Origin of the sequence: Campylobacter concisus (genome assembly GCF_002913765.1) — a bacterium.
GTDB classification, from domain to species: domain Bacteria; phylum Campylobacterota; class Campylobacteria; order Campylobacterales; family Campylobacteraceae; genus Campylobacter_A; species Campylobacter_A concisus_BB.
Genome location: NZ_PPCH01000017.1, coordinates 1 through 57059 on the forward strand (window position 1 = coordinate 1; position 57059 = coordinate 57059).

Annotated in this window: 60 protein-coding genes and 1 tRNA gene (1 of these 61 running past the window's edge); 46 read left to right on the top strand and 15 right to left on the bottom strand. The window is 39.9% G+C overall.

Features of this window, described 5'->3' with window-relative positions; genetic code table 11:
• Together CYO89_RS04600 and ttdB are read left to right on the top strand one after the other, a co-directional pair.
• A partial coding sequence (locus tag CYO89_RS04600) for a fumarate hydratase (RefSeq protein ID WP_181001886.1) occupies nucleotides 1–332 on the top strand: 332 nt, incomplete at its 5' end.
• Nucleotides 329–949, top strand: coding sequence for a L(+)-tartrate dehydratase subunit beta (gene ttdB / locus CYO89_RS04605; protein WP_103597299.1), 621 nt, complete (start codon nucleotides 329–331; stop codon nucleotides 947–949). The genes CYO89_RS04600 and ttdB, both read left to right, overlap by 4 nt.
• 150 nt (nucleotides 950–1099) lie before the next feature.
• Here the strand turns inward: ttdB and polA are convergent, their stop codons facing one another.
• On the bottom strand, nucleotides 1100–3736 hold the full coding sequence (polA, locus tag CYO89_RS04610; RefSeq protein ID WP_103597300.1) for a DNA polymerase I: 2637 nt from the start codon (nucleotides 3734–3736) through the stop codon (nucleotides 1100–1102).
• A 175-nt stretch (nucleotides 3737–3911) separates the two neighbouring features.
• Here polA and obgE point away from each other — a divergent pair, with 175 nt between their 5' ends.
• From obgE to CYO89_RS04730, 24 genes are all read left to right on the top strand, one after another.
• A complete protein-coding gene (obgE, locus tag CYO89_RS04615) occupies nucleotides 3912–4970 on the top strand; it encodes a GTPase ObgE (protein WP_103597301.1) in 1059 nt (352 codons plus the stop codon).
• A gap of 46 nt (nucleotides 4971–5016) precedes the next feature.
• Nucleotides 5017–5352 (top strand): GDP-mannose dehydrogenase, encoded by a 336-nt coding sequence (locus CYO89_RS04620; RefSeq protein WP_103597302.1) that lies wholly within the window; start codon nucleotides 5017–5019, stop codon nucleotides 5350–5352.
• Nucleotides 5353–5368: 16 nt separating this feature from the next.
• Nucleotides 5369–6274, top strand: a complete 906-nt coding sequence (fmt, locus tag CYO89_RS04625) for a methionyl-tRNA formyltransferase (protein ID WP_103597303.1) — start codon at nucleotides 5369–5371, stop codon at nucleotides 6272–6274.
• A gap of 16 nt (nucleotides 6275–6290) precedes the next feature.
• Nucleotides 6291–7079: a bifunctional hydroxymethylpyrimidine kinase/phosphomethylpyrimidine kinase gene (gene thiD / locus CYO89_RS04630; protein WP_103597304.1), complete on the top strand. Its 789-nt coding sequence runs from the start codon at nucleotides 6291–6293 to the stop codon at nucleotides 7077–7079.
• Nucleotide 7080: 1 nt separating this feature from the next.
• Nucleotides 7081–7716 (top strand): biotin--[acetyl-CoA-carboxylase] ligase, encoded by a 636-nt coding sequence (locus tag CYO89_RS04635; protein ID WP_009294349.1) that lies wholly within the window; start codon nucleotides 7081–7083, stop codon nucleotides 7714–7716.
• Nucleotides 7713–8495, top strand: coding sequence for a ParA family protein (locus CYO89_RS04640; protein WP_103597305.1), 783 nt, complete (start codon nucleotides 7713–7715; stop codon nucleotides 8493–8495). The genes CYO89_RS04635 and CYO89_RS04640 overlap by 4 nt, the downstream gene beginning before the upstream one ends.
• A 15-nt stretch (nucleotides 8496–8510) precedes the next feature.
• On the top strand, nucleotides 8511–9371 hold the full coding sequence (locus tag CYO89_RS04645; RefSeq protein WP_021084955.1) for a ParB/RepB/Spo0J family partition protein: 861 nt from the start codon (nucleotides 8511–8513) through the stop codon (nucleotides 9369–9371).
• A gap of 95 nt (nucleotides 9372–9466) precedes the next feature.
• A complete protein-coding gene (locus CYO89_RS04650; RefSeq protein WP_002939425.1) occupies nucleotides 9467–9889 on the top strand; it encodes a FoF1 ATP synthase subunit B' in 423 nt (140 codons plus the stop codon).
• Between the two features lie 9 nt (nucleotides 9890–9898).
• The gene (locus tag CYO89_RS04655) at nucleotides 9899–10411 is read left to right on the top strand and encodes a F0F1 ATP synthase subunit B (protein WP_012001332.1); all 513 of its coding nucleotides are present in this window, start codon (nucleotides 9899–9901) and stop codon (nucleotides 10409–10411) included.
• Complete coding sequence (locus tag CYO89_RS04660; RefSeq protein ID WP_103597306.1) at nucleotides 10411–10941, top strand: F0F1 ATP synthase subunit delta; 531 nt, start codon at nucleotides 10411–10413, stop codon at nucleotides 10939–10941. The genes CYO89_RS04655 and CYO89_RS04660 overlap by 1 nt, the downstream gene beginning before the upstream one ends.
• Nucleotides 10942–10955: 14 nt before the next feature.
• Complete coding sequence (gene atpA / locus CYO89_RS04665; protein ID WP_009294343.1) at nucleotides 10956–12473, top strand: F0F1 ATP synthase subunit alpha; 1518 nt, start codon at nucleotides 10956–10958, stop codon at nucleotides 12471–12473.
• A gap of 9 nt (nucleotides 12474–12482) precedes the next feature.
• Complete coding sequence (gene atpG, locus CYO89_RS04670) at nucleotides 12483–13370, top strand: ATP synthase F1 subunit gamma (RefSeq protein WP_002939426.1); 888 nt, start codon at nucleotides 12483–12485, stop codon at nucleotides 13368–13370.
• 11 nt (nucleotides 13371–13381) lie between these two features.
• The gene (gene atpD / locus CYO89_RS04675; protein ID WP_002939420.1) at nucleotides 13382–14779 is read left to right on the top strand and encodes a F0F1 ATP synthase subunit beta; all 1398 of its coding nucleotides are present in this window, start codon (nucleotides 13382–13384) and stop codon (nucleotides 14777–14779) included.
• 18 nt (nucleotides 14780–14797) lie between these two features.
• A complete protein-coding gene (atpC, locus tag CYO89_RS04680; protein WP_002939398.1) occupies nucleotides 14798–15187 on the top strand; it encodes an ATP synthase F1 subunit epsilon in 390 nt (129 codons plus the stop codon).
• Nucleotides 15188–15772 carry a MotA/TolQ/ExbB proton channel family protein gene (locus CYO89_RS04685; RefSeq protein WP_009294341.1) on the top strand — a complete coding sequence of 195 codons (585 nt, stop codon included), beginning with the start codon at nucleotides 15188–15190 and terminating at the stop codon, nucleotides 15770–15772.
• Nucleotides 15773–16171 (top strand): biopolymer transporter ExbD, encoded by a 399-nt coding sequence (locus CYO89_RS04690; RefSeq protein WP_021093459.1) that lies wholly within the window; start codon nucleotides 15773–15775, stop codon nucleotides 16169–16171. It abuts the gene before it with no gap.
• Between the two features lies 1 nt (nucleotide 16172).
• The gene (locus tag CYO89_RS04695; protein WP_103597307.1) at nucleotides 16173–17117 is read left to right on the top strand and encodes a TonB C-terminal domain-containing protein; all 945 of its coding nucleotides are present in this window, start codon (nucleotides 16173–16175) and stop codon (nucleotides 17115–17117) included.
• 14 nt (nucleotides 17118–17131) lie between these two features.
• Nucleotides 17132–18388: a Tol-Pal system protein TolB gene (tolB, locus tag CYO89_RS04700; protein WP_103597308.1), complete on the top strand. Its 1257-nt coding sequence runs from the start codon at nucleotides 17132–17134 to the stop codon at nucleotides 18386–18388.
• A gap of 64 nt (nucleotides 18389–18452) precedes the next feature.
• Complete coding sequence (locus CYO89_RS04705) at nucleotides 18453–18959, top strand: OmpA family protein (protein ID WP_002939415.1); 507 nt, start codon at nucleotides 18453–18455, stop codon at nucleotides 18957–18959.
• Nucleotides 18960–18980: 21 nt separating this feature from the next.
• Nucleotides 18981–19823, top strand: coding sequence for a tetratricopeptide repeat protein (locus tag CYO89_RS04710; protein ID WP_103597309.1), 843 nt, complete (start codon nucleotides 18981–18983; stop codon nucleotides 19821–19823).
• Between the two features lie 55 nt (nucleotides 19824–19878).
• Nucleotides 19879–20463, top strand: coding sequence for an FKBP-type peptidyl-prolyl cis-trans isomerase (locus tag CYO89_RS04715; protein ID WP_258032535.1), 585 nt, complete (start codon nucleotides 19879–19881; stop codon nucleotides 20461–20463).
• 9 nt (nucleotides 20464–20472) lie between these two features.
• Nucleotides 20473–21402 (top strand): ACP S-malonyltransferase, encoded by a 930-nt coding sequence (fabD, locus tag CYO89_RS04720; RefSeq protein WP_103597311.1) that lies wholly within the window; start codon nucleotides 20473–20475, stop codon nucleotides 21400–21402.
• Nucleotides 21399–22082, top strand: coding sequence for a 5'-methylthioadenosine/adenosylhomocysteine nucleosidase (locus tag CYO89_RS04725; RefSeq protein ID WP_103597312.1), 684 nt, complete (start codon nucleotides 21399–21401; stop codon nucleotides 22080–22082). Before fabD ends, CYO89_RS04725 begins: the two co-directional genes overlap by 4 nt.
• Nucleotides 22079–22837, top strand: a complete 759-nt coding sequence (locus CYO89_RS04730; protein WP_103597313.1) for a tRNA 2-thiocytidine biosynthesis TtcA family protein — start codon at nucleotides 22079–22081, stop codon at nucleotides 22835–22837. Before CYO89_RS04725 ends, CYO89_RS04730 begins: the two co-directional genes overlap by 4 nt.
• A 308-nt stretch (nucleotides 22838–23145) precedes the next feature.
• On the opposite strand, the gene recO is transcribed toward CYO89_RS04730, so the two are convergent.
• The 7 genes from recO to bamA form a co-directional block, all read right to left on the bottom strand.
• Complete coding sequence (gene recO / locus CYO89_RS04735; protein ID WP_012001347.1) at nucleotides 23146–23760, bottom strand: recombination protein RecO; 615 nt, start codon at nucleotides 23758–23760, stop codon at nucleotides 23146–23148.
• Nucleotides 23761–24684, bottom strand: coding sequence for a tRNA dihydrouridine synthase (locus CYO89_RS04740; RefSeq protein ID WP_103597314.1), 924 nt, complete (start codon nucleotides 24682–24684; stop codon nucleotides 23761–23763).
• Nucleotides 24681–25679, bottom strand: coding sequence for a hypothetical protein (locus tag CYO89_RS04745; RefSeq protein WP_009294330.1), 999 nt, complete (start codon nucleotides 25677–25679; stop codon nucleotides 24681–24683). Before CYO89_RS04745 ends, CYO89_RS04740 begins: the two co-directional genes overlap by 4 nt.
• A gap of 9 nt (nucleotides 25680–25688) precedes the next feature.
• A complete protein-coding gene (gene dksA / locus CYO89_RS04750) occupies nucleotides 25689–26045 on the bottom strand; it encodes an RNA polymerase-binding protein DksA (protein WP_103597315.1) in 357 nt (118 codons plus the stop codon).
• A gap of 11 nt (nucleotides 26046–26056) precedes the next feature.
• Nucleotides 26057–26512, bottom strand: coding sequence for a 23S rRNA (pseudouridine(1915)-N(3))-methyltransferase RlmH (locus CYO89_RS04755; protein ID WP_009294328.1), 456 nt, complete (start codon nucleotides 26510–26512; stop codon nucleotides 26057–26059).
• 2 nt (nucleotides 26513–26514) lie between these two features.
• Nucleotides 26515–27432 (bottom strand): acetyl-CoA carboxylase, carboxyltransferase subunit beta, encoded by a 918-nt coding sequence (gene accD, locus CYO89_RS04760; protein ID WP_103597316.1) that lies wholly within the window; start codon nucleotides 27430–27432, stop codon nucleotides 26515–26517.
• A gap of 129 nt (nucleotides 27433–27561) precedes the next feature.
• Nucleotides 27562–29817 carry an outer membrane protein assembly factor BamA gene (gene bamA / locus CYO89_RS04765; protein WP_103597317.1) on the bottom strand — a complete coding sequence of 752 codons (2256 nt, stop codon included), beginning with the start codon at nucleotides 29815–29817 and terminating at the stop codon, nucleotides 27562–27564.
• Between the two features lie 89 nt (nucleotides 29818–29906).
• Between bamA and CYO89_RS04770 the strand changes: the two genes are divergently transcribed.
• The 12 genes from CYO89_RS04770 (at nucleotide 29907) to ribD (ending at nucleotide 41432) form a co-directional block, all read left to right on the top strand.
• Complete coding sequence (locus CYO89_RS04770) at nucleotides 29907–30737, top strand: prephenate dehydrogenase (protein ID WP_009294324.1); 831 nt, start codon at nucleotides 29907–29909, stop codon at nucleotides 30735–30737.
• Between the two features lie 61 nt (nucleotides 30738–30798).
• The gene (locus CYO89_RS04775; RefSeq protein WP_103567586.1) at nucleotides 30799–32169 is read left to right on the top strand and encodes a M23 family metallopeptidase; all 1371 of its coding nucleotides are present in this window, start codon (nucleotides 30799–30801) and stop codon (nucleotides 32167–32169) included.
• Nucleotides 32170–32229: 60 nt separating this feature from the next.
• Complete coding sequence (gene lpxC, locus CYO89_RS04780; protein ID WP_103597318.1) at nucleotides 32230–33114, top strand: UDP-3-O-acyl-N-acetylglucosamine deacetylase; 885 nt, start codon at nucleotides 32230–32232, stop codon at nucleotides 33112–33114.
• Between the two features lie 80 nt (nucleotides 33115–33194).
• On the top strand, nucleotides 33195–33557 hold the full coding sequence (locus tag CYO89_RS04785; protein WP_087582679.1) for a glycoprotease: 363 nt from the start codon (nucleotides 33195–33197) through the stop codon (nucleotides 33555–33557).
• Between the two features lie 8 nt (nucleotides 33558–33565).
• Nucleotides 33566–34450, top strand: a complete 885-nt coding sequence (thrB, locus tag CYO89_RS04790; RefSeq protein ID WP_103576128.1) for a homoserine kinase — start codon at nucleotides 33566–33568, stop codon at nucleotides 34448–34450.
• Between the two features lie 21 nt (nucleotides 34451–34471).
• Nucleotides 34472–34726: a hypothetical protein gene (locus tag CYO89_RS04795; RefSeq protein ID WP_004317260.1), complete on the top strand. Its 255-nt coding sequence runs from the start codon at nucleotides 34472–34474 to the stop codon at nucleotides 34724–34726.
• The gene (infB, locus tag CYO89_RS04800; RefSeq protein WP_103597319.1) at nucleotides 34713–37370 is read left to right on the top strand and encodes a translation initiation factor IF-2; all 2658 of its coding nucleotides are present in this window, start codon (nucleotides 34713–34715) and stop codon (nucleotides 37368–37370) included. Before CYO89_RS04795 ends, infB begins: the two co-directional genes overlap by 14 nt.
• Nucleotides 37367–37732: a 30S ribosome-binding factor RbfA gene (rbfA, locus tag CYO89_RS04805; RefSeq protein WP_004317240.1), complete on the top strand. Its 366-nt coding sequence runs from the start codon at nucleotides 37367–37369 to the stop codon at nucleotides 37730–37732. Before infB ends, rbfA begins: the two co-directional genes overlap by 4 nt.
• Nucleotides 37725–38141: a ribosome maturation factor RimP gene (gene rimP / locus CYO89_RS04810; RefSeq protein ID WP_103597320.1), complete on the top strand. Its 417-nt coding sequence runs from the start codon at nucleotides 37725–37727 to the stop codon at nucleotides 38139–38141. The genes rbfA and rimP overlap by 8 nt, the downstream gene beginning before the upstream one ends.
• A 1-nt stretch (nucleotide 38142) precedes the next feature.
• Nucleotides 38143–39792, top strand: a complete 1650-nt coding sequence (locus tag CYO89_RS04815; RefSeq protein ID WP_103597321.1) for a formate--tetrahydrofolate ligase — start codon at nucleotides 38143–38145, stop codon at nucleotides 39790–39792.
• Nucleotides 39793–39803: 11 nt separating this feature from the next.
• The gene (locus CYO89_RS04820; protein ID WP_103597322.1) at nucleotides 39804–40355 is read left to right on the top strand and encodes a hypothetical protein; all 552 of its coding nucleotides are present in this window, start codon (nucleotides 39804–39806) and stop codon (nucleotides 40353–40355) included.
• A gap of 15 nt (nucleotides 40356–40370) precedes the next feature.
• Entirely contained in the window at nucleotides 40371–41432 is a 1062-nt protein-coding gene (gene ribD / locus CYO89_RS04825) for a bifunctional diaminohydroxyphosphoribosylaminopyrimidine deaminase/5-amino-6-(5-phosphoribosylamino)uracil reductase RibD (RefSeq protein WP_103597323.1), read from the top strand.
• Here ribD and CYO89_RS04830 read toward each other — a convergent pair.
• The 3 genes from CYO89_RS04830 to CYO89_RS04840 form a co-directional block, all read right to left on the bottom strand.
• The gene (locus tag CYO89_RS04830) at nucleotides 41429–42292 is read right to left on the bottom strand and encodes a VIT1/CCC1 transporter family protein (RefSeq protein WP_103597324.1); all 864 of its coding nucleotides are present in this window, start codon (nucleotides 42290–42292) and stop codon (nucleotides 41429–41431) included. The genes ribD and CYO89_RS04830 overlap by 4 nt on opposite strands.
• A 60-nt stretch (nucleotides 42293–42352) precedes the next feature.
• Nucleotides 42353–42437: transfer RNA gene (locus CYO89_RS04835), tRNA-Leu, on the bottom strand.
• Nucleotides 42438–42485: 48 nt separating this feature from the next.
• Nucleotides 42486–42788 carry a F0F1 ATP synthase subunit C gene (locus CYO89_RS04840; RefSeq protein ID WP_004317263.1) on the bottom strand — a complete coding sequence of 101 codons (303 nt, stop codon included), beginning with the start codon at nucleotides 42786–42788 and terminating at the stop codon, nucleotides 42486–42488.
• Between the two features lie 206 nt (nucleotides 42789–42994).
• On the opposite strand from CYO89_RS04840, the gene CYO89_RS04845 reads away from it, so the two are divergent.
• The 7 genes from CYO89_RS04845 to pckA all read left to right on the top strand — a co-directional run bounded on the left by CYO89_RS04845 (nucleotide 42995) and on the right by pckA (nucleotide 52521).
• Nucleotides 42995–44341 (top strand): sodium-dependent transporter, encoded by a 1347-nt coding sequence (locus CYO89_RS04845; RefSeq protein WP_103597325.1) that lies wholly within the window; start codon nucleotides 42995–42997, stop codon nucleotides 44339–44341.
• Entirely contained in the window at nucleotides 44341–45672 is a 1332-nt protein-coding gene (locus CYO89_RS04850; protein ID WP_103597326.1) for a sodium-dependent transporter, read from the top strand. The genes CYO89_RS04845 and CYO89_RS04850 overlap by 1 nt, the downstream gene beginning before the upstream one ends.
• Before the next feature lies 1 nt (nucleotide 45673).
• Nucleotides 45674–47026, top strand: a complete 1353-nt coding sequence (locus CYO89_RS04855; protein ID WP_004317243.1) for a sodium-dependent transporter — start codon at nucleotides 45674–45676, stop codon at nucleotides 47024–47026.
• A complete protein-coding gene (locus CYO89_RS04860; RefSeq protein WP_103597327.1) occupies nucleotides 47019–47528 on the top strand; it encodes a TRAP transporter small permease subunit in 510 nt (169 codons plus the stop codon). Before CYO89_RS04855 ends, CYO89_RS04860 begins: the two co-directional genes overlap by 8 nt.
• Nucleotides 47528–48916 (top strand): TRAP transporter large permease, encoded by a 1389-nt coding sequence (locus CYO89_RS04865; RefSeq protein WP_035170118.1) that lies wholly within the window; start codon nucleotides 47528–47530, stop codon nucleotides 48914–48916. Before CYO89_RS04860 ends, CYO89_RS04865 begins: the two co-directional genes overlap by 1 nt.
• Nucleotides 48917–49038: 122 nt before the next feature.
• Entirely contained in the window at nucleotides 49039–50841 is a 1803-nt protein-coding gene (locus CYO89_RS04870) for a biotin/lipoyl-containing protein (protein ID WP_103597328.1), read from the top strand.
• Between the two features lie 105 nt (nucleotides 50842–50946).
• Nucleotides 50947–52521, top strand: coding sequence for a phosphoenolpyruvate carboxykinase (ATP) (pckA, locus tag CYO89_RS04875; protein WP_181001889.1), 1575 nt, complete (start codon nucleotides 50947–50949; stop codon nucleotides 52519–52521).
• Between the two features lie 540 nt (nucleotides 52522–53061).
• Here pckA and CYO89_RS04880 read toward each other — a convergent pair.
• From CYO89_RS04880 to CYO89_RS04895, 4 genes are all read right to left on the bottom strand, one after another.
• A complete protein-coding gene (locus CYO89_RS04880) occupies nucleotides 53062–53754 on the bottom strand; it encodes an aspartate/glutamate racemase family protein (RefSeq protein WP_021089668.1) in 693 nt (230 codons plus the stop codon).
• Nucleotides 53755–53918: 164 nt separating this feature from the next.
• Entirely contained in the window at nucleotides 53919–55274 is a 1356-nt protein-coding gene (locus tag CYO89_RS04885; protein ID WP_021084182.1) for a cation:dicarboxylate symporter family transporter, read from the bottom strand.
• A gap of 11 nt (nucleotides 55275–55285) precedes the next feature.
• On the bottom strand, nucleotides 55286–55780 hold the full coding sequence (locus tag CYO89_RS04890; protein WP_103597330.1) for a peptidylprolyl isomerase: 495 nt from the start codon (nucleotides 55778–55780) through the stop codon (nucleotides 55286–55288).
• Between the two features lie 11 nt (nucleotides 55781–55791).
• A complete protein-coding gene (locus CYO89_RS04895) occupies nucleotides 55792–56499 on the bottom strand; it encodes a YebC/PmpR family DNA-binding transcriptional regulator (RefSeq protein ID WP_021093135.1) in 708 nt (235 codons plus the stop codon).
• A gap of 150 nt (nucleotides 56500–56649) precedes the next feature.
• On the opposite strand from CYO89_RS04895, the gene CYO89_RS04900 reads away from it, so the two are divergent.
• A protein-coding gene (locus CYO89_RS04900; protein WP_103597331.1) for a GNAT family N-acetyltransferase crosses the window boundary here: on the top strand, nucleotides 56650–57059 show its 5' portion. 145 nt of this gene lie beyond the right edge of the window; the window shows 410 of its 555 coding nt (coding positions 1–410); the start codon lies at nucleotides 56650–56652; its stop codon lies off the right edge, out of view.

Below are 57059 nucleotides of genomic sequence, written 5' to 3' on the forward strand. Positions count from 1 at the left end.
TAGTTGGTGTTGGCGTGGGCACTTCGATCGACGTAGCGTCCTTGCTTTCTAAAAAGGCGCTTATGAGGCCTTTGGGCTCTAAAAATCCAAATGAACGCGCTGCATTAACTGAAAAGCTACTCGAAGAGGGCATAAATAAAATCGGCCTTGGACCACAAGGTATGAGCGGTGTAAGCTCTGTAATGGGCGTGCATATCGAAAACTGCGCTCGCCATCCAAGCGTCATAGCTGTCGCCGTAAATGTGGGCTGTTGGTCGCACCGCAAAGGCCACATCATCTGGGACGCAGATCTAAATTTTGACGTAAAATCGCACAAGGAGTTCGCGCTATGAGTAAGAAAATTTTAACTACGCCAATAAGCGCCGAGGATCTTTCAAGCATCAAAATCGGCGACGTGATCTATCTGACGGGACACATCGTCACCTGCCGCGACGTGCCGCATAGACGCGTAGTGGAGGAGGGTAGGGAGCTGCCACTAGATATCAAAGGTGGTGCGATCTTGCACGCAGGGCCGATCATCAGAAAAACAGAAGATGGCGGTAAGGAGGGCTTTGAAATGGTCTCGGTTGGGCCTACGACTAGCATGAGGATGGAGAAATTTGAGCGAGAATTTATCGCAAAAACTGGCGTGCGTCTCATTGTGGGCAAAGGCGGCATGGGGGAAGGCACGATGAGCGGTTGCAAGGAGTTTGGCGCTATTCACTGCGTATTCCCAGCAGGCTGTGCAGTGGTGGCCGCAACGCAGGTTGAAGAGATCGAGAGTGCGGACTGGACGGAGCTTGGTATGCCTGAGACTCTTTGGAAGTGCCGTGTAAAAGAGTTTGGCCCGTTAATAGTCTCGATAGATGCGCACGGAAACAACCTTTTTGAGCAAAATAAGGTTAAATTTAACGAGAAAAAAGACGAGGCTTTGGCTGAAATTTTACCACAGGTAGGGTTTATAAAGTAGGTAAATTTAGGCTTGATAGCTTATAAATGCGCTTTAAAATTTACGTTAATTTAAAGCGCATTATTTATCGCAGCTTCTAAAATCTCTCTAGTTTTTGCTGTGTGACTGATGGTAAAAAACTATCGCTACTCTCGTTAGCCAAAATTTGCTCTACTTTAACTCGCCCCAGTTTTTCGCGATATTTAGCGATGTTTTAAGCGGCACATTTAACGTGTAAATTTCCTCCATCGTCTTTTGTGTCGCCTTGCCAAATTCCTGCGCAAATTCGTCTTTTACTTCAAAGATCAGCTCGTCGTGGATCTGAAGCAACATACTCGCTTTTTCATCTAAATTTGCTCTAACTTTTACCATCGCCATCTTAACTAGATCTGCCGCAGAGCCTTGAAAGACCGTATTTACCGCTTCACGCTCAAACATAGCTATTTGCATAGGTGTGGCACTTTTAAAGTCAAAGTAGCGCTTTCTGCCAAGTAGCGTCTGCACAAAGCCATCGTTTTTGGCTGAAATTTTTATGCTCTCCAAAAACTCTTTGATCGTCGCAAACGCCTTAAAATAGCGCTCTATATACTCTTTTGCTTCGGCTCTTGTGATATTTACTTGATTTGCCAGCTTGCTTGAGCCCATGCCGTAAATGAGACCAAAATTTATGCTCTTTGCCACGGCTCTATTTTGCCCGTCGCTGCTTCCAAATATGCTAATAGCCGTCCTTGCGTGGATATCCTCATCATTTTTAAACGCTTCAAGCAGCGCAGGATCACGGCTAAAGTGAGCTAGCAGTCTAAGCTCGATCTGGCTGTAGTCAAGCCCCACAAAGCTATATCCCTCGCGCGCCTCAAAGCACTCTCTGACATCCTTTGCGAGGCTGCCGCGTGCTGGGATATTTTGTAAATTTGGATTTTTACTTGAAAGCCTGCCAGTGCTCGTGCCAGTTTGCAAAAAGCTCGTATAAATTCGCGAGCCCTCATCCTTTTTCGCAAGTGCTAAAAGTGGCTCGCAGTAGGTGCTTTGCAGTTTATATAGCTCGCGGTAAGCTAAAATTTTCTCTATCACTGGATGAGCGTCCGTAAGCTCAGCTAGCACGCTCTCATCGGTGCTATATCCTGTTTTTGTCTTCTTTTTGGTTGGGAGTTTTAGGTGTTCAAAAAGTATGACGCCAAGCTGTTTTACGGAGTTTATGTTGAAATTTTCGCCACTTAGCTCGTAAATTTCACTTGTTAGTGCCTTTAGTTTGGTGTCGTTTTCAAGGATGAGCTTTTGCATCTTAGCTTCATTTATCTTGATGCCGTTTTGCTCCATGTCAAAGAGCGTGAGGATGAAAGGAAACTCGTGCGTATCGGCAAGGGCTAGTAAATTTTTATCAAGCGTGTTTAAAAAAGTTTTATAAAATTTAAGCGTTATCCAAGCATCCTCGCTCGCGTATTTAGCAGCATTTTCTAGCGGCACATCGCCAAAAGTCTGCCCCTTTTTGACCACATCTTCAAATTTGATCGTGTCGTAGTCATAAAGTCTCTTTGCCAGCGCGTCCATGCCCACACTTGAGTTTGGATCGCTAAGCCACGCAAGTATCATCGTGTCTTTAAAATTTGCTGGTGGGTTGAGCCCAAGGTTGTTTTTCACGATCTCAAAGTCATATTTTAAATTTTGTCCGATCACGCAGCCTTTATAAATTTGCCCTACCGCCCAAGTGGCAAATTTTAGGTCGATTTGTTTTGGCGCGCCTAGGTAGTTGTGAGCCACTGGCACGTAGTAGGCGTCCTCGTCGTTAAAGCAAAAGCTAAAACCAACGATCTTTGCGCTCTTGCTATCAACGCCCGTGGTTTCGGTGTCAAAGGCGACGATGGTCTCTGGTGTGACGCTAGAGAGCAGTTTTTCGATGCTTGCCTCATCAAGTAGTAAATTTGCTCTAAAGCCAAGCTTAAATTCAGCATTTTCTTCTTTTTGCAAGCTCTTAAGAAGCCTGTTTAGATCGTATTCTTTTAAAATTTCTGAGATATTTATCAAAGGATTTTGCTCTGGAAATTTAGACTGCTCAAGATCAAGCGAAGTGATCGCGTCATCAAAGAGCGTGGCTAGTTTTTTGCTCAAAAAGGCCTCGTCTCTTGCGGCTGCTAGCATATTTTTGGTGCGCTCGTTTCTAATAAGGGCTAAATTTTCATAAATTCCCTCTAAGCTGCCATACTCGGCTAAAAGCTTCTTAGCTCCCACTGCGCCGATACCTTTGACGCCTGGGATGTTGTCTGAGCTGTCTCCAGCGATCGCTAAAAAGTCCCTCACCTGAGCTGGATAGACGCCATACTTTTCAAAGCAGCTAGCGCTATCGTGGTCGATCTTGCTTTGTGGGCTGTAGATGCTCACTTTGCCGTCTTCTATGAGCTGGTAAAGGTCCTTATCATGTGTGACTATTCGCACAAATATATCTTTATCTTTGCAAATTTTAACCGCACTTGCGATGATGTCATCAGCCTCGTAGCCCTCACGGCTAAGGCTGTAAAGCCCCATTTTTTCTATCATATCTATACAAACTGGCAGCTGCTCTTTTAGCTGAGCTGGCGGCTCGCTCCTGTTTGCCTTGTATTCGCCCAAAATTTCATGGCGCAGGGTCTTGCCCTTGCTGTCGAGTGCGAAGATGAGGTAGTCGCTTTGGTACTCATCTTTTAGGCTCGCTATGAAATTTGCAAAGCCGCTTATCATGCCACTTGGTTTGCCCTCTCTGTTTTTAAGCCCACTCATAGCGTAGTAAAGCCTAAAAAAGAAGCCAAAAGTATCAATAATCGTAAGTGTTTTCATTCTCTATCCTTTTGCACCATTTTATGAAATTTAGGCAAAAATTTGGCTGATTTTCTAAATTTATCAGATGCTAAAAGCAAAGTGAGATTTTAAACGCAAAACAAATTTTAATCATTTAAAAGATATAATCTCGCCTAAAATTCAAACTAAATAATAGATAAATTTAAGGTAAAAAATGTTTATAGATAGCGTGAAATTAACCCTAAGCTCAGGGCATGGCGGAGCTGGTGCAGTAAGTTTTCGCCGCGAAAAGCACGTCATTTTAGGCGGTCCAGATGGCGGAGATGGCGGTGACGGCGGAGATGTATATTTTGTCTGCGACAACAACACCCACACACTAGCAAACTACAAGGGTAAAAAGGCGATGAGAGCGAGCGATGGCGAGGCTGGCATGGGCAAAAGAATGACTGGCAAAAAGGGCGAGAGCCTAGAGCTCATCGTGCCACCAGGAACGGCAGTCTATGACGCACATACAAATGAGCTACTTTGCGACATGGTAGAAGAGGGGCAAAGGACGCTATTTTTAAAAGGTGGCAAGGGCGGACTTGGAAATTTTCACTTTAAAAACTCTATCAACCAAGCTCCAGAATATGCTCAAAAGGGCATGCCAGAAGAGAGTGTAGAGGTCAGGCTCGAGCTAAAGCTGATAGCTGACGTGGGACTTGTTGGCTTTCCAAATGTGGGCAAATCAACCCTTATCTCAGCCGTCTCAAACGCCAAACCACAGATAGCAAACTATGAATTTACCACGCTTACACCAAAGCTCGGACTTGTTGAGGTCGATGAGTTTAGCGGCTTTGTCATGGCTGACATCCCTGGTATCATAGAGGGAGCAAGTGATGGACGCGGCCTTGGCGTGCAGTTTTTAAAGCACATCGAGAGAAATAAAATTTTGCTTTTCATGATAGATAGCGCAAACTACAGAAGCATGAGCGAGCAGTTTAGCGTGCTAAAAGAGGAGGTTGCTAAATTTTCAAGTGTGCTTGCTAGCAGGGACTATGCTATCGCTATCACTAGAGTCGATGCGGCTGAAAATTTAGATGAAAATATAAAAGAATTTATGAAAAGTATAAATTTAGAGCCAAATCAAGTTGGTAAATTTATCTATAAGCAAGACCTATACAGCTTTGACGCGAAAAAACCATACTTTGTTTTGCCGATCTCTTCAGCGACAAATGAGAACATCGACGAGCTTAAATTTGCACTGCTTGAGCTACTTAAAAAAGAGCTTTGAGTTGCGACTTTTTGGCACTTTGAACTTAGAAATTTAAGAGTATAAAATGAAGAAAATTTTTTACATTATGCTATTTTGTCTTGGTGCATATAGCTGTGATCCAGCGGATCCAATATATATGTTTTTAGATTTTAATGACATAGATCGTGACGGCACGCTAAATTTAGATGAGTGGAGAGCATGTAAGGCACCGTCTGAACTAAAAATAGCGCCAGATCTATGCACTAGTGATGAATTTAAAAGGCTGGATCTTGATCGTAGTGGCAAAGTTAGCGTTAATGAGCTAAGAAATTTAGTATTGCAAAAGATTAGCTGGCAGAAAGATCCATGCGCCTCTTGGCCGCCAAGCAGCAAAAACGCAGATCAAAATAAAAGTCGTTGAAATTTAAAGGAAAGTGATGAATGTAGTTTTTATGGGGACGCCTGATTATGCTGTTAGGATACTTAGGCACCTAAAAGAAGCTGGCTTTAATATAAAAGCGGTCTTTACCCAGCCTGATAAACCAGTTGGCAGAAAGCAAATTTTAACTCCAAGCGAGGTCAAAATTTACGCACAAAATGAGCTAGTAGGCGTGCCAGTCTTTACCCCAAATACGCTAAAAGATGAGGCGGTGGTTGCCGAGCTAAAGGCATTTGAGCCTAAATTTATCGTGGTGGCAGCTTATGGCAAAATTTTGCCTAAGAGCGTGCTTGACGTGGCGACTTGTATAAATTTGCACGCCTCGATCTTGCCAAAATATAGAGGCGCAAGCCCCATTCAAAGCGCGATCCTAGCAGGCGAGAAGCAAACTGGCGTCACAGCTATGCTAATGGACGCTGGGCTTGATACTGGCGATATGCTAGACTTCATCTACACGCCCTGCGAGAGCAAGATGTCAAGCGAGCTTTTTAGTGAGCTAGGCGAGCTTGGTGGCGAGCTAATCGTAAAAGTGCTTAAAAATTTTGAAAATTTAAAGCCGCAAAAGCAAGATGAGAGCAAGGCCACGCACTGCAAAAAGATAAGTAAAATCGACGGGCTTTTTAGCTTTGATGAAGAGGCGGGGCAAATTTATAATAAATTTCGTGCGCTCACACCTTGGCCAGGGCTTTATCTGGCAAGCGGACTAAAAATTTTATCACTTGAGCTAAGCGAAAAAAGTGGCAAAAGCGGAGAAATTTTAAGCGTAGAAAAGGACCACGTCGTGGTAGCTTGCAAGGGTGGAGCGGTTAAAATTTACGAGCTTCAAGAGCCAAGCAAAAAGCCAACAAACGCAAAAGCATATATAAATGGTAAGCGCCTAAGCGTTGGCGATGAATTAAAATAAATTTAAAGGAGCGGTTATGAAAAATGCGCTAAGTATAGCAGGGGTTGATCCAAGTGGCGGAGCTGGAGTTCTAGCTGATATAAAGGTATTTATAGCACACGGCGTATATGCGATGGGAGCGATTACGGCAGTCACTGCTCAAAATACAAAGGGCATATTTGGCATGCAGTTAGTTGAGCCAAAGCTCATCGAGGATCAGATCAAGGCGATATTTGATGATATAAGAGTTGATGTGATAAAAATAGGCGTTGTCCCAAGCGTTGAGATCATCAAAAGCGTCGCAAAAACGCTAAGAGAGATCAAAAATTTACCGCCAGTCGTGCTAGATCCTGTAATGAGCTGTAAAAATGGCGACATCTGGCTAGAAGGCGCGGCAAAAGATGCGATCGTGGAGGAGCTTTTTCCGCTTGCAAGCGTGATCACGCCAAATATCTTTGAAGCGCGCGAAATTTTAAAGCGTGAGCTAAAGGGCGAGGGCGAGCTAAAAGAGGCTTGCAAGGATCTTTTGAAATTTGGCACAAAGAGCGTTTATCTAAAGTGTGGCGAGATAGAAGGCAAGTCGCTTGATATATTTTATGATGGCAAAGAGTATGAAATTTTTAGCGACGAGCGCATAAAAACGACCGCGACACACGGCTCAGGCTGCTCACTATCAAGTGCGATCGCTTCAAATTTAGCAAATGGGCTTAGTCTAAAAGAGAGCGTGAAAAATGCGCATGATTATATCTTTAACGCTATCAAAAACGCGGTCATCATCGGCGGCGGACAAAATCCGGTAAATCACTTCTATAAATTTAAGGTGTGATTTGAAAGTAGAGTTTTTTCAAAGTCTGCCTTCGACGCAGGAATTTTTGATAGAAGCCCTAAAAAACGGCGAGATAAAGCCTCCGCACATGATCGTAGCGCACAATCAAACTAAAGGAGTCGGCAGCCGTGGCAACAGCTGGGAGGGGCTTGGCGGAAATTTATTTATGTCATTTTGCATAAGCGAAGATGAGCTGCCAAGCGATATACCTCCGCCCTCGATCTCGATATATTTTTCTATGCTGATGCGTGAGGTCTTGAGCGAACTTGGCTCAAAGTGCTGGCTAAAATGGCCAAATGATTTTTACGTAGATGAGCGTAAAATAGGTGGCACTTTGACAAATAAAGTGGATGAAATTTACATTTGCGGTATGGGGATAAATTTAGCTAGTGCGCCCGAAAATGCTGGCATTTTGGATATCAAAACTAGCGTAGATGAGCTAGTTTGGGGCTTTGTTAGCATGCTTGATAAAAAGATTTTATGGAAGCCAATTTTTAGCAAATTTAGGATAGACTTTTGCAAGTCAAAAAGTTTTATTACGCATATTGCAAATAGAGCTGTTTCGCTTCAAGATGCTGAAATTTGCGAGGATGGAGCGATATTATTAAACGGGGAAAAGGTATATTCGTTAAGATGAGCGAGATAATAACAATAGCTAACCAAAAAGGCGGCGTTGGCAAGACCACAACGGCCGTAAATTTAGCCGCATCACTGGCGGTTGCTGAGAAAAAAGTATTATTAATAGACATCGATCCACAGGCAAACGCGACGACTGGACTTGGTTTTAGCAGAAGTGACTACGAGTTTAACATCTATCACGTCTTAACAGATAGGAAAAAGCTCTCACAAATAGTGCTAAAAACTGAGATCCCAACGCTTTTTATAGCTCCGTCAAACATCGGACTTGTCGGTATCGAGCAAGAATTTAACGATCAAAGCAAAGACTATAAACTAATCCTTAAAAACAAAATTTCAGAAGTTGTAGATGACTATGATTTTATCATCATCGATAGTCCTCCAGCACTTGGTAGCATCACGATAAATGCTCTTAGTGCAAGTGATAGCGTGATCATCCCGATCCAGTGCGAATTTTACGCACTTGAGGGCTTGGCGCAGATCCTAAACACAGTTAAGATCATCAAAAAAACGATAAATCCAAAGCTAAACATAAAGGGCTTTTTACCGACTATGTTTAGCTCGCAAAATAATCTCTCAAAAGAGACTATTGCAAATTTAAAGCAGCATTTTGAAAATAAGCTCTTTAAAAGCAAGGACGGCAAAGAGGAATTTGTAGTAGTCCCAAGAAATGTAAAACTTGCTGAAAGCCCAAGTTTTGGTAAGCCGGTGATACTTTATGATATAAAATCACCAGGCTCGATCGCATATCAAAATTTGGCATATTGTATTTTAAACTAAAAAATAAGGAAAAAAATGGCGAAAAAAGGTGGATTAGGGCGCGGACTTAGCGCGATACTTGAAGATGTAGAGCAGGCCTACAGCAAAGAGATCGCAAATTTAAACGACTCTGAGATAGTCGAAGAGATAAATATAGATGAAATTTTACCAAACCCTTACCAGCCAAGGACGCATTTTGACGAAGAGGCTTTAAAAGAGCTAAGTGCCAGCATCAAAAGGCATGGACTAATACAACCAATAATCGTCATCAAAAAAGATGACGGCTATATGCTAATAGCTGGTGAGCGTAGATACCGTGCTACAAAGATGCTCGGAGCAAGCAAGATAAAGGCGATCATCGCTGATATTAAGTCTCAAAATTTAAGAGAGCTTGCGCTTATCGAAAACATACAACGTGAAAATTTAAATCCAATCGAACTTGCAAAGTCATATAAAGAGCTCATAAACGAGTATAAGATCACACAAGATGGCCTAGCAAACATCATCCACAAGAGCAGAACTCAGATAACAAATACGATGAGGCTTTTGCTGCTTAGCGACTACACGCAAAGACTTTTGCAAGAAGATAAGCTCACGCAAGGCCACGCTAAAGTCATCGTAGGACTTAGTAGCGAAGAAGAAAAAATGGTTGTTGATACGATCATCGGACAGAAACTAAGTGTTAGAGATACAGAAATCTTAGTAAAAAAGATAAAAAATAAAGAAGAAGTAAAAGAGCCAAAACCTCAAATTTCAGAAGAAATGAGCAAAAAATTATCAAATTTACAAGAAATTTTTAAAAATTTAAAGATAAAAACAAAAGTAAAATCTAAAAATTTAATATTAGAATTTAGCGATATTTCGCAGGTAGAAGAATTTATCGCTAAGCTAAAATAGAATTACAAATTTATTTTTATTTTTAGTAATTTATTGTAAAATCAGACTTTGATTTGAATATTAAATAAAACTTAATAACAAAATAAGGAGAGTGGATGTTAGAAATAGATGTGCCATTGATGCTTTTAACGGCTATCGTTTTCTTTGTCTTGATCGCCATTTTAAATCCTTTGCTATATAAGCCAATGCTTAAATTTATAGATGACAGAAATGCCTCTATAAAAAATGACGAAGAGAGCACTAGCAAAAATGCAAGCGACTTAAGCGTTCATGAAAAAGAGATCGAAGAGATCATACAAAATGCAAGATCTGAGGCTAACAAAATAAGACAAGAAGCCTTAAATTTGGCAAAAGAAGAGTCTTTAAAAGAGATAAATGCAGTAAAAAGTAGTTTAGAGGCTGATTATAATGAGTTTTTAAACGCTTTAAGCTCTCAAAAAGATAGCCTAAAGGCAGATCTATCAGCTAAACTACCTGAGCTTAGAGCAGCTTTAAATGCTAAGCTCTCTAAAATTTAAAGGAAATTTATGAAGATAAAAATTTTATTTTTTCTAGCACTTCCATTTCTAGCATACGCTAGCGAGCATGGTGGAACAAACTACGACATAGTCGAGAGAACGCTAAACTTCTTACTTTTCTTTGCTATTTTGGTCTATTTTGCTGCTAAGCCATTAAAAGCTCTTTATCAAAGCAGGATCGATAGGATCGCAAATAAGCTTGAGAGTATCCAAGAGAAGCTTCGTGAGTCAAAAGCTAAAAAAGATGACGTTTTAAAGCGTGTTGAAGAGGCTAAGCAAAATGCAAATGCTCTAATCGAAACTGCGAAAAAAGAGGCTGTAAATTTAGCTGCTAAAGTTAAAAAAGAGGCTCAAAACGATATCGCAAATATCGAAAAAGGCTACAAAGAGCAAAAAGAATTTGAAGAGCGCAAGATGACAAAAGGCGTTGTAAATGAAATTTTGAGCGACATTTTCTCAAGTGATAGCCTAAAAGTCGATCAAAAAGAGCTTGTAAATATCATACTTAAAAAGGTTAGCTAATGAATGAAGTAGTAGCTAAAAAATACGTAAAAGCGATCTTAAGCGACGTAAAGTCTAATGAACTTAATGCGTTTGTTGAAAATTTATCAGAGCTAGCTGCTGCTTTTGCTAGCGATAAATTTAAAAGCATTATAAGTTTGCCGACATTAAAGGCTTCACAAAAGGTTGAATTTGTACTGTCTTTGGTTAAAAATCAAGATGCTAAATTTGCAAATTTTATAAAGCTTCTTGGTGCAAACAAAAGACTAGAACTTATACCTGCGATACTAGATGAGATGAAGATAGAGCAATCTTTGCTTGAAAATACATATTGCGGCGAAGTTGTTGGAAATTTTGATCTAAGCGCTGAGCAACTAAAAGCTTTGGAAGAGAATTTCTCTAAGAAATTTAACTCTAAGATCAAGCTTGATGGCTCAAAGAGCGATTACAACGGTGTAAAAGTTGAGTTAGACGATTTAGGTGTCGAGGTAAATTTCTCTATTGACAGATTAAAAAGTCAAATGAGTGAATATATATTAAAAGCAATTTAAAAAGGAGTGAAAGCGTGAGTGCAAAAATTAAAGCTGACGAAATTAGCACGATAATCAAAGAGCGTATTGAAAATTTTGATTTAAGTGTTGATGTAGAAGAGACCGGTAAAGTCATCTCAGTCGCTGATGGCGTTGCTAACGTTTATGGTTTGAAAAACGTTATGGCTGGTGAGATGGTTGAATTTGAAAGCGGCGAAAAGGGTATGGCTCTTAACCTTGAAGAGAGCAGTGTTGGTATAGTTATCCTTGGAAAAACTAGCGGCATTACAGAAGGAAGCTCTGTAAAAAGACTTAAAAAACTTCTACGTGTGCCAGTTGGCGACGCATTGATCGGCCGTGTTGTAAATTCACTCGGTGAACCAATCGACGCAAAAGGTCCAATCGAAGCTACTGAATCTCGCTTCGTCGAAGAAAAAGCAAAAGGTATCATGGCAAGAAAAAGCGTTCATGAGCCACTTCAAACAGGTATCAAAGCTATCGACGCACTTGTGCCAATCGGTAGAGGCCAAAGAGAGCTGATCATCGGCGATCGCCAAACTGGTAAAACAACAGTTGCTATCGATACTATCATCAACCAAAAAGGTCAAGATGTCATTTGTATCTATGTAGCTATCGGTCAAAAACAATCAACCGTTGCTCAAGTCGTTAAAAAACTTGAAGAATATGGCGCTATGGACTACACAATAGTTGTAAATGCTGGTGCTAGTGACGCAGCTGCGCTTCAATACCTTGCACCATACGCTGGCGTAACAATGGGTGAATACTTTAGAGATAACTCTCGCCACGCGCTAATCATCTATGATGACTTGTCAAAACATGCGGTTGCTTACCGTGAGATGTCTTTGATCTTAAGAAGACCACCAGGTCGTGAAGCTTATCCAGGTGACGTTTTCTACCTTCACTCAAGACTTCTAGAAAGGGCAAGTAAGCTAAATGACGCGCTAGGCGCTGGATCTTTGACAGCTCTGCCTATTATCGAGACACAAGCGGGCGACGTTTCAGCTTATATCCCAACAAACGTTATTTCTATTACAGATGGTCAAATTTTCCTTGAGAGTGACCTATTTAACTCAGGCATCCGCCCAGCGATCAACGTTGGTCTTTCTGTATCTCGTGTCGGTGGTGCAGCTCAGATCAAAGCTATCAAGCAAGTTTCTGGTACGTTAAGACTAGACCTTGCTCAGTACCGCGAACTACAAGCCTTTGCTCAGTTTGCAAGTGACCTTGACGAGAGCTCAAGAAAACAACTAGAGCGCGGACAAAAGATGGTTGAAGTACTAAAACAACCTCCATACTCTCCACTTCCAGTTGAGAATCAAGTAGTTATTATATTTGCTGGTGCTAAGGGCTATTTAGATGATGTTGCAACTGCAAATGTAACAAAATTTGAAGCAGAGCTATATCCATATATTGAGGCAAAATACCCTGAAATTTTTGAGCAGATCAGAACCAAAAAAGTTCTTGATAAAGAAGTAGAAGAAATTTTACATAAAGCGTTGAAAGATTTTAAAGCGACTTTTGCCGCTAACTAGGGCTAAGATATGTCAAATTTAAAAGATATAAAACGAAAGATCAAGAGCGTCCAGAATACTCAAAAGACGACGCGTGCGATGAAGCTTGTCTCTACAGCAAAGCTTCGCAAAGCTGAAGAGGCTGCACGCTACTCTAGAGTTTACGCACTTAAGATCAATGAGGTTTTATCAGAGATAGCTTATAAGATCAATCAGTACGCTTCAGTTATGACTGAGAGTAAATTTTTCAACACAACAAAAAGTGTAGAAAAGGTTGATATTATATTTGTTACCGCTGATAAAGGGCTTTGCGGTGGCTTTAATGTCCAGACCATAAAGACAGTTAGGCGCATGATCGATGAGCTAAAAGCCAAAAAGATCAAAGTTAGACTAAGAGCTGTTGGTAAAAAAGGCATTGAATTTTTCAATTTCCAAGGCGTTGAACTACTTGAGACTTATGTCGGAGCTAGCTCTTCTCCTACTTATGAAAAAGCTCAAAAGATCATAAAAGACGCTATTGATGACTTTACAAACGGCATAACAGATAAGGTTGTGCTAATACACAATGGCTATAAAAATATGATTTCTCAAGAGATTAGAGTAAATGATATTGTGCCTATTGAGCCGTCTAAGATAGTTGCGGTTGAGACAAATTCTTTGATGGAATTTGAGCCAGAGGACAACTATACTAAGATTATGGATGAATTGCTCAATAAATATTTTGAGTATAGTATGTATTATGCTTTAGTTGACTCTTTGGCGGCTGAGCACAGCGCTAGAATGCAAGCTATGGATAATGCAACAAACAATGCTAAACAACGCGTCAAACAGTTAAATCTTGCTTACAACAAAGCAAGACAAGAGTCTATTACCACTGAGCTTATCGAGATCATCAGTGGTGTTGAATCAATGAAATAAAAGGAGTATGAATGAAGGGTGTTATTAGTCAAGTTATGGGCCCTGTGGTCGATGTTGACTTTAATGACTACTTGCCGAAGATCAATGAAGCTATCGAAGTTTTCTTTGAGGTTGAGGGCAAGAAACATAAACTAATATTAGAAGTTGCTGCTCACCTAGGTGATAATAGAGTTAGAACGATCGCTATGGATATGAGCGAGGGTCTGACTCGTGGCTTAGAGGCTAAAGCGCTTGGTGCACCTATAAGTGTGCCAGTTGGCGAAAAAGTTTTGGGTAGAATTTTTAACGTAGTTGGCGATTTGATCGACGAGGGCGAGGGTATAAATTTTGATAAGCACTGGTCTATCCACCGCGATCCTCCTCCATTTGAAGAGCAAAGCACGAAGAGTGAAATTTTCGAAACTGGTATCAAGGTAGTTGATCTTCTAGCTCCTTATGCAAAGGGTGGTAAAGTTGGTCTATTTGGTGGTGCTGGTGTTGGTAAAACGGTTATTATTATGGAGCTTATCCACAACGTTGCATTTAAACATAGTGGTTACTCTGTATTTGCAGGCGTTGGTGAGAGAACTCGTGAAGGAAACGACCTTTATCACGAAATGAAAGAAAGTAACGTTTTGGATAAAGTTGCCTTGTGCTATGGTCAAATGAACGAGCCACCAGGAGCAAGAAACCGTATCGCGCTAACTGGTCTTACAATGGCTGAGTACTTCCGTGATGAGATGGGACTTGACGTTTTGATGTTTATCGATAACATTTTCCGTTTCTCTCAATCAGGTGCAGAGATGTCAGCTCTACTTGGACGTATCCCGTCAGCTGTTGGTTATCAGCCAACTCTTGCAAGTGAGATGGGTAAATTCCAAGAGAGGATCACATCAACCAAAAAAGGTTCGATTACCTCTGTTCAAGCTGTTTATGTTCCAGCTGACGACCTTACAGACCCGGCTCCTGCAACTGTTTTTGCTCACCTTGATGCTACGACAGTTCTTAACAGATCGATCGCAGAAAAAGGTATCTATCCAGCTGTTGATCCGCTTGATTCAACATCAAGAATGCTCGATCCTCAAATTTTAGGAGCAGATCACTATAAAGTAGCTCGCGGCGTTCAAGCTGTGCTTCAAAAATATAAAGACCTTCAAGATATCATCGCTATCCTTGGTATGGACGAGCTTAGCGAAGAAGATAAGCTAACAGTTGATAGAGCAAGAAAGATAGAGAGATTCTTATCTCAGCCATTCTTCGTTGCTGAAGTATTTACAGGTAGCCCTGGCAAATACGTAAGTCTTGACGAAAATATCGCTGGCTTTAAGGGAATTTTAGAAGGTAAATATGATCATCTACCAGAAGCAGCATTTTATATGGTTGGAAATATAGATGAGGCTTTAGCTAAAGCTGAGAAACTTAAGGCTTAAATTTAAAAAGGAAGCGTAATGGATAAATTACATTTAGAGATCGTAACTCCTCAAGGTCAGATATTTAATGATGACGTGAGTAGTGTAGTGCTTCCAGGTAGCGAGGGTGAGTTTGGTGTTTTGCCAAACCACGCCTCATTAATATCTCTTTTAAAAGCAGGTATTATAGATATAGAAGATAAGCATAAAAAGCATGATGTAGTTGCTATTAACTGGGGCTATGCAAAGATCGATGAGGGCAAAGTAGTTATATTAGCTGACGGTGCGGTCTATGTTTCTGGCAATAGTGAAAGCGAGCTTGCAAATTCATTAGAAGCTGCTAGAAATTTGATAGAGAGTATGAGCAGTGATACAAATGCTTTTGCAGCAACTATATCAAAAATGGAAAATGTAGTGAGAGCAAGATAAGTGGGCGGAATAGATATATTTTTAAATTACATTCAAAGAAGTAGTTTTATTACAATTATAGTTTTAACTTGGTTGTCAATATATTTTATAGTTAGTTTTACAATTCTTTTTTCAAGAATGGCTGGCATAGGAGCTTGGCAAAAACGCGAGCAAAATGCGCTTGAAGCACTACTTATGGGCGCTAAGAATATACCAAATGACTCGTCTTTAAAGAAATGCGCAAGCGGTAGAATTTCAAAAGAAAAGCTAAATGTCTGCATAAGCATTGCAGAAAAGAATGCTACAAGTGGGCTTACATGGCTTAGCGTAATAGCTTCTACTTCTCCTTTTATCGGTCTTTTTGGAACAGTTGTATCTATCTTGGAGACATTTTCGCAGCTAGGAAATGGCGCAGGTTCATCTCTTGGAGTTATAGCCCCAGCTATCTCTGAAGCACTTGTTGCGACAGGTTGTGGAATTTTTGTTGCCATCCCAGCATATACATTTAACTTGCTTATAAAAAGAAAAGCTTACGAACTAATGAGCGTTATCGAGCGTCAAGCTGACGTTATGATAGCACTTAAAAAAGATGATGAGACGTTATAGATGGCTCTTAAATTTGACGACGAAACACCAGAGCTAAACATAACGCCTCTTGTTGATATCATGCTTGTTTTGTTGGCTATTTTAATGGTTACAATGCCAACTATAACATATCAAGAAGATATAACATTACCAGATGGCTCAAAGGCAAAGACATCTACATCCAAACAAAAAGATCTTATAGTCTCTATAAATGCACAAGGACAAGTTAGGATAGATCAAAGTATAATGAGCCTCGCTGAACTTCCAGATAATATTGCGCTGATGAGTGCAAAATATGACAAAACCTCGCCTATATACATAAAGGCTGATAAAAATTTAAAATACGATGATGTTATGTTTGTATTAAAGACTTTAAAAGGTGCTGGTTTTAATAAAGTAGCTTTAGAGACAAACGGTTAAGATGCCTAATAAAGTTAAATTTCCAACGCTTAGTTCGTTTTTTGTAGCGTTTTGTATTTACATTATCATTGTGCTTGCTTTGTTTATAAAGCTTACTTTTTTTAGCGAACCTCCTAAAAAATATACTGATGACAAAGATGCTATTATGGATGTAGTTATGGTTGATAGAGAAGTTGATCAAACCATAAAAGCGCCAAAACAAGCAAAAGATGTTGTAAAAGAGACCAAACCAGAACCAAAAAAAGAGTCAGAAGAAGATAAACAAGAGACCACAAATAAGCCTGTTGTGCCAGATGAGCCATTGCCAACTCCAAGCTTGCCAACTCCTCCAAAAGAAGAGCCAAAACCTGAGCCTAAAAAACCAGAACCAAAGCCTGAAATCCCAAAACCTAGCGAAGAGCCTAAAGAGGATGTCAAGCCAGAGCCTAAACCTACACCAAAGCCAGTTGAAAATCCAAAACCAAAAGAGCCAAATATAAAAGATCTCTTTAGCGATATAGACTCTACTAAGCTTAAAAAAGATGATGGTATAAAAAAGGCTGAAAATAAAGTGCAAAGCCGCAAAAAAAGCGAGGCTTCTAGCTCAAAAGCTGCAAAAGAGGCTAGCGATATTATAAAGAGCCTTAAGATCGATCAAAATCCAACCGCACCAAAATCGCAAATGACTGGTACTTATGATCCATTAAAGGGAGCCATAACAAAGCAAATTCAAAGAAGATGGCAAAGCTATAAAGCTGACTCTGCAAATATAGCTAAGGTGAAATTTATGATAGATCAAAGTGGAAATTTCAGCTATGAAATTTTGGAACTATCGTACAATGAAGAATTTAATGCAAAGGTAAAAGAGTGTTTAGAAAAGCTTACAAGGGAAAAATTTCCATTTAATCCAAACAAAAGCACTACTTTTGATTTAGATTTAGAAGATAGAATAGACCAAAAATTATAATTTACGGAGTAGAGATGAAGAAAATTTTTCTTTTTTTATGCGTTGCTCTAGGGCTTTATGCTGCTGATGCGACCATATCTGTTGTAAACCAAGGTGTTGCTTTGCCAAAGATTGCTTTGCAAGATGCAACTACAGCTGTTAGTGATGCAGGTTTTAAAGATAAATTCTTTAAGATCATGCTAGGCGACTTGAAAGTTAGCTCTGACTTTGAAGTTATCGAAGATCACATGCCTTCAACTTACGAGGGAACAGCAGCTACAAATACTATGAGCGACAAAGGTGTTGAGCTTATCTTTAGATATGCTCTTGAAGGTTCTATGAACTCATCTCTTACTTTAAGAGTAAAACTCATAGATGCAAAGACTGCAACTACAAGGTATGAGAGAGTCTATAACATGCCAGATGGTGCGAAATATCCATTTTTGGCACATCAAAGTATAGTTGAGCTAACAAATGAGCTAAAATTACCACCAGTTGGCTGGATGGAGAAATTTATCATCCTAGCAAAATACACTTCAGCTCGCCAAAGCTCTATTATAGTGGCTGATTACACACTTACATATCAAAAGACAATCGTAAGCGGTGGTCTAAACATCTTCCCTAAATGGGCAGGCGCTGATCAGAGTAAATTTTACTATACATCTTATGTAAATAACAGACCAACTTTGTTTAGATATGACCTAAATTCAGGCACAAAAACAAAGATAATAGATAGTATGGGTATGCTTATAGCATCTGATGTTAGTAAAGATGGAAGCAAAATTTTATTAACTATGGCTCCAAAAGATCAGCCAGATATTTTCATTTATAATACAGGTAGCAAAAAATTAACTCAGATCACAAACTATCCAGGCATTGACGTAAATGGAAATTTCGTAGATAACGACAGTAGAATAGTTTTTGTCTCAGATAGACTTGGATATCCAAATATCTTTGCGACACCTGCAACTTCAGGTGGAAGCGTCGAACAAATGGTATTTCATGGCAAAAACAACAACTCAGTAAGCACTTTTGAAAACTATGTAGTTTATTCAAGTAGAGAGGCAAGTGGTGGCTTTAATATCTATCTAATCTCAACTCAGACTGATTTTATCCGTCAGCTTACAGCAAATGGTAAAAATAACTATCCAAGATTTTCAAGTGATGGTCAAAGTGTCGTCTTTATCAAGGAGCTTGGCGGTCAAAGCTCACTTGGAGTTGTTAGATTAAATGAGAATAGAAGTTTTCAATTTCCACTAAAGGTAGGTAAAATTCAATCTATTGATTGGTAATATTCTGGTAATATTTAAAAAAAATATGTTATAATTCGACCAAATTTTTCAAAAAGGATAAGGAATGAAAAAAGTAGTTCTAGCAAGTGTTGCAGTTGCAACTTTATTGTTGAGCGGTTGTAGCTCTAAAAACCCTGAAGTTGATATGAATGCAAATTCAAATCAATCTGCAGATAACTCAGGTAGCATGAGTGATGCTGATAGATTAGCAGCTCTTATCGCTAACATCGAGAGCCAAGTTAAAAGTGTATACTTTGACTTTGATAAATTTAATATCAAAGCTGACCAACAAGGTGTTGTTAGCTCAAATGCATCAGTATTCAACCAAGCTGACGCTCAAGCTCTTTCTATAAAAGTAGAAGGTAACTGCGACGAGTGGGGTACAGATGAGTATAACTATGCTCTTGGTCTAAAACGTGCTAAAAGTGCTAAAGACGCTCTTGTAAGAAATGGCGTTAGCGCTGATAGAATCGCTGTAGTAAGCTTTGGCGAAAGCAACCCAGTTTGTACAGACAAAACAAAAGCTTGCGACGCTCAAAACAGACGTGCAGATTTCAAAGTACTTCCTTAATCTGTAAGTAATTAAGTAATAATGAATAAAAAAATAATCATTGCGGCTCTTCTTGGAGCCGCTTTCTCTATAGGTTCAGCTCAAGAAGTTTCAGCATTTGACGCAGGTAATATGGATAGCGCAAATCCATATGGACTAACAGATGATGAAAAGGCAACTCTAAGCAACAAAAGAAGCGTTCAAAATATTGAAGAAAACATGGATAATGTTTCAGAACAACTTCAAGGCTTGCAAAGCTTGATCGAGAGTATGAGTGCTAGGATGAATAAACTTGAGCAAAGAATGAACGATATCGAAACCAAAGTCAATGGCGGGATAAGCGATTCTGGTGTAAGTTTGACATCATTAAAAGCTTATGTTGATGAGACTAGAGATATACAAGATAAAAACTATAAAAATATTACTGCTGCCTTAAATAAATTAGGTGCGATAATGGATAAAAATGCTGCTCAATCAAAGCAAAATGCAAATCCAAAACAACAAAATAAGCCAACTTCAAATTTTAGTGGCAAAAGCGACAAGGACATTTTAGCTGATGGCATTAAACTTCTAAATTCGGGCAATGCTGCAGAAGCTGCTGAATATTTTGAATACTTAAATAAAAAAGGCTATAAAACTGGTGCTTCAAATTATTATCTAGGTGAAGTTGCTTATAGTCAAAAATCATACAGCACAGCCATACAATACTATAAAAAAAGTATACAAAGTGAAGATAAGGCTGACTACACTCCAAAACTTTTGTATCACACAGCTATAAGCTTTGATAAGATCGGTGATACTCAAAGTGCCAACAGGTTTTATAAGGCTTTAAAAGTAGGCTATCCAGATAGCAAAGAAGCCAAAGCCGCTCCTAACAGAAACTAAAATTTACTCTTTTTTAGATATAATCTCACATTAATCAAAACTAAATTCCAAGGAGATTATTGTGAGTAAAGATCAAGTTATAACAATGTTTTATGAGCTAAAAGACGCTAATAGTGGCGAAATTTTAGAGTCAAATATGCAAGAAGGTGGTCAAATTTCTTTTATTACAGGACATGGCCACATTATAGAAAAGCTTGAAGAAGAAGTTAGCAAATTAAAATCAGGCGACAAAGCTACTATAAACATTCAGGCTGCTGAGGGTTGTGGCGAATACAATAAAGATGCCATTCAATCACTTCCAAAAGAGCAATTTGCTGGTATAGACCTACATGAAGGCATGGAGCTTTTTGGTCAAAATGAAGATGGTTCAAGCGTTCGTGTCATTGTTAAAGAGATCAAAGATGATGAAGTAACAGTTGATTTTAACCACCCATACGCTGGCAAAGATTTGCTATTTAATGTTGAAATTTTGGAAGTTAGAGATGCGACTGATGATGAAAAAGCAACCGGCATGGTAGCAGGCGCTCACACTTGCGGTTGTGGCGGACACGATCATGATCACGAGCATGAGTGCTGCGGTGGTCACGGACATGGCGAAGGTGGTTGCGGTTGCGGTGGTCACGGACATCACCACCACTAAGAAGCCAAAATGAAAAAATTTGCTTTTATTTTTGCGGGTCAAGGCTCGCAAAGTGTTGGCATGGGGAAAGATTTTTATGAAAATTTCTCTTCGGCAAAACTTTTATTAAATGACGCTTGCAACGATACAGGCATTGACTTTGAAGAGCTTTTATTTACGCAAAATGACAAGCTAGATAAGACAGAATTTACTCAGCCTGCCATCGTTTTAAACTCGCTTATGAGCTATCTAGCTTTTAGTGAGCGCATAAAAGCTAAGCCAGAGTTTAGCCTAGGTCACTCGCTAGGAGAATTTACAGCCCTTGCGGTTAGTGGTGCGTTTAGCTTTGTTGAAGCGATTAGACTTGTAAATTTACGTGGTAAATTTATGCAAGAGTCCTGCATTGGCAAAGATGCTGGCATGATGGTGGTGCTTGGACTTAGCGATGAAGTTGTTGAGGGGATTTGCAAAGAAGCTCACGATGAGGGCTTGCAAATTTACGCTGCGAACTACAACTGCGATGGTCAGATAGTTGTAGCTGGCGTGAGGGCTGACCTTGCTAAATACGAGGCAAAATTTAAAGAAGCAGGCGCAAAAAGAGCTATGCTTTTAAATATGTCAGTAGCTAGCCACTGCCCGATACTTGAGCCAGCTAGTGTTAAACTAGCAAATGAGCTTGAGGGCGTTTTGGCTGCGAATTTTGCTCCAGTCGTTTCAAACGTAAATGCAAAAATTTATACTGATAAAAACGAAGCGCTAGTTCTTTTAAAAGAGCAGCTAACGCATCCAGTTCGCTACAAGCAAAGCATCAAAAACTACGAAAACGAGGTTGATTGCTTTATCGAGCTAGGTGCTGCGACACTTAAAGGCATAAACAAAAAGATCACGGAAAAACCAACATACAGCGTCACTGACATGGCGAGCCTTGAAGAGGTTGTGAAGATTTTGGAGGAGAGATGATAGCGATACTTGGAGCGATGCAAGAGGAGATAACGCCGATCCTTGAGATGGTTGGCGAGTATAGAACTACCGAATATGCAAATAATAAATTTTACGAGGCAAACTACAAAGGCAAAGACCTAGTCATCGCCTACTCGAAGATCGGCAAGGTAAATGCGGCGATAACTGCGACCTTGATGATAGAGAAATTTAAGGCTTCAAAACTGCTTTTTACTGGTGTTGCTGGCTCACTTGATGAGAGCTTAAAGATAGGCGATATGCTATATGCCACCAGCCTTGCGCAGCACGACCTTGATATCACGGCGTTTGGTCATCCATACGGCTTTGTGCCAGGGACAAGTATCTTTGTTAAGAGCGATGAGGGTCTAAATGAGCTAGCTAAAAATGTCGCTAGCAAAAAGGGTATGAGCCTAAATTCAGGTATCATCGCAACTGGCGATCAGTTCATCTGCGACAACGAGAAAAAAGAGTGGATCAAAAAGATATTTAACGCAAGTGCTACCGAGATGGAGGGTGCGAGCGTTGCGCTAGTTTGCGAGACGCTTGGCGTGCCATTTTTCATACTTAGAGCCATCAGCGACGGAGCTGGCGAGGAGGCGGAGTTTGACTTTGATAAATTCTTACAAGACTCAGCAAATGTCAGCGCTAAATTTATCCTAGAAATGGTGGAGAGCTTATGATAGAGCTTAGCAAGAGACTGCTTAGGCAAGTTGGTCAGACAAACGCTAGATATAAGATGATAGAGGGCGGAGATAAGATCTTGCTTGGTCTTAGCGGCGGCAAAGATAGCCTCGCACTCGCTCACGTGCTAAAGCACATCCAAAACGTCACGCCTGAGAAATTTGAGTTTAAGGCGGTGACGCTAAGCTACGGCATGGGCGAAGACTACGCATATCTTACCAAGCACTGCAACGAGCATGGCATAGAGCACGAGGTGATCGATAGCTCAATTTTTGAAATTTCAAAAGAGAAGATCCGCAAAAATTCTAGTTTTTGCAGCTTTTTCTCGCGCATGAGAAGAGGGTATCTCTACACCTACGCGCTAAAGCACGGCTTTAACAAGCTTGCGATCGCTCACCATTTAGACGATGCAGCCGAGAGCTTTTTTATGAATTTTACATACAATGGCGCGCTTAGGACGCTTGCTCCAAAATACAGAGCCAAAAATGGCATTGTCGTGATCAGACCATTTATCTTTGTGCGTGAGAGACAGCTTCGCGAAAATGCGATCAAAAATGAGCTAAGAGTTGTTGGCGATGAGGCATGTCCTGCGATGAGATTTGACGTGAAGATGCCACACGCTAGATATGAGACCAAGCAGCTTCTAGCAAATTTAGAAAAAGAAAATCCAAAGCTCTTTACATCGCTTAAAGCAGCATTTGAAAACATCCACACAGATACATTTTTTGGCATCAATGAAGGCAGTGAAGAGTAAATTTAACTCTTCATTTTTGCCCTTTTGAGCTAAATTTGAATAACTAAAATTCTATTTTAACAAAAACCAAAGTATTAAAAATAAAGCCTATATTAGCTTAATTGCTACAGATTTAAACACTGGCAATAAGAGCACAAACTTCTATTTTATTACAACGAGATACCTGGCAAGAAAGATCTAAAAGATATACTAGCCAGGATTTTAAAGCTTAGAAATTTAGAGCTAAAAAAAGATCAAACGTTTGAGGGGCTAGCAAGTAAGATAATGGACGTTTTAAAAGAATTTGATGAGAGGACCAAAGTCAAAGCCTAAAGCCCGTCAAGTAAAATTTTATAAAGGCGGTTTATCTCATCGTCATTTAGCTCGATCGTGCTTTTTGTATCAAATAAATTTTTGATCTTGCTAGCGTCAAATTCGCTCCTATCAAGGCAGTGCTTATGAGAGGGCAAAAAGCCACGAGTTAAGCAAAGCTCGCTTTCTATCTCCTCGTCGCATATAAAGCACTCAAGCTCGCTGTGAAGCCTGCCTTCAAACTCTAAAATTTTGACGTAGCTTTCGATGATAAGGCGTTTTGGATTTTGTAGCTGCATCTGTTTGGCGCAGCGATCAAGCTCGTTAAAGTAAATTTCATCGAGTTGCTCGACCTCTTTTAGATGATCATAAAGTAGGCGCATGAACTGCTGCCAAATGATGAGCTTGTCACGCTCTAGCAGCCATTTAAAGCCAAGATGAAGTATGCTTCTAAGCTTTGGTAGAAATTTCGCCTCTTGCTCGAGCTCAAAGTCGATCTTGTAGCCAGTCATGATGTTTGAGTGGCGAGCGCCAAAAAATCTATATGACTTTACGAGCAAATTTGGCGTTAGCACAAAGACTAAAAGGTCCTCGTCTCTGACCTTTTGCACGCGCAGGATGTAGCCTTGCATCTAGGCAAAAAACTCCCTTATGCACTCTCTCATCGCTGCCATATCTTTGATGAAATTTACATCGTTTCTAAAGGTTGTTGCGCCGTCAATGCCCTTGCTGTATTGGTGGAGGTGCTTTCTAAATATACAAAGTCCGTGCTCGCCGTAGTGCTCGATCATCGCATCAAAGTGAGCTAGGATGATCTTTTGTTTTAACGCCTTATCTACGCTAGTTTTGCTCTTTATCTCGTGAAATATCCAAGGGCTACCTATGCTTGCTCTGCCGATCATTAGGGCGTCGCATTTTGTGAAATTTAAAATTTCATCTGCATTTTGTGCGTTTATATCGCCATTTGCAACGACTGGGATTTTCACGCTTGCCTTTACTCTAGCGATCGCTTCGTAATCAACCTTTGCGCTGTATCCGCCAGCTCTGGTGCGACCATGCACTGCGATGTAGTCTGCGCCGGCTTCTTCGCAGGCTTTTGCGATTTTCTCTTCGTTTTTGCCGTTAAAGCCAAGTCTAAATTTAACGCTTAGGCTCTCTTTGTTTGAGACGCTTTTTATGGCTGAGATGATGCTTTGAAGTTTGTCAAGATCGTTTAGTAAAGCCGATCCCGCGCCTTGTCTAACGACCTTTGGCACAGGGCAGCCGCAGTTTAGATCAAGCCCATAAATTCCATCAAATTTATTGATTATCTGCACGGCTTTTTTTATATTTTCTATATCACTGCCAGCTATCTGGACGACGTAGGGCTCTTCGTTTGGGGATTTTTTAAGCATTTCAAGAGTTTTGTCACTGCTCTCATAGACCAGGGCATTTGCGCTGATCATCTCGCTAACAGTGACGTCGCAGCCAAATTTCTTGACGACACTCCTTAGTGGCAGGTCAGAAAAGCCAGCAAGTGGCGCTAAGAAAAGTGGCTTTTTACTAAAGTCTATCATTTAAAAAATAGCGAGCTAGGCACCATTTTACCGTTATCTCGTAAAAATAGTAAAACCTTTATCTCTTTAAACTCATCAGGGTCGCTACCCTCGATAGCCTCTCTTACTTTATCAAGCATCTGAAGCTCAAATAACGCATATACGTAGGCCTCATCAGCGTCAGCATGGATGCTTTTTAGCTTTTCAAAAATGCCGATAAACGCATCTGGTTTTAGCTTGTTTTTAAGCATTATGGCTGCTTTGTCGTATTGTGCTTTTGTCACTTTTGCATTGTTTAGAAGACCAAAAATTTCATCGCTGCTTAGGTCGATCTCATCATTTACAAAACGCGTGATAATGGTCATTATATCTTCGCTTGCTAGCTCTGGATCGATTTTTTTGATCTCACTAAATGAAGCTGTTTTTATGAGCTTATCAAAGGCTGCCTTTTTAAGGCTCTCGTTTTGCTCTTGGTTTTTAAGCACGTCAAGATAGTAAGTAGGCAGCTGCTCGATCTTGTTTAGCTCATTTAGGATGTTTAGCTTGCTATCTTTTGCTAGCCTAAATTTCTTTAGATCGACGATCTCTTTGTTTTTTATGCTTTTTATGGTTTGTAAGATGTTGTTTATCTCACCGTCATCAACGCCAACATCTTTAAGCTCGCCTACTGGAGAGATAGAGCGAGTGAGCTGCGAGGCGATCTTGTAAGTGTCGGTTTTAAAGTCTTTGTTGCTCTCAAAGCCAAGAAGCGTCTCTTTTGCAAGGTCTTTGTAGAGCTGGCTATCTTTTTTTATCCATTTTTTATATCTATAAAAGGCGTATCCATGATATGCGATGTGAAGTAGGGCGAGGAGCGCCAAAAGGGCTACTGGAAGTGCCACCCAGACAGCTACTGGCAAGGTTATGGCTTGACCTAAGAGCTCAAAGGTGAAGTCTGAACTATTAAGAGAATAGGTAAGTCCTGCAACAACTGCTGTGTAGATGATGCAGTAGACGAGAAATTTTCTGGTTTTCATATTTTCTCCTTAGTTTTTTGCTGTTTTTTCTATTATCTCACGACAAGCTATGCAGTATTTTGCATGCGGTTTTACTTTTAGGCGAGGGATGCCGATCTCCTCTTCGCACATGTCACAAATTCCATAAGTCTTGTTTGCTATCTTTTCAAGGGCCTCGTCGATCTCGTGAAGCTCGGCTCTTTGCTGGGTTGATATAGACTGCTCTATAAGTTGGTCAGTATTTACTGAAGCGATGTCAAATTCATCGCTTACGCCACTATCTCTTAGGCCGCTTACTTCAACTGATGAGTCATAAATATTTTTTTTGATTTGTAGCTTTCTATCTTCAAGTAGCTTTTTGAAAAAATTTAGCTCGTTTTGAGTCATTTTATATTCCTTTATTTGTGATATGGGTGGTTTGCATTTATACAAAGCCCTCTAAAAATTTGCTCAAAAAGTACGAGCTTGGCGACTTTGTGCGCCATAGTCATCTTGCTTAAGCTTACGACTTTTTGTGCCTTGTTTTTTAAATTTTGGCTAAGCCCATAAGCTCCACCTATGAAAAAATTGATCTGTGAATTTGAGTTTAAAATTTGAGCAAATTCTTGGCTGTCAAGCTGTGAGCCATTTTCATCAAGCATCACGCAAAAGCCTTTTAAATTTGGCTCGTAAATTTCATCATAAGCTCTTAGCGCATCGCTTCTACCGCTGCTTTGAGCCTTTGCTATCTTTTCATTAAATATGATTTTGTCGTTTATCTTGGCAAATTTTGCACTCATTTTTATATATTCTTGTATCTCGTTTTCAAAGTTGTCACGCGATGATTTTTGAATGCTAAAAACCGAAATTTCCAAACTTACCCTTTGGTTTTTAGCTTTAGCTCAAAGCCAGCTTCGTTTCCAGTTGTCACTTCGCTTTTAGAGATCATAGCTTTGCTATTTGTAAGAAATTTAACCATATCGCTTAGATATTTTTTGTGCTCGCTTCTTGGCACGATATCATCTATAAGGCCATGCTCAAGCAAAAATTCAGCCCTTTGAAAGCCCTCTGGGAGATCAGCGCCTATGGTTTGTTTGATGACCCTTTGTCCTGCAAAGCCTATTAGCGCGCCAGGTTCAGCGATTATTAGATCTCCAAGCCATGCAAATGATGCACTAACGCCACCCATCGTAGGATCTGTAAGGATAGAAATGTATGGTAGCCTTGCTTCATCAAGAAGTTTTAGAGCCGCTGAAGTCTTTGACATCTGCATCAAAGAAAATGTGCTCTCTTGCATTCTAGCGCCGCCAGATGCGCTTACGATGATTAAGGCTTGTCGTTTTTCGATCGCGCGTTTTATCGCTCTTACGATCTTTTCGCCCTCAACTGAAGCTAGTGAGCCGCCCATAAAGCTAAAGTCAAAAACAACTAGCTGGATCTCTTGTCCGTTGCATTTGCCTTCGCCACATATCACTGAGCTTGTGCGCCCTGTTTTTTCTTTATTTTCTGTGATTCTTTTTTTATATGATTTTTTATCGACAAAATTTAAAGGATCTACTGGTTTTAAATTTGCGTCAAATTCTACAAAGCTACCTTCATCGCAGATCAAATTTATGCGATCATCAGCTTTTAATCTCATGTGGTAGCCGCATTTTGGGCATACATTAAAACAAGCTTCAACTTCTTTGTAATACATCAGTGAGTGACAGTTGTCGCATTTTACCCAGTGTGTAGGTGCTTCTTCTGGACGAGGTTGAGCTTTTCTTATCTTTGAAAAAATGTCTGAGAAATTCATCTTTTTACCCACTTATATTAAAAATTGTGGGATTATATCTAATGTTAGCCTTGCTTTTTCTTATATGACTTAAAGTTTGTTTGTTTGCGGGGGATTTAAGGGGCAAACTAGCCCCTTAAAAGTATCTTATTAGAAGCGTCTTCCGATAGTAAATTCAAATGTATTTGTATCATCGCCCTCTTTAGGTTTAAGAGCTTTTGCGAAGATTAGTTGAAGTGGTCCGATAGGTGTTATCCACTCGATACCTGTACCAACTGATGATCTTTTGATCTCATTTAGGCTATTTTCGCCGATCATACCGTAGTCATAAAATACAACGCCACGCATTTTTACGCGGTCTATTATAGGGAAGCTCATCTCAACTGAGTTGTTAAATGATGTTTCGCCGCCGTATTCATAGTAGTCGCCATTATATTTTACTTTTGGAGATACGGTTCTGCTCTCGTAACCACGTAAGCTTCTTATACCACCAAGGTAAAGTCTTTCGTTGATAGGAGTATAGCCTCTCTCCCAAATTTTGCCAAAGCTTGCTTTATATCTTAAGATAAGATCGTAGTCGATGTACTCTCTAAGACCTAGATAGTAGTTGAAATTTGTGCGGTTTTTAACAAAATCCATATCACCACCAAGTCCTGCTATCTCAAATGATGTGCTAGCTATGATACCGCGTCTTGGCAAGTAGTAATCATCGGTGCTATTATATGTTAAAGCTGGAGTTATAGCGCTTTTTATAGCCTTGCCTTCTCTATAAATTTCTTTGCCTGTGTATCTATTTATATCTCTTAGCTCATCATCTTTTAGAGTAACTTTACTTTGCTCGATGTTATAAGTAAGTGATGCACTTAAATTTCTGGTTAATTTTCTACCAAGCGTTGTGCTAAAGCCGTAGCTTCTCTCTTTATATGTTCTCCAGTCATAGTCGTTTGCATAGAGTGTTCCGCCAAGGCTATACTCTGAGTCAAAAATTCTTGGATTTGTAAGACTTATCTGACCTGAAAGCTCTCTATCACTCTTATCTACACTTACTTGTCCTTGAAGACCAGAGCCAAAGATGTTTGTATCAGAAAGTGCAGCGTTAAGTAGCAAGCCATCGCTACTTCCGTATCCGATACCGCCACTTATCGAGCCAGTTGAGGCCTCTTTTACTTTTACTTTTAGATCGACTGTATTTTTATCAACCGGGTCCTCTTCTATCTCGACATCGTCAAAGTAGCTTGTTCTTTTTAATGCATCTTTTGAGTCTTGAAGGTCGGTTCTACTATATAAATTTCCTTCAGTTAGATATAGCTCACGTCTTACGACACGATCAACTGTTCTATCGTTTCCAGAAATTTGAACGTTTCTTATATATACTTTTTCGCCAGGATCAACTTCGTAGTCGATATCAACTGTTTTATTTTCATCAAATTTATCAGTCTTTGGATAGACTTTGACAAATGCATAGCCCTTGTCAGCGACCATATCATCAAGCTTTTTCATATCTTGGCGAAGTCTTGCTGAGTTCATCGTATCGCCAGCTTCAAGTCTAAAGTCATCTATGATCTTTTTAGTATCAAGTCCTAGCTCTTCAGGTGCTGTGATACTTACATTTGAAACCTTATAAGGCTCGCCCTCGTGGATGTAGTATGTAAGATCGGCTGTGTAGTTATCAAATGACGCATTTAGGTAAGGTGACGAAACAGTCGCGTCTAAATAGCCTTTCTGAAAATACTTATCTTGAATCCTTGCTGGGTCGTTTTCAAGCTCGAAAAGTTTAACTTTACCATCGTTTCTGCCCCAAAGCCAGCCCATAAATTCTCTACTTTTGTTTGCAACTACTGGCTCGATATCGTCATAGTCAAACTCTTTTGCGCCGACTAAATTTACCTTTTTGATTACCATATTCTCGCCGCGGTTTATGTTTAAAGTGATGAAAAGTGAGCTGTCGTTGTCTGCAACTGGCTGTTTTTCTACATCTACAACTGTGTCAAAGTAGCCCTTTGACTCGTAGTACTGGCGAATTCTCTCTTTTGTTTTTTCGATAGTTAGCTCATCATACATATTGCCAGGTTTGATGTTGATTAGCGACTCGATCGCAGTTTTGTCGTTTGTCACAACGCCCTTTAGATCGACTCTAGCTACACTTGGCTTCTCTTTTACTTTTACTAAAAGATTGCCATTACCTGTATCTTCTATGTAGATATCATCAAAATAATTTTGCTTGTATAAATTTGTGATAGCCTTGTCGCTAAGCTTTGGTGTTAGCTCTTGACCGACTTTTAGCCCCATTATCTGCGTGGCTACATCAGGCGAAAGGTGGATTAGACCTTTGAAATTTATTGACTGAATTGTTTGTGCATTTAGACCGCTTAAAGCTAGTGCTAGTAAAAATAATTTCTTTTTCATTAAATTTAACCTAGAGTTTTAGTATAAGTGCGTATAATATCATATTTTATTTTTAAAAAATTTAAATTTTATAATTTTAAAGGTTTTTTATGAAAATAGGTATCATCGGGCTTGGTCTTATGGGTGGCTCGCTTGGTCTTGCACTAAAAGATGAGAAGCTGATCTCTTGTGTCAGCGGATATGACAAAGATGAAAATCACAGCAAAAAAGCACTCGAGCTTGGTCTGGTGCATGAAATTTTAAGCATTGATGAGATGAAAAAGAAGTGTGACATCATCTTTTTGGCTGTTCCAGTTGAGGCTATCGTAAGCATCGTGCAAAATTTAACTGACATTAGTGAAGATACGACGATCATCGACTTTGGCTCGACAAAGCAAAAGATAATAGAAGCTGTGCCAGAGAAAATTCGTAAAAATTTCATCCCAGCTCATCCGATGGCAGGTACTGAGTACTCTGGTCCAGAAGCTGCCTTTAAGTCACTTTACACAGGCGCAACTGTCATAGTTTGCGACTTTGCTGAGAGCGCAGAAAAACATGTAAAAAGAAGCGTTGAGCTATTTTCTTGCCTTGGCATGAAGATCATTTTCATGAGTGCAAAAGAGCATGATCATCACGTGGGTCTCATCTCACATTTGCCTCACGCTATTGCATTTTCGCTTGCTAGCGGGATCTTAAAAGAAGAGGATAAAAGGCATATCGTTGCACTTGGCGGACCGACATTTAAGGGTATGATACGTGTCGCAAAGAGCTCGCCATTTATGTGGAGTGATATCTTTAAGCAAAATAAGAACAACGTTGTTGCCGCGATAAATATGTTTGAAAAAGAGCTAAATTTATGCAAAGATCTCATAAAAGATGAGCGTTGGGATGAACTTTTTGACTGGATGAGCGAAGCTAGAGCTGTAAGAGAAATTTTGTAATTAACTAAAAATTTATTGATTAAATGTAAAATTTCGCAAATAAAATTTAAGGTAATAATATATGTATAGACGTGGAATAGGCGGTTTTGGTATTGTTGTAGTTTTACTTGTTTTGATATTAGCTGGTGGCTTTGGATATGCTTTGATGTCGAAAGACTTTGAGCGAAACGAGCCAATTATCGGCGTTGCTGATAAGGTTTATTGGAACCTTCGCTCGCCTATGAATATCAAATTTAAAGATGACAGCGGCATAAAATTTGTGCGCATTAGCATAAATGACGGCAAAAATGACCTAAATTTACTAAATCAAATCATACAAAATCCAAGCACTGAGCTTGATGTAAATTTAACCTTCCCAAAGACTGGCTTTTTTGCTCAAAAAGATACTTATGAGATGAGCATAGAAGCGGTCGATACTAGCAAATGGGGCTTTTTTACAGGTAATAAAGCAAGCAAAAAAGTTGAAGTCGTGCTTGATACCTCTAAGCCTGATCTTTACGTGCTTTCTCAGTCTTACTCTATCTCAAAAGGCGGTAGCGCAGTTGTTGTCTTTAGAGCGACTGACAATCAGCTAAAAGAGGTCTATGTCCAGACAAATTTTGGTAAGAAATTTAAGGCCGTGCCATTTTACAAAGAGGGCTTTTACGCAGCACTTGTTGCTTGGCCAGTGCAGGTTGAAAACTTTAGCGCCGAGGTCATCGCAAGAGACTTTGCGGGTAATGAGAGTAAATCTCACGTGAGATATTTTTATGAAAATGTAAAATACAAAACTTCGACCATTGCTTTAAATGATAGATTTTTAGACGGAAAGATCGTTGATCTAACAGATCAATACGCCAAAGATCCAAACGCTCTTTCTAGGCTTGATAAGATGAAATTTGTCAATGAAACTCTAAGAAACTCAAATGAAGAGAAGATAACAGCACTCACTTCAAACGTCGATACTGACATCACAAATGGCTTTAATATCATCCCATTTTACCCACTTAGAAATGGCAAGAAAGTAGCTGATTTTGCCGATCACCGCTTCTATACATATAATAATGAGCAAGTAAGTGAGTCATGGCACATGGGTATTGATTTTGCAAGCGTGGCATCAGCTCCGATAATAGCCAGCAACGCAGGTCGCGTTGTGCTAGCGTCTGAGAATGGAATTTATGGCTTAAACATTGTGATCGATCATGGATTTGGACTTTACTCACTTTACGGACACTGCTCAAGTGCGAAGGTAAAAGAGGGCGATATGGTTGCTGCTGGCGATCAAATAGGCACAACTGGAACGAGCGGTCTTGCACTTGGAGATCACCTTCACTTTGGAATTTTAGTCCAAGGCGAAGAGGTAAGGCCTCAACAATGGATGGATAAAAAGTGGATAAAAGACAATGTGACAAGTGTCTTAGATGCCGCAAAGGCGATGATAGATAAGAATTAAATTTGCAAATTTGATTTTTTAGTGCTATCATAAGCGAACAAAAAAATATAAGGAAAATTTTTGAAACAAACTACTATCGCAAGACGCGTTGAGACCGTTGGTATAGGGCTTCATAAGGGTGAGCCGATAAGACTTATACTAGAACCTCTTGATGCAAATTCAGGTATTATTTTGCACCGCGAAGATCTTGGTATTAGTTTTAAAGCTGAGCCTAAAAACGTTATAAATACGCAAATGGCAACCGTCGTTGGCAACGAAAAGGGCTTTATCAGCACGATAGAGCACCTAATGGCAGCTGTAAATGGATACGGCATTGATAATATTAGAATTTCAGTTGATGCAAATGAAATTCCTGTCATGGACGGCAGTGCAATAAGCTTTTGTATGTTGCTTGATGAAGCTGGTACAAGACATCTTGACGCTGGTAAAAAAGTCATCCTTGTCCGCCGCGAGGTCGAGGTGGTTGAGGGGTCAAAATTTGTGCGAACTTCGCCTTCAAGAAATCCAAAATTTGACTATACGATCAAATTTGACCACCCAGTTATCGGCGAGCAAAGATATGTTTTTGAATTTAGCAAGAGCTCATTTGTAAAAAATATAGCTCGTGCTAGAACTTTTGGCTTTTTAAAAGACTTGCAACGCTTACAAGCTCAAAATTTAGCCCTTGGTGCATCGCTTGATAATGCCGTGGCTATCGATGATACACACATTTTAAACCCAGAAGGTTTGAGATTTGAAAATGAGTTTGTAAGGCATAAAATTTTAGACGCAGTTGGCGATTTGAGCTTGCTTGGAGCGCCTTTATTAGGTGACTATACAGCATTTGCTGGCAGCCACGATCTAAACCACAAACTAACACTTGCTTTAATGGCAGATGAGAAAAATTATGAGATCGCAACACTTAGTGGCGAGCTTTTAAAAGAGTATCAAAAGGTATTTGCATAAAAAATATTGAAATTTTAGTAGTCTCTTTATCGACTCCACTTTTAGTTGGAGTCTATAAAGATGGCGTAAAATTTGATGAGATCACAACTGACGAGCATGTCAGCGAAGCTCTGATAAAAATCCTAGAAAATTTATCCTCTAAATTTAACATCACAAAGATCATCTACGCAAACACGCCAGGCAGCTTCATGGGGCTAAAGGTGGCCTACGTCATCTTGAAAACTTTTTCTTTGGCAAAGGGCTGTGAATTTTACGCAGTAAGTGGCTTTAGTCTAAATGGAGGCCAAGCGATCAGGGCAAATAAAAATTTAAGCTTTGTGCTAAAAAATGGTGAAATTTCGCTTGAAAAAGTTGAGCCAGTGAGATTTGTGTTGCCTTTAAATTTAGATGAATTAAAACTAAATTCAGATACACTTCCAAATTATATCATTCAAGCTGTTTAGGAGAAATTTTGAATATCTTAATCCCTGCCACAAGTGCAAATTTAGGTCCTGGTTTTGACGCTTTAGGACTTAGTTTAAAGCTTTTTAATAGCGTAAAGATCGAGCCATCTAAATTTAGCTCAGTCTCTATAAATGGCGAGGGGAGTGATAGCACAAATTTAAAAAGAAACAACATTTTTCTAAGCATTTTTAATGAAATTTTTTTAGAGCTAACCGGCAAAAATGAAAACTTCAGAATAGTTTTTGAAAACAATATCCCGTTTTCAAGAGGGCTTGGCAGTAGCTCAGCTGTAATCGTCGGCGCCATAGCTTCGGCTTATGAGATGGCTGGCTTTAAGGCTAGTAAAAGCGTCGTTTTAAATAAAGCGATCATCTATGAAACTCATCCAGATAATATCTCGCCAGCAGTTCACGGTGGATTTATTAGCGCGGTCGTAAAAAATGGCAATGTCTATGCAAATAAAATAAATTTAAGTGATGATATAAAAGCGGTCGTCGTCATCCCAAATAAGCCGATGAGCACTGCATCATCAAGGCAAATTTTGCCAAAAAACTACACCATGAAAGAGTGTGTAAATAACCTCTCTCACGCTGCATTTTTGACCTCTTGTTTTTATGAAAAAAGATATGATCTTTTAAGGGTAGCAAGCGAAGATATGATGCACGAAGAGCGCAGAATGAGCGCTTTAAAAGAGCTTTTTGAAGTCCGAAAAGTAGCTTATGAAAATGGAGCGCTAATGAGCACACTTTCAGGCTCAGGCTCAAGCTTTTTAAACATCGCTTACAAAGATGATGCTAAAAATTTACAAGATGTTTTAAAGAGTAAATTTAGTGATTTTAGAGTTGAAATTTTTTCATTTGATAACGATGGATACGAAATTACGCAAAGCTAAAAACAAGTTTAAAAAGGTATAATGAATAAAAATAATCCAGTAAGGACATGCGTCGCTTGCAAAGTTAAATTTTCTCAAAACTTGCTAAAAAGATACCGCTTGGTAGGCAAGAATTTAGAGTGCGGCAAAGGAGATGGTCGCAGTTTCTATCTATGTGATGGCTGTTTGCAAAAAGACGACAAAATTTTAAAAAAAATAATTGATAAACAAACTAAAGGTGCCCTCGGACTTGACGCACCGAAGTTAAAGGAGATACTCTTAAATGAGCAATGTTAGGATTTCAGAGATCGCAAATGAGCTTGGCTACCCAAGTAAAGAGATAGTCGAAAAAGCTCAAGAACTAGGCCTAAAGGTCAAAACTCACTCAAATGCTGTGAGCCTTGAAGAGGCTGAAGCAATATATGAATACGTTCAAACTGGCGTAATACCAGATAAATTTAAAAAGAAAAAGAGCGAGCCAAAGGCAAAAAAAGAGCCTAAAAAAGAGACAGAAAAAGAGCCAGCAAAAAAAGAAGAAAAACCTAAAACTGAGCCTAAAAAGGCAGCTACTAAGGCTGAGCCAAAGCCTGAAAAGGCAAAAGTAGAGCCTAAAAAAGAGGTGCAAATTTCAGAAGAAAAACCTAAAGCTGAGCCTAAAAAAGAAGAGCCCATAAAGGTCGAGCAAAAGCCAGCAGAAGCACCAAAACCAAAAGAGAGCTTGGCTGATGTGACCCAAAAAAGACGCGGCCTTGTGATAGTTAAAAAGAAAAAAGATTACGAGGCACCAGCTCCAGTAAAAGAGGAGAAAAAGGCTGAGGCGGCAGTGGCTAACATTAGCGATTTTAAGAGCATGTTTTCTGCTAGCGATGAAAATTTGGCTAGAAAAAAGAAAAAAGAGAAAAAAGTAACAGTTGTAAGCAAAAAAGATAGCGCTGAGAAGATGGACTTGCTTGGTGGAAGTGACTTTGGTGACATCGTGCTTGAAGATGAAGATGTGGTTGTATTGCCTGATTTTAGCTTTAAAACCCCAGCCCCAGCTCCGATGCAAAGGACAAAACAGCCAAGTGCGATGAAGACAACCGTCAATAACACGATAAATTCGTTTGGCGAGGGTGGCATACAAAGAAGAGCTAGAAAAAAACACAAAAAGCCTGAAAATAAACAAAATAGCGAAGCTGTAACTTCGATAAATATCCCAAAAGAAATTCGTGTTTATGAATTTGCTGAAAAGCTAAATAAGCAGCCAAGCGAGGTCATAGGTAAGCTATTTATGCTTGGTATGATGACAACTAAAAACGACTTTTTGGATGAAGATGCGATAGAAATTTTGGCTGATGAGTTTAATGTCGAGGTAAATATCATCGACGATCAAAAAGAATTTGACTACGTAGCAGCCTATGAAGAGGAGATAAAAGACGATGAAAATCTCCAGCCAAGAGCGCCAGTTATAACCATTATGGGTCACGTTGACCACGGCAAAACCTCACTACTTGACTACATAAGAAAGTCTCGTGTAGCAGCAGGCGAGGCTGGTGGCATCACTCAGCACGTGGGTGCCTATATGGTAAATAAAAATGGCAGAAACATTACATTTATCGACACTCCAGGTCACGAGGCATTTACAGCTATGCGTGCAAGAGGCGCTGGTGTAACTGATATAGTTATCATAGTTGTTGCAGCAGATGACGGCGTAAAACCACAGACAAAAGAGGCAGTTAGCCACGCAAAAGCCGCTGGTGTGCCAATAATCATCGCAATAAATAAAATAGATAAAGAGTCAGCAAATCCTGATCTAGTAAAAACCGGTCTTGCTGAGCTTGACATCATGCCAACAGAGTGGGGTGGCAAGTATGAATTTGTGCCGATCTCTGCAAAAACAGGCATGGGCATAGATGATCTACTTGAGATCGTGCTTTTGCAGGCTGATCTTTTGGAGCTAAAGGCAAACCCAAAGGCAAACGCAAAGGCTACTGTCATCGAGAGCTCACTTCAAAAGGGTCGTGGTCCAGTAGCTACCATCATCGTTGAAAATGGCACGCTTCATGTCGGAGACACTGTCGTAGCTGGCGTTGCATACGGTAAGATAAGAAGCTTGCTTGATGATCAAGGTAGGCCATTAAAAGAGATAAAACCAGGCGAATGTGGCGTGATAGTGGGTCTTAGCGAGATAGCAGAGGCTGGCGAGACATTAATAGGCGTAAAAACTGATAAAGAAGCTCGTGAATACGCACAGAAAAAGGCTGAATATATCCGCCAAAAAGAGCTTAGCAAGAGCACAAAGGTTAGTATCGATGAGCTTAGCGCTAAGATCGCTGAGGGCGAGCTAAAGACACTCCCAGTCATCATCAAAGCTGACGTTGGCGGCTCACTTGAAGCATTAAAAGCGAGCCTAGAAAAACTAGCAAACGACGAGATCAGAGTAAATGTGATCCACTCAGGTGTTGGCGGCATCACGCAAAGTGACGTTGCACTTGCAAGCGCAAGTAACGACTGTATCATCCTTGGCTTTAACATAAGGCCAACTGGCGAGATAAAAGAGAAGGCAAAAGAGAGCGGCGTCGAGATAAAAACTTACAATGTTATTTATAATCTAATCGACGACGTGAAGGCGATTTTAGGCGGACTAATGTCACCTATCATCAGAGAAGAGCAGCTTGGTCAAGCTCAGGTTCGCCAAGTGATCCACGTGCCAAAAGTTGGCACTATCGCTGGATGTATCGTCACTGAGGGCACGATAAACAGAGGGGCAAAAATTCGCCTTATTAGAGAAGGTGTGGTCGTTTATGAGGGCTTAGTTAGCTCATTAAAACGCTTCAAAGATGACGTAAAAGAGGTTGCTAAAGGTTACGAGTGTGGCGTTGGCATCGAAAATTTCAACGACATTAGAGAAAATGACTACATCGAAAGCTTCAAAGAAGTCAAGGAGAAAGCTACTCTATGAACGCTAACGAAATAAAGCGTATGAGAACAGAGAGCGTGCTAAAAGAGCTCATACCAGAGGCTCTAGCCACTCTTGAAGATAGCATTTTAAAGGGACTTTGCGTCACTGACGTCGAGTGCAAAAAGGGCAGATATGACGCCTTTGTCTATCTTGACAAGATGATGTTTGATGAGCGCGAACAAGAGTATATTTTGGGGCATCTAAAGCGTGTTTGCAGGCACTTGCAAAACCACTGCATGGCGGCTGAGGGCTGGTATAGATGTCCAAATTTTCACTTTAAATTTGACGATAGATTAGAGTATCAAAACCATATGGATAAGTTGTTTGATAAAATTTCAAAGGATTTAAACAAAAATGGATAATTTAGACAAACTAGTACGCGAATGCGGTGTAGAGCTTTACGACAGCGAGATCGCAAATGAAAATGGCAGGGCTATTTTTAGAGTTTATATCACAAAAAATGGCGGAGTAAGCCTTGATGACTGTGAAAAAGTGAGCCGTCTGCTCTCGCCTATCTTTGACGTGACACCGCCAGTTAGCGGGGATTATAACCTTGAGGTTAGCTCGCCTGGCCTTGAGAGAAAGCTTAGCAAGCCATCTCATTTTAAATCAAGCATCGGTGAGCTAGTTAAAATTCAAACCGAGGCTGAGAAATTTGCAGGAAGGCTCGTAAAAGCGAACGAAGAGAGCATCGCAGTAGAAAACGAAGAGGGAATTTTTGAGATCAACATCAGTGAGATAAAAAAAGCAAAAACATATTTGGAGTGGTAAAATGCTAAGCGACATCGAGATAACTCACCAAACGAAACTTGAACACATCAGTAAAGTTGCCGCAAAACTAGGCTTAAACGAAGACGAGCTTGAGCTTTACGGCAAATTTAAGGCTAAAATTTCTCCAAGGCTTGAGCCATCAAACTCAAAGCTCATCTTAGTCACCGCGACTAATCCAACCCCATACGGCGAAGGCAAAACGACTATGTCGATCGGCCTAGCCGACGCACTAAATTCACTTAATAAAAAGGTCTGCCTAGCACTTCGCGAGCCATCTTTGGGACCAGTTTTTGGCATAAAGGGTGGAGCAGCAGGTGGCGGCTACTCGCAGCTTGCACCTATGGAGGATCTAAATTTACACTTCACTGGCGATTTTCACGCGATAACTTCGGCAAATAACCTCATTTCAGCGATGATAGATAATAGCCTCTATCAAGAAAACCCACTAAAAATCGAGAAAATTTTATGGAAGCGCTGTATGGATATGAACGACCGCGCGCTTAGATTTATCACTGTGGGTCAGGGTGGCAAAACGGACGGCGTGCCAAGAGAAGATGGCTTTAATATCACCGCCGCAAGCGAGATCATGGCTGTACTTTGTCTAGCAACAAGCTTATCAGATCTAAAAGAGCGCGTAGCAAACATCATGGTTGCTTACGATAGCGATAAAAAGCCTATCTACGTGCGTGATCTAGGTTGCCAAGACGCTGTTTGCATACTTTTAAAAGATGCGATCAAGCCAAATTTATTTCAAACACTAGAGCGCACACCTACACTCGTGCATGGTGGTCCATTTGCAAACATCGCACACGGCTGCAACTCTGTCATCGCAACAAAAACGGCTCTAAATTTAGCTGACTACGTCATAACTGAAGCTGGCTTTGGCTCGGAGCTTGGCGCGGAGAAATTTTTAGATATAAAGTGCAGGGTTGCTGAGATTAAACCAAGCGCTGTGGTGCTTGTAAGCACGATCAGATCGCTAAAATATAACGGCGAAGCAAATAAAGACGAGATCACAAAACCAGACATGAATGCCCTTAAAAAAGGCATAGAAAACCTTGGCGGCCACATCGAAAATTTAAAAGTCAAATTTGGTCAAAACGTAGTTGTGGCGCTTAATAAATTTGGCTTTGACACTGATGAAGAGATAAATTTCGTAAAAGAGTACTGCCGTGAGCTTGGCGTAGAAGTAGCAGTTTGCGAGAATTTCTTAAAAGGCGGCAAAGGTGCGCTTGAGCTTGCCGAGCTAGTTTTAAAGGCGTGCGATAAGCCAAGCAAGATAAATTTCACCTACGAGATGAGTGACGATACGAAAACTAAAATAGAAAAGGTCGCTAAGGAAATTTATGGAGCTGGCGAGGTGGTCTTTGAAGAGGCTGCTCTTAAAAAGCTTGAGATGATAAAAGAGCTAAAATTGAGCCATTTGCCAGTTTGTATCGCAAAAACTCAGTATTCATTTAGTGACGATGCGAAGCTTTTGGGTAGAGCAAAGGGCTTTACTTTTAGTGTAAAAGACCTTGACATTAGAACTGGAGCTGGCTTTATCGTCGCAGTTTGCGGTAAGATCATGCTAATGCCTGGACTTCCAAAAGTGCCGGCTGCGGTCAATATGAGGATAGATGCCAACGGCAAGATTGACGGCTTGTCGTAAATTTAGAAAATATGAAATTTGTAAAAATACTATTTTTAATAGTTTTAGGTGCTTTCTTTGTTGGATGCGCGGGAAGATATAAATATAATGTTGAGCCAACGCCGATACAAAAAGGCGTGGCTAAATACATTGTTAGTGATTTTAACCTGACATTGACAAATCAACCAACTAGATACGAATACAATCCTAACTATAAAAATGAAAGCGAACTTCGTGATGAATTTGTGGAATTTATAAACAAACATCTAAAAAAGCAGGGCATTTTAGGAGACGAAAATAGCTTTAAGATAAAAATACAAATGGATTATGAAAGATGGTTTAACTGGGGTGGCAAGGCGTTAAACAAGCCTCACTTTAGCTACAGCGTGAAAATTTATGATAACGCAGATAGGCTATTGGTCTCTTATGCTATACCAGTCTCTACGACAAAATATAGCTATTTTAAAGAGATAGCTGTTTTGGCGGAGATTGCTGCATTTAGGTGGGATGCACAGGATGAGCCAACCGATATCGACTTGATCTCAAAAACTCTTGTTGATGAGATAAAAGATATAGGAAAATAAATATAGTCTGCTAAGATGAACGACGAATTTTACATGGGTCTTGCTTTAAGCGAGGCTTGGAAATTTCAGATCCTGACCTACCCAAATCCAGCCGTTGGATGCCTTATCCTTGATGAAAATGGGCAAATTTTATCTTGCAAAGCTCATGAAAAGGCTGGATATTTACACGCTGAACCGACAGCGATACTCTTTGCGCTTTGCAAAAAAAGTGAAAAATTTAAAGATGATTTTATAAAAGCATATAATGCTAAATTTAGCTCCAATATAAAAGAGGGCGAATTTGGCCTTTTAGAGCCAAAATTTACCTATAAATTTATACTAAACAACCACTCAAATTTACTAAAAAATGCAAAAGCTTATGTCACGCTTGAGCCTTGCTCGCATCACGGTAAAACGCCACCTTGTGCAAATTTGCTAAAAGAGCTTGGCTTTAGCGATGTGATAATTGGCAGCCACGATGAAAATAAAATAGCAAGTGGCGGTGGAAATTTGCTTCAAAGTGCTGGAGTGAAAGTTAAATTTGGCGTTTTAAAAGAGCGCTGCGATAAGCTACTTGAGCCATTTTTGGCTTATCAAAATGGTGGATTTAGCTTTTTAAAAATAGCTCTTAGTAAAAACGGCGTGGCAAGTGGTGGCATCATCACAAATGAGCTTAGCCGCACGCATGTGCATAAACTTAGAAGCGTCATAGATACGTTAATAATCGGTGGCAACACAGTGCGGACAGATCGACCAAGGCTCGATACCAGACTTATAAAAAATGGCAAAAACCCAGATGTCATAATCTACTCAAGAGGCGATAAATTTGATGAAACATTGCCACTTTTTAGCGTGCCGGATCGCAAAGTTAGCATTCAAAAAGAGCTTGATCTAAAAGGTCTTAGCATGTTTGAAGGAGCAGGTGAGTTTTTAAAACTTGCAAAAGAGGGCAAACTAGCAAATGTAAAGTGGCTACTTATCTATCAAAGCTCAAATTTCAAAATTGGTGAAAATTTGAGTCTTGATCTAAATTTAAAACCACTTTTTAGTGGGAATTTTGGGGACGATAGCTACACTTGGTATGAAATTTTGGATTAAATATCTAGTCCAAAATAGTGTTTAACTAAAAAGCCGATGCCAAAAGATATGATCGCAACGCCAAAAGTTATCACGCACATCTCAATCACTCTTGGTAAAAATTTAAGCTCTTTTGCCACGCTTATATAAAAGTTGTAAGTGATGATAGCAACCAGCGCAAAGAAAAACATCGACAAGACGGCGTAAAGACCGCTTGTAAAGATGAAAAATGGAAGTATTAAAAATGCCGTTGTTATGATGTATGAACCGCCTGTGTAAAGCGAGTAGGTAAGCGGTTTGATCTCGTCGCTTGGATTCTCTTTTGACTCGAGATATGCTGAGCCAGCCATAGAGAGTGCAGCTGCTACGCCCATGATAAGGCCTGTTGCGCCAACTGATTTTGTATTTGAAAAAGCAAGCGCGATGCCGCTAAGTGTGCCTGTTAGCTCAACTAAAGCATCATTCATGCCAAGCACGATGCCACCAGCATTTACGAGTTTTGTGTCTTTTAACATGGAGATTAGACTATTTTCGTGGTTCATCTCCTCTTCGTAAATATCACGAGCTTCAGGATATTCATCTACTATGTCAAGATAAAATTTCTCTGCATTTTCTTCGCGTGACTCCATAAATTTTAGAGTAAAAGAGGTGCCAAAAATTTTAACAAGTATCGTATAGAAAATGACTTTGAATAAATTTGCACTTCTGCTCTCGCCAGTTATCTTTTGACAAAAAGCATAGTGGCGTCTCTCTTCTGCGATTAATTTTCGAAGTACCTTTTTGTTCTCTTCGACTTTTTCGCTAGCTTCTAGAAGTGAGTATATAGCAACATCGTCTGCTTCGTTTTGTAATTGTTTTAAGGCACGTTTTTTATCTAACACAAAATTTTCCTTTTTTATAGCTTAGAAATTTAAGATTTTGATTTAGAAAGAGAGATAAGATGGTGCGATCAGCGAGACTCGAACTCGCACACCTAATGGCACTACCCCCTCAAGATAGCGTGTCTACCAATTCCACCATGATCGCAAAAAAGAACAAAAGCCCCAAAAGAGGGGCTAAATTTAAGCTTTACGCTTAGCCAAGCATTGGGTTTGCGTAAAGAACGATAAGTGTAATAACAAGTGCGTAGATAACTTGTGCTTCGATCATCGCAAGAGCGATAAACATTGTAGTCATAAGTTTGCTACCTACACCTGGGTTTCTAGCTGTTCCGCTGATAGTTGCAGCAGCTGTGTTACCCATACCTATAGCACCACCAAGAGCTGCAAGGCCAAGGCCGATACCGCCAGCGATAACTGAATATGATCTGATCATCTCGCCGTCAGCGCCAAATGCAAATGCAGCAAGACCAAGAATTAAAAACACGATCTTTTTCATCGTTGCTCCTTTAAAATTTTAAAGCTCTTTCGGATCTGTCCCCTACTTAAACTTTATGAGCCGTAATATTACAAAAACAAAACTTTGTTTCAAATAAAAACACTAAAAATTTAAATTGCCTATAAAAAATTCTTGGCTTAGAAAAATGAAAGTTTTTTTATGCTATCTTTGAAAGAATTTAATTTATTCTTAATCTTAGGTTTTCAATGATAAACGAGAAATTTTCAAAGATAGGCTTTGTCCTTGCTATGGCTGGTTCTGCTGTGGGTCTTGGCAATGCCTGGAAATTCCCTACTATGGTGGGAAATAACGGCGGTTCGGCATTTATTATTTTATATTTGCTTCTTACATTTGCTATAGCGTTTGTGGCATTTTTAGCCGAGCTTAGCATCGGCAAACTTGGCGAAAGCGACATTGTAAGTTCTCTTTATAATCTTGCTCCAAAAAATAAAAAAGCTTGGTCACTCTCTGGCTTTTTCATGATCGGCGCGATACTTATAGCTTCATTTTATATGGTTGTTATTGGCTGGATTTTAAAGTATATCTATCTTAGTTTTTCGCCACTTTTATCTGACACAAAAGCTGCAGGCGAGCAGTTTAACACGCTTTTGGCAAATGATCTAAGTAGCGCTGTGCTTTGTTTTAGCCTAGTTTTTTTAATGGTATTTTTTGCTGTTTCAAAAGGCATAAAAAGTGGCATAGAAAAGCTAAATATATGGATGATGCCAAGCCTTTTTGTCTTGCTGGTTTGCATGCTTTTTTACGCGCTTAGCATGGGAGATGGCTTTGTAAAGGCTGCTAAATTTTTATTTGTACCAAATTTTAGTGCGATCACGCCAGATGTTGTCTTGCAGGCTCTCGGCCTTGCGTTTTTCTCGCTATCTATGGGCGTTGGCGTCATACCAACATACGCTGCAAATTTACCAGAGCGCACAAATTTAATAAAATCAACCCTCTCTATCATCTTTATAAACATCTTGATAGGTATTATGATGGGGCTTGTCGTATTTACCTTTATATTTGCTTATGGGGCTGATAGCACGGCAAGTGGTCCTGGCCTTATCTTTATCTCGCTTGTCACGCTTTTTGCAAAGCTTGGCATCGTTGGCAACGTTATGGCGGTTGCATTTTTCATATCATTATTGTTTGCTGGTATCACGAGCGCGGTTTCGATGATCGAGCCTTTTGCCTATTATTTGGTTAGGAAATTTGAAATTTCAAGAAAGATGGCGCTTCTTTACGTCGGTGCCTTTGTCTATATCTTGGGTATCTTTTGCATACTTTCATATTATTCAGACACATCAAGTGCTTTTAGCGTTTGTGGTAAGCCATTTTTTGACGCGCTTGACTTTCTCACATCAAATATCATGATGCCAATAGGCGCTATCGTATTTAGCTTTTTTGTTGGCTATAAACTTAAAAAAGAGAGTTTGTATCTACTCTTTGGCGAATTTATGGGAAGAGCATTTTTTGAAATTTGGTACTTTTTCTTAAGATATGTCGTGCCAGTTGCCATTTGTGCGATAATGATCTACCAGATGGCAGGTAAATAATGGCAGAGAGATTTAGTAAAATTGGCTTTGTCTTATCGATAATTGGAGCGGCTATCGGCCTTGGTAATGCGTGGAAATTTCCATACATGGTCGGCAGTAACGGCGGTTCGGCATTTATCCTTATATATCTATTTTTTGCCTTTGCTGTTGGTCTTAGCATATTTTTTGCTGAGATGGCGATGGGTAAAATTTCACGTCTTGATACGGTTGGAGCGTTTAAAAGCCTAGCTACAAAAGGGGCAAATTCTTGGAAATTTGCCGGCGTTATCATGGTGACTGGACTATTTATCGCTTCGTTTTACACGCTCATCATTGGCTGGGTTTTAAAATACGTCATTTTAAGCTTTGGCGAGCTACCTAAAGATATCGCAAGTTCAGAGACGCTTTTTGTAAATTTCACTTCAAATGGCATAGGTGAGCAAATTTTATACTTTAGTATCGCATTTTTTGCCTACTTTTTCATCCTTACAAAAGGAGTAAAAAGCGGCATCGAGCGCATAAATGTCTATCTTATACCAGCTCTTTTTATCCTGCTTTTGCTTATGCTTGGCTACTCTTTTGGTATGGATGGCTTTGATAAAGCGGCTAAATTTCTACTAGTGCCTGATTTTTCAAAGATAGATCAAGCAGCTGTTTTAAACGCTCTTGGACTTGCTTTTTTTACGATGTGCGTTGGTATCGGCTGCATCCTTACCTACTCATCAAGTCTAAGCGATGATACAAATTTATTTACCTCTTCACTCTATGTCGTCTTTGCAAATATCATAATAAGCGTCATCATCGGCCTTATCGTCTTTACATTTACATTTGAGTTTGGCTCAGAGCCATCAAAAGGCGCAGGGCTTGCTTTCATCTCGCTACCAACGCTATTTGCAAAGCTTGGTTTGCTTGGAAATTTCTTGGCATTTACATTTTTTATATCACTATTTTTTGCTGGCATCACCTCAGTTATCTCGATGGTTGAGCCATTTATATTTTTCTTAAGCAAAAGCCTAAATTTTAGTAGAAACAAATCGATCCTAATCGTCGCTTGCGTGGTTTATATTTTAGGAATTTTATGTGCGTTAAGTGGCACAAGCGAATTTAAAGATGCACTTACATTTTTTGGTAAGAGCTTTTTTGACCTGCTTGATTACCTTAGCTCAAATATCATGCTCCCACTTGGTGGTATCTTGTTTGCTATCTTTGTTGGCTACTTTATGAAATTTGAGCTTTTAAAAGAGCTATTTGTGCCTTATATGGGCAAGGTTGTATTTAAAATTTGGTATTTTTTAATTAGATTTGTGGCTCCACTTTTAGTTCTGGTGGTGTTAATAAGGGAGATCTCATAATATGGCAAAAGAACAATTTTCTAAAATAGGCTATGTCCTAGCAGTCGCTGGATCGGCTGTCGGACTTGGCAATGCATGGAAATTTCCATACATGGTTGGTGAAAACGGCGGTTCGGCGTTTATTATCCTATATCTTTTGATAACTTTTCTAGTCGGCGTGCCTATCTTTATGGCAGAGCTTAGTATCGGCAAGCTTAGCGAGAGCGACAGTGTAAATGCTTTTAGAAAGCTAGCAGCTAAAAATAAAAATTTATGGCAGCTGGTTGGAATTTTAGCCATGGTGACAGCAGCTATCATCTCATCATATTACATCGTGATCATCGGCTGGGTCTTTAAGTATTTTGTCCTATCTTTTTCTGGCTTGCCAAGTGATATAGATAGCTCAAAAGTGATATTTAATGATCTTTTGACGCATGGTCTTGGTGAGCAGACGCTTTATTTTGTTATAGCATTTGCAGCTTGCTTTTACATCCTTTCAAAAGGCGTAAAAAGCGGTATAGAGAAGCTAAATGTTTGGATGATGCCAAGCCTATTTATCATGGTTTTGATCATGCTTATATTTTCTATGACGATGGATGGCTTTTCTAAATCAGCTGAGTTTTTGCTCATCCCTGACTTTAGCAAAATTTCATTTAACTCGCTCTTGCTAGCTCTTGGACTTGCATTTTGGACGCTATCTCTTGGTATGGCAGCGATCATTACCTATTCAGCCAGCCTAAGCGATGATACAAATTTAGCCACTTCAACGCTAAGCATCGTCTTTATAAACATCGCTCTTGCTATTATGATAGGTCTTGTTATCTTTACCTTTATATTTGAATTTGGAGCTACTCCGTCTCAAGGACCAGGACTTGTCTTTATCTCACTACCAACGCTCTTTGCTAAGCTTGGCGTGATAGGTCAAATTTTGGCTGTAGCATTTTTTGCTGCACTCATCTTTGCTGGTATCACATCAGCGATCTCTATCGTTGAGCCATTTGTATTTTTCTTGATCAGAGAGTATGGCATGAGTAGAAGAAAAGCTCTTAGCATAGTTGGAGCTGGGATTTTCATAGTGGGATTTTTATGTCTTTTATCAAATATAGAAAATGTTGGCGATAAATTTATGCTCTTTGGTAAAAATTTCTTTGATTTTCTTGATTTTACCGCTTCAAATATTTTGCTACCTATTAGCGGCATCGGTGGGGCGATATTTGTTGGATATTTTATGAAAAGAGATGCTTTATATGTGCTATTTAGCCCATATATGAGCGATTTTGTATTTAACGCATGGTATTTTTTACTAAGATATGTAGCACCAGTTTGTGTGCTCATTATCATGATAAATGAACTATTAAAGGTTTTTAATGGATAAGATTGAGAAATTTTTTGACAAGGCTGGCGATATAGTCGGCTATATTTGTATGTTTATTATGGCTTTGATGATAATAGACGTATTTTTTAACGTTGTGGCAAGATACTTTTTCTCTTACGGCAATGTTGCATTTCAGGAGCTTGAGTGGCACTTTTTTGCCGTGATATTTCTACTTGGCATGAGCTATGCCCTAAAAGAGGACGCACACGTCAGAGTTGATATCTTTTATGCTAAATTTTCGCAAAAAAACAAAGCCCTTGTAAATATGCTTGGCACTGTATTTTTTGTTATGCCATTTGCGCTTTTGGTTTCAAATTTATCATTTGGATTTGTAGGAGATGCTTATAGTTCCGCAGAAGCTAGTGCGGATCCAGGCGGTCTTACTCACAGATGGATCATAAAAGCGATGATCCCTTTTTCATTTTATGTGCTTGTATTTTTTGCGATCGGCTTTTTTATAAGAAATTTCAATCTTTATAAAAAAGCTAAAAAGGGGGAATAATGGCTGGTTTAATAATGTTTATAGCCGCGCTATTGATGCTTGGCATTGGCTTTCCAGTGGCATTTACCTTTGGTGCGGTTGCGATGATATTTGGCATGGTTGGCAGTGTCGTAGAGAGCCTTAGCGATGGCGATGGGCTACTTGGCAGTATAGAAGTATTTAAAGATATGTTTAACTTCATGCCATATAGAATTTTTTCTATCATGGAGAGTAGAATTTTTATAGCAGTTCCACTCTTTGTCTTTATGGGCGTCGTGCTTCAAAAGTCAAAGCTAGCCGAGAGACTACTTGAGAGCATGGGTATGCTCTTTGGAGAAATTCGCGGTGGTATCGCTATTAGCACTATCTTGGTTGGCGCGCTTCTTGCAGCATCAACTGGCGTCGTAGGAGCTAGCGTCGTTGCTATGGGCGTTATAAGCTTACCTGTAATGCTAAAGTATAAATATGATCAATCCCTAGGTTGTGGCACGATATGTGCTGCTGGTACGCTTGGTCAGATCATCCCACCTTCTATCGTGCTTATCATCTTGGGCGATATCTTCTCAGTGCCAGTTGGCGAGCTTTTTCACCAAGCTGTTGTGCCAGGACTTACGCTAGTTGGTGTTTATATAGTTTATATTTTGATAGTTGCTTATCTTAAACCAGAGGTCGCTCCTATCGTAAAAGATGAGAGTGGCGTTAGTAAATTTAAGCAGATCATTAGAGCGCTAACTGCGATCTTCCCACCACTTTTGCTAGTTATTTGTGTGCTAGGATCCATTTTTGCAGGTATTGCTACACCGACTGAAAGTTCAGCATTTGGCTGCGTGGGCGCTATCATTCTCGCTATGTTTTATAGGACATTTTCATTTTCTATGATGAAAGAGGCTTTGGCTGAGAGCGTAAAAACTACAGCTTTAGTCTTTGCCATACTTGTTGGTGCGACTGCCTTTTCTATGGTCTTTAGCTACACTGGAGGCGATGAGATAGTTGAAAATTTCATGACAAATTTACCAGGCGAAAAGTGGGGCTTTATCATCTTTAGTATGGCTGTTATCTTTGTGCTCGGCTTTTTTATCGATTTTGTCGAAATTTCATATATCGTGCTTCCTATCTTGGTGCCAATAGCCGCAAAACTTGGCATAAACCCAGTCTATCTAGCGATCCTAGTTGCTATGAATTTACAAACTTCATTCTTGACACCGCCATTTGGATTTAGTCTATTTTTCTTAAGATCAGTCGCACCTGCTGAGATAAAAACATCTGCTATTTATAAAGGCGTGGTGCCTTACATCATCATCCAAGTGGCAGTTTTAGTCTTTTTCTGCGTATTTTTAATGGAGATAAAGCCGGTGCTTGATGCGAGCCACGGCGGATTATTTAACTTCTTACTCTCACTTTTTAAATGATATAAAAGTTTTTGGTTGTAAAATACCAAAAACAAGCAAAATGGCTAATTTGAGTTTCTGCCCAACTTAGCCATTTTTTATGACTGCTTTTTAGTAATTTTATAAATTTAATGAGGTGAAATATGGCAAAGAAATTTATCGATGTTATGGATACGACCTTTAGAGATGGCTTTCAGTCAGTTTATGGCGCTAGAGTGCTTATGAACGACTTTTTGCCCGCGCTTGAAGCAGCCAAAGAGGCTGGCATAGAGCATTTTGAATTTGGCGGAGGAGCGAGATTTCAAAGCCTTTATTTTTACCTAAATGAAGACGCTTTTGCGATGATGGATAAATTTAGAAGCATCGTAGGACCAAAAGCAAACCTTCAAACTCTAAGCAGGGGCGTAAATACCGTCACACTTGACACCGGTAGCCGCGAGCTGATCGACCTTCACGCAAAACTTTTCAAAAAACATGGAACCACTACTATTAGAAATTTTGACGCACTAAATGATGTTGAAAATTTAAAATATTCAGGCGAGAGGATCGCTCATCACGGGCTAAAACACGAAGTCGTCGTTACTATGATGGACTTGCCAAGTGGCTGTGTAGGAGCTCACGACGTTAAATTTTATGAGAAAATTTTAAGAGAAATTTTAGATGCAAATATCCCTTATCACAGCGTTTGCTTCAAAGATGCAAGTGGTACAAGCAGCCCACAAAAGGTCTATGAAACCATAAAAATGGCTAGAAAATTGTTGCCAGAAAAAACTCATATCAGACTTCACACACATGAAACTGCAGGCGTAAGTGTGGCTTGCTATCTTGCAGCGCTTGAAGCTGGCGTCGATGGTATAGATCTAGCCGCAAGCCCAGTAAGTGGCGGCACAAGTCAGCCAGATATCTTAACCATGCTTCACGCAGTGAAAGGCAAAAACTACGATCTTGGCGGACTTGACGTGGAGAAAATTTTAAAATACGAAAGCGTTTTGAATGATTGTTTAAAAGAGTACTTCTTGCCGCCTGAAGCTGTGCAAGTAAGCCCTCTAATACCATTTTCACCAATGCCTGGTGGCGCGCTCACTGCAAATACCCAGATGATGAGAGATAACAATATCTTAGATAAATTCCCAGAGGTCATCCTTGCTATGCGCGAAGTGGTGCAAAAGGGCGGATACGGCACTTCAGTGACCCCTGTTAGTCAGTTTTACTTCCAACAAGCCTTTAATAACGTTATGTTTGGCAAGTGGAAAAAGATCGCTGAGGGATACGGCAAAATGGTGCTTGGCTACTTTGGCAAGACCCCAGTTACGCCTGATAAAGAGATCATTAAGCTTGCTAGCGAGCAACTAGGGCTAAAACCAACCACAAAACACGCAGTTGATATAGCTGATAAAGATGAGAGTAAGTCACTTGCACATGTAAAAGAGATTTTAAAACAAAATAAGATCAAAGTTACCGAAGAAAACGTCTTTATAGCAGCAGCTTGTAAAGAAAAAGGCATCGCGTTCTTAAAAGGCGAAGCCAAAGTAAATGTTAGAAAAATTGATCCAAACGCTAAAGCAAATGAGGGCAGACAAACTCAAAGTGGCAGATATAGCGTCGTCGTAAATGGCAGCCGCTACAATGTCGAAGTAAGCGAAGGTTTTAACGACAGCATCCAAGTAAAATCAATCACTGAAGTTGAAGGCAAGAGCGTAAAAAATGCCAAAAGCGCAGTAGTAGGCGCAACAGAAAATGACATCGTCGCAAGCTTGCCAGGTGCTGTGCATAAAATTTTAGTAAGCGCAGGAGACCATGTCAAAAAAGGTCAGGCCATAGTCGTGCTTGAAGCGATGAAGATGGAGATAGAGGTCAAAGCCCCAAAAGACGGCATCATAGGCTCTATCGAGGTTAGCAAAGGTCAAAGTGTCGCGAACAATCAAGTGGTGGCTAAATTTAAATAAATTTGCCACTTTTAAAAAGATAGTGTTAAGCGAAATTTGATTAACATTTTGATGACTTTTAGGTCAAATTTATAAAGAAACGAAAATTTAAAAGGAAACAACATGATAAATAAGCTAGACGAGCTAGGTCTAAAAGAGATCAAAAAGATAAATCACAATCTAAGCTACGACGTGCTTTTTGAGCTTGAAAAGGCAAACAACGAGGGCAGAGTCTCAAGTAACGGCACATTTATGGTTGATACTGGAATTTTTACAGGCAGAAGCCCAAAAGATAAGTACTTTGTCAAGCAAGATCCAAGCCAAAAGTATATCGCTTGGGGCAAGATAAATCAGCCTATCACAAAAGAGCTTTTTGACAAGCTTCTTAAAAAAGCAAAAGATCAGCTAAGTGGTAAAGAAATTTTTATCCAAGACGCATTTTGTGGAGCTAGCAAAAAGAGCCAAAAATCAGTCCGCTTTGTCACCGAAGTAGCGTGGCAAGCGCACTTTGTAAAAAATATGTTCATCCGTCCAAGTGAGGCGGAGCTGGCTAAATTTGAGCCTGATTTTGTAGTATATAACGCTTGCAAGACAAAAAATGAGGACTACAAGGCTGATGGGCTGCACTCAGAAGTCTTTGTCATCTTTAACGTCGAGGAAAATGTCGCGGTGATCGGTGGCACATGGTATGGCGGCGAGATGAAAAAGGGCATTTTTTCTATGATGAACTACTGGTTGCCACTTGAGGGCAAACTAAGTATGCACTGCTCTGCAAACGTAGGTGAGAAGGGCGATACGGCGTTATTTTTCGGCCTATCTGGCACTGGCAAAACGACACTTTCAACCGATCCAAAACGCAAACTAATTGGCGATGACGAGCACGGCTGGGACGATGATGGCGTGTTTAACTTTGAAGGCGGCTGCTACGCAAAATGTATCAACCTTGATCCAAGCAGCGAGCCAGAAATTTACGCAGCGATCAGGCGTGACGCGCTACTTGAAAACGTAGTGGCTGACGAAAACGGCGTGGTTGATTACAAAGATGGCTCAAAGACTGAAAACACACGCGTGAGCTATCCGATCTATCACATCGACAACTATGAGCCAAGCTCAAGCGCTGGCCATCCAAAAAACATCATCTTTTTAAGCGCTGACGCTTTTGGCGTGCTTCCTCCAGTTGCAAAGCTCACAAAAGAGCAGGCGATGTATTATTTTTTGAGCGGCTATACAGCAAAAGTTGCTGGCACAGAGCGCGGTATAACTGAGCCAGTTGCTACTTTTAGTGCTTGCTTTGGCGAGCCATTTATGCCACTTCACCCAACCGTCTATGCAAAACTGCTTGGTGAGAAGATCGATAAGCACGGCGTTAATGTCTATCTTGTAAATACAGGCTGGAGCGGCGGTGCTTACGGCGTTGGCAAGCGTATGAGCATAAAAGCAACTCGTGCTTGCATAAATGCGATCCTTGATGGCAGCATCACAAAATGCGAATTTGAAAATTTTGATAAATTTAACTTCGCTATCCCAAAAGAGCTTGATGGTGTCGAGACAAAACTGCTAAATCCTATAAACACATGGGCAAATCCAGCTGAGTATAACGCTTCACGCGACAAGCTAGCTAAAATGTTTGTTGAAAATTTCAAACGCTACGAAGATGTAAAAGAGGGCGTTGAGTACGCCAAAGCTGGTCCAAAAGCTTAAATTTATAGCCTTGTTGGTAAATCCCTGCAAGGCTTTTTTAAATTTAAACTATCAAATAGTAAAAATTTTAGAGCTATAAAATATAGCTCTTTTTCAAATTTCTAATATAAAATTTAAAATATTTTGCGAAATAGCTTGGTCAAATTTAACGAGACTTTTTAAAATTTCTAACCAAAAGTCCACTCTTTATAAACCTGAAAATTTAATCGCCTGACATTAGAAATTTTAATATAAGTGATCTTTGTAGCTAGAGCTAAAATTTAGCCAAAACACTCCAACTAAATTTAAATCAAAATACTCAATTTCGCTAGATTTTTCTAAAGTTTCTCGCTATAAAACTACACTTATTAAGCAGCTCTAAAAATCACCCATCAGATATCAAAAATTTTTAATATAAGCAATCTTTGTAGCTAGAGCTAAAATTTAGCCAAAATGCTCCAGCTAAATTTGATATCAAATTTCTACTATAAAAGTTGCTGTTGTATTTAGTGTAAGTTGCAGTTAAAACTAAAATTTAGCCAGGTATCTGGCTAAATTTAATCAGAATACTCTCTTTTCTAGTCCAAATTCTACGCCAGCTTTTGCTAGCTCAAATGTCGCATCTATAAATTTATACTCGCTGCTGATAAATGGCAAAAACATCGGTATCTCGGTGCAACCTGCGATATAAACGTCAGCTTCAATGTTAGAAAGCACTTCGTAAAATACTGGCACATACTCTTCTAGCTTGCCAGCTTTGACGCCCTTGTAGATGCACTCCATGATGACATCTTGCGTCTCTTTGCTAAAATCCACGCTCTTTAGCCCGCGCTCTTTTAAAATTTGATCATAAACGCCAGCCTTTTTTGTGCCACTTGTTGCGATGACAGCGATATTTTTAGCGTGTGGATATTTCTTTTGCAAGGCATCTATGGTAACTTTTGCAATGTGCAAAATTTTCACTCCAGCCTCTTTTTCGATGCTTGGGGCAAAGTAGTGAGCTGTGTTACAAGCCATTAGCATCGCATCGCATCCTGCATTTTTTAAAAGTTTAGCACTTTGAATTAGCTTTGGAAGCGGACTTTCTCCCTCACCCATGATAAATTTTGTCCTATCTTCTATCTGTGCGTATGAGTCGATAACGATGTGTAGGTGCTCTTGATCGCAAGTTGCTGGGGTTATATCGATGATCTTCTTGTATAAATCAGCCGTGGCAAGTGGTCCCATGCCGCCTATGATGCCTAATGTCTTCATAACTCCTCCAAATTAAAATTTTCAATAATTATAATATTAGTTTCTATATTTAAAAATAAAATTTCTAAATTTTCATTGGGTATTGTAAAAATAGGGGATAAGCACTTTAAGTTTTGAAGTAAATTTTAAGATAAAAAGGGGCGATTTGCCCCTTAAAAATTCTATTATGAGTGGAAGTGAAATTCGTCTGGATGATCTAGTGCGTATCTAAATTTCTCCATATCGACCTTTTTATCCCAGATAGAAACTATCATGCAGCCAACGGCATTACCGCAAAGGTTACCAACAGCACGCATCTCTGACATAAATTTATCAACGCCAAGTAGCACAGCCACGGTGACGACTGGTATGCCAGTGCTTGGAAGTGCGCTTAGTGTGCCAGCAAGGACGACGAAGCCCGATCCTGTAACGCCAACTGCGCCTTTACTTGTGATCATTAGCACGATTAAAATGCTTATTAGGTGCTCAAAACTTAGCGGGATATTAAATGCTTGAGCTAAGAAGATAACGCTTAGGCTTAGATAGATGTTGGTGCAGTCAAGGTTAAATGAGTAGCCAGTTGGGATGATAAGGCCAACCGCGCCTCTATTTATGCCAGCTGCTTCTAGCTTTTGCATAAGTGGTGCAAGAGCTGTCTCGCTCGAGCTTGTCGCAAAAACGACCAAGACCTCTTTTGAGATAAAGCGCATAAATTTAAAGACATTGACCTTGGCAAAGTAGCAAATGACGCCAAGCACGACAAAGATGAAAAAGCAGCTTGCAAGCGCCATAACAACAAGAAGCTCCATCATACCAAGAAGCGTTCCGATGCCAAATTTACCGATCAAATAAGCCATCGCTGAAAAGGCAGCCACTGGACTAAATAACATAAGCCAAGTAAGAAGCTTTAAGACGTAGTGCTGGATAAATTCAAGCGGTTTTAGACAAGCTTGCTTTTTATCATGAGCAAGTAGCGAAAGCACGATGGCAACGACTATCGCCATGAAAAGCACTTGAAGTGTGTTTGACTTTATAAATGGATCAAGTATATGCACGTAAGGGAAGATGTCATCTACTGGCACAGCGCCTCTTAAAAGATGAAGTGTGTGCGCTAAAAAGCCGCTATTTGCGTCCATATTTCCAGCTTGAGATGTAAATTTAGCCACACTTGAGGCGTCAAGCTGAGTGTAGTCAAGGTTCATGCCGTGTCCTGGACGAAGTGTCTCGCCAAAGATGATACCAACAGCAAGAGCGAGCGTGCTAACTATCTCAAAGTAGATAAATGCCTTAAGTCCGATGGTGCCAAGATCTTTTAAGCTCTCAAGTCCGACGATGCCTGAGACGATTGTTAAAAAGATGATAGGGCCGATTAAAATTTTAAGGGCTTTTATAAAATAATCAATGCCTGGCTTACTTGCTATGCCAAGCTCAGGTGCGACCATACCGACGATAACACCGCCAACTATACCTATCACAACCCAAATGGCGAGATTGGTAAATAGTCTCACAAAGAGACTTTTTTGCGTTTTTGCACTCTCCATAAATTCCCCTTTTATAGGCTCTCTTTGATCTCTGCTGAGATGATCTTGTCGCCTTGTCTGATAGCATCAAGCACCTTTAAGCTCTCGTCATCAGCGCACTTTCCAAAGACTGTATGCACGCCGTCAAGATGAGGTTGCTTGCTGTGGCAGATGAAAAACTGCGATCCACCAGTGTCACGGCCTGCGTGAGCCATGCTAAGGCTGCCACGCTCGTGCTTTACCTTTTGATTGTCGCATTCGCATTTTATCCTCCAGCCAGGACCGCCTGTGCCTGTGCCATTTGGGCAGCCGCCTTGGATGACGAAATTTGGTATAACTCTGTGAAAATTTAGGCCATTATAAAAGCCTGTTTTTATCAAATGGACAAAATTTGCAACAGCTTGCGGCGCTTCCTCGGCAAAAAGCTCAAGTTTGATATCGCCTTTTTCTGTCTTTAAAACTGCAAATTTATCTTTTTTTAGCTCGTCTAAATTTATATCATAAACTTTTAACTCATCAAAACGCATGTTGCTCCTTTTTACTCGATATTTGTATAAACTGCTTGAACGTCATCGTCGTCTTCTAGCTTGTCAAGAAGCCTCTCAACCTCAAGCATTTGCTCTTCATCTAGGCTCACGGTTTGATTTGGTAAGTACTGAAGTGAAGCTTTTTTAACTACTAAATTTAGCTTCTCTATGCCTTCATGAAGTGTGCCAAAATTTGCGTAATCGCCATAAACAAATAGCGCATTTTCGTCTTCTTCGATATCGCTTAGTCCGTAATCAATCAACTCAAGCTCGATCTCTTCGATATCTGCACTTGGTTTTTCAAGCTCAAAAACGCTCTTTCTTGTAAACATAAAGCTAAGGCTACCACTTGGCAAAATTTCTCCGCCATTTTTGCTAAATATCGCTTTTACATTTGCAACTGTTCTTGTTGGGTTGTCAGTCGCGCACTCAACGATGATTTGCACGCCGTGAGCTGCTTTGCCGTCATAAAAGATAGTCTTGATATCAGCGCTATCTTTGCCATTTGCTCTTTTTATAGCCGCATCGATGTTATCTTTTGGCATATTTTCAGCCTTCGCTGCTGCGATGGCTGCACGAAGTTTTGGGTTCATATCTGGATCACATCCGCCATCTTTTGCCGCTACTGTTATAGCCTTTGCAAGTTTTGGAAATACCTTGCTCATCTTATCCCATCTAGCTTCTTTTGCTGCTCTTCGGTACTCAAATGCTCGTCCCATAAATATCCTTAAATAAATTTTTTACGGATTATAACTAAAAAAATTTTATACTTTTTTAAAACATTTTTAGTTTGTCTGCTAAAGCGCTTAATTTGTAAATTTGAGAATAATATTTGGTAAAAATTTAAGCTAAAGGCATATAATCATACCATGATAAAAAATGCTCAAAAACAAGATGCAAAAATCTGCATAAAACTACTAAATTTAGCGATGGAGGATATCGCCTATAAGCTAAGTGGCTACGACGATCATGTAAAAAGCGATGAAATTTTAGAGAAATTTTTTGTAAGCGAGACAAATAGACTTAGCTATAAAAATGTCTATGTCTATAAACGTGACGACGTGATCATCGCTGCGATGTGCGCTTACTTTGGTGGCGACACAGCTAAGCTTGATAGAGAAATTTCACAGCATCTAAAGGCTCTTGGCAAAGATGCCCAGATAGAAAAAGAGTGCTTTAATGATGAGTTTTATATAGATAGCATCGCCGTAGATGAGAAATTTAGAGGCCAAGGGCTTGCAAAAGAGCTTATCTTGCACTCATTTGCCAAAGCAAAAGA

Coding starts and splice junctions, on each gene's coding strand:
- CYO89_RS04890 (WP_103597330.1), bottom strand. CDS start 55,780: ATGCGTTTTGATGAGTTAAAAGTTTATGATATAAATTTAGACGAGCTA.
- atpC (WP_002939398.1), top strand. CDS start 14,798: ATGGATAAATTACATTTAGAGATCGTAACTCCTCAAGGTCAGATATTT.
- bamA (WP_103597317.1), bottom strand. CDS start 29,817: ATGAAAAAGAAATTATTTTTACTAGCACTAGCTTTAAGCGGTCTAAAT.
- CYO89_RS04870 (WP_103597328.1), top strand. CDS start 49,039: ATGGCAAAGAAATTTATCGATGTTATGGATACGACCTTTAGAGATGGC.
- fmt (WP_103597303.1), top strand. CDS start 5,369: ATGAATGTAGTTTTTATGGGGACGCCTGATTATGCTGTTAGGATACTT.
- thiD (WP_103597304.1), top strand. CDS start 6,291: ATGAAAAATGCGCTAAGTATAGCAGGGGTTGATCCAAGTGGCGGAGCT.
- CYO89_RS04860 (WP_103597327.1), top strand. CDS start 47,019: ATGGATAAGATTGAGAAATTTTTTGACAAGGCTGGCGATATAGTCGGC.
- dksA (WP_103597315.1), bottom strand. CDS start 26,045: ATGACTCAAAACGAGCTAAATTTTTTCAAAAAGCTACTTGAAGATAGA.
- CYO89_RS04895 (WP_021093135.1), bottom strand. CDS start 56,499: ATGGGACGAGCATTTGAGTACCGAAGAGCAGCAAAAGAAGCTAGATGG.
- CYO89_RS04795 (WP_004317260.1), top strand. CDS start 34,472: ATGAATAAAAATAATCCAGTAAGGACATGCGTCGCTTGCAAAGTTAAA.
- CYO89_RS04840 (WP_004317263.1), bottom strand. CDS start 42,788: ATGAAAAAGATCGTGTTTTTAATTCTTGGTCTTGCTGCATTTGCATTT.
- CYO89_RS04655 (WP_012001332.1), top strand. CDS start 9,899: ATGAAGATAAAAATTTTATTTTTTCTAGCACTTCCATTTCTAGCATAC.
- CYO89_RS04850 (WP_103597326.1), top strand. CDS start 44,341: ATGGCAGAGAGATTTAGTAAAATTGGCTTTGTCTTATCGATAATTGGA.
- CYO89_RS04705 (WP_002939415.1), top strand. CDS start 18,453: ATGAAAAAAGTAGTTCTAGCAAGTGTTGCAGTTGCAACTTTATTGTTG.
- CYO89_RS04725 (WP_103597312.1), top strand. CDS start 21,399: ATGATAGCGATACTTGGAGCGATGCAAGAGGAGATAACGCCGATCCTT.
- CYO89_RS04660 (WP_103597306.1), top strand. CDS start 10,411: ATGAATGAAGTAGTAGCTAAAAAATACGTAAAAGCGATCTTAAGCGAC.
- tolB (WP_103597308.1), top strand. CDS start 17,132: ATGAAGAAAATTTTTCTTTTTTTATGCGTTGCTCTAGGGCTTTATGCT.
- CYO89_RS04745 (WP_009294330.1), bottom strand. CDS start 25,679: ATGAAAACCAGAAAATTTCTCGTCTACTGCATCATCTACACAGCAGTT.
- polA (WP_103597300.1), bottom strand. CDS start 3,736: ATGAAAACACTTACGATTATTGATACTTTTGGCTTCTTTTTTAGGCTT.
- CYO89_RS04710 (WP_103597309.1), top strand. CDS start 18,981: ATGAATAAAAAAATAATCATTGCGGCTCTTCTTGGAGCCGCTTTCTCT.
- CYO89_RS04695 (WP_103597307.1), top strand. CDS start 16,173: ATGCCTAATAAAGTTAAATTTCCAACGCTTAGTTCGTTTTTTGTAGCG.
- obgE (WP_103597301.1), top strand. CDS start 3,912: ATGTTTATAGATAGCGTGAAATTAACCCTAAGCTCAGGGCATGGCGGA.
- CYO89_RS04640 (WP_103597305.1), top strand. CDS start 7,713: ATGAGCGAGATAATAACAATAGCTAACCAAAAAGGCGGCGTTGGCAAG.
- atpD (WP_002939420.1), top strand. CDS start 13,382: ATGAAGGGTGTTATTAGTCAAGTTATGGGCCCTGTGGTCGATGTTGAC.
- fabD (WP_103597311.1), top strand. CDS start 20,473: ATGAAAAAATTTGCTTTTATTTTTGCGGGTCAAGGCTCGCAAAGTGTT.
- CYO89_RS04650 (WP_002939425.1), top strand. CDS start 9,467: ATGTTAGAAATAGATGTGCCATTGATGCTTTTAACGGCTATCGTTTTC.
- CYO89_RS04845 (WP_103597325.1), top strand. CDS start 42,995: ATGATAAACGAGAAATTTTCAAAGATAGGCTTTGTCCTTGCTATGGCT.
- CYO89_RS04770 (WP_009294324.1), top strand. CDS start 29,907: ATGAAAATAGGTATCATCGGGCTTGGTCTTATGGGTGGCTCGCTTGGT.
- CYO89_RS04740 (WP_103597314.1), bottom strand. CDS start 24,684: ATGATAGACTTTAGTAAAAAGCCACTTTTCTTAGCGCCACTTGCTGGC.
- accD (WP_103597316.1), bottom strand. CDS start 27,432: ATGAATTTCTCAGACATTTTTTCAAAGATAAGAAAAGCTCAACCTCGT.
- CYO89_RS04690 (WP_021093459.1), top strand. CDS start 15,773: ATGGCTCTTAAATTTGACGACGAAACACCAGAGCTAAACATAACGCCT.
- ttdB (WP_103597299.1), top strand. CDS start 329: ATGAGTAAGAAAATTTTAACTACGCCAATAAGCGCCGAGGATCTTTCA.
- atpG (WP_002939426.1), top strand. CDS start 12,483: ATGTCAAATTTAAAAGATATAAAACGAAAGATCAAGAGCGTCCAGAAT.
- CYO89_RS04820 (WP_103597322.1), top strand. CDS start 39,804: ATGAAATTTGTAAAAATACTATTTTTAATAGTTTTAGGTGCTTTCTTT.
- CYO89_RS04865 (WP_035170118.1), top strand. CDS start 47,528: ATGGCTGGTTTAATAATGTTTATAGCCGCGCTATTGATGCTTGGCATT.
- CYO89_RS04775 (WP_103567586.1), top strand. CDS start 30,799: ATGTATAGACGTGGAATAGGCGGTTTTGGTATTGTTGTAGTTTTACTT.
- CYO89_RS04645 (WP_021084955.1), top strand. CDS start 8,511: ATGGCGAAAAAAGGTGGATTAGGGCGCGGACTTAGCGCGATACTTGAA.
- CYO89_RS04730 (WP_103597313.1), top strand. CDS start 22,079: ATGATAGAGCTTAGCAAGAGACTGCTTAGGCAAGTTGGTCAGACAAAC.
- CYO89_RS04855 (WP_004317243.1), top strand. CDS start 45,674: ATGGCAAAAGAACAATTTTCTAAAATAGGCTATGTCCTAGCAGTCGCT.
- CYO89_RS04885 (WP_021084182.1), bottom strand. CDS start 55,274: ATGGAGAGTGCAAAAACGCAAAAAAGTCTCTTTGTGAGACTATTTACC.
- infB (WP_103597319.1), top strand. CDS start 34,713: ATGAGCAATGTTAGGATTTCAGAGATCGCAAATGAGCTTGGCTACCCA.
- ribD (WP_103597323.1), top strand. CDS start 40,371: ATGAACGACGAATTTTACATGGGTCTTGCTTTAAGCGAGGCTTGGAAA.
- recO (WP_012001347.1), bottom strand. CDS start 23,760: ATGCAAGGCTACATCCTGCGCGTGCAAAAGGTCAGAGACGAGGACCTT.
- CYO89_RS04620 (WP_103597302.1), top strand. CDS start 5,017: ATGAAGAAAATTTTTTACATTATGCTATTTTGTCTTGGTGCATATAGC.
- rbfA (WP_004317240.1), top strand. CDS start 37,367: ATGAACGCTAACGAAATAAAGCGTATGAGAACAGAGAGCGTGCTAAAA.
- rimP (WP_103597320.1), top strand. CDS start 37,725: ATGGATAATTTAGACAAACTAGTACGCGAATGCGGTGTAGAGCTTTAC.
- CYO89_RS04815 (WP_103597321.1), top strand. CDS start 38,143: ATGCTAAGCGACATCGAGATAACTCACCAAACGAAACTTGAACACATC.
- CYO89_RS04880 (WP_021089668.1), bottom strand. CDS start 53,754: ATGAAGACATTAGGCATCATAGGCGGCATGGGACCACTTGCCACGGCT.